Raw genomic sequence first — 57,671 nt, forward strand, 5'->3', positions numbered from 1 at the left:
TGGCTGTAGGCTGTGTGTGGGGGGAGGGGCTACCTTGAAAGGCGGGTATATTCCAAAAGATTGTGTTTGCTTGTTTTTTGCTGAATAATTTGCTATTTTGTCCAAAAAGGAGATTTGTATGAAATTTATAAATTCAATTTTCTCGAAAGTAAGGGGCTCTGTATTTGCAATAACGTTTTGCATGCTGTGGGTGGCATGTGACGATTCGGTTTCTGCGGATGGAGAAAAATCTAATGCCAATTCGAGTTCGTTGAATGCTGGAAAGTGCGAATACGGAACATTGGTTGATGACGTGGATGGTCAAACTTATAAGACTGTGAAAATAGGCGACCAGGAGTGGATGGCTGAGAATTTGAGACGCAAAACAAACGATTATTGCTATGATGACGATGAAGAAAATTGTACAAAGTATGGTCGTCTCTACACTTGGTCTATAGCTCGAAGTGCATGCCCTAAGGGGTGGCATTTGCCGTCAGAGAAGGAGTTTGAAACATTGCTTGTTGCTGTAGGGGGGACGGAAAACTCCGCTAAAAAACTTAAGTCATCTAGCGGATGGGATAAAAATGGCAATGGTCAAGACTCTTTTTGCTTTTCTGCGTTGCCTGCTGGTAAAGTTTATCTTAACGAAACTTATGGCGGTCAGGTTGATCCTAATAAGCGTTTTTTGGAGATAGGAACATCAGCAACTTTTTGGAGTTCTACGGAGGACGGTCCTCATGATTATGTTTTTGATCGGCTTAGTAATGCAATGTCTTTTGATTTATATTCGGGATTAGACTTTGTGTCTTTCGGTAGCAATAGTAAACTTCATGGTCGTAGTGTCCGTTGCGTCAAGGATTGATATAGATAATACGAATATCCTGTTAAGTCTTATATTGCGCCATCTTTTTTCAAACTATTTACATCAATTGTGTTAGATTGAATTATCTTTAGGGTATGACAAAATTGATTTCTTACATGCTCCCCGGCGTTTTCCTCATCGCTGTAATTCTTTGCTGAAAGCGTACGTGATTCCTGTGCAGATGACCTTTGAAACGTGGTTTGTCTATTTCAATTTCTTTTTTTGGGTCGTTTGCATTGTGGTCCCCTGCGTCATCTATTACTTGCGCACCCCACCGGGAATTGATCATAAATAGTGATTAGTAAGCAGTGGTTAGTAAACAGGATCTCGATAAGAATATTCTATAGCATCCCCTAACCACTAATCACCAACCACTAAACACTGATTTAAACTATATTTGGCCCATGTTTAAAATAGGTGTCATGGCTTCCGGCGGTGGAAGCAACTTTAAAGCGATTATAGATCGTATCGGTGCTGGTGACCTCGATGCCCAGTGCAAGTTTTTGATTACGAACAATGCGGGCTGCGGAGCAGCGAGCCATGCCAAGGAATATGGAATTCCGGTTCATCACATTTCTGGTAAGACTCATCCAGATCAGGCTGCGTTCGAAGCTGCGATGCTTGAAGTTCTCGACAAGTATGATGTCGATTTGTTGATTTTGGCGGGTTATATGAAGGCGCTTCCGCTTTGTATGCTCAAGCGCATGCCGAATCGCATTTTGAATATCCATCCATCGCTGTTGCCGAAGTTTGGTGGCAAGGGCTTTTGGGGACATTACGTTCATGAAGCCGTGCTTGCCGCGCATGAAACGGAATCTGGCCCGACGGTACATCTCGTGAGCGAAGAAATTGACCGCGGTCGCATCTTGGCGCAGACGAAAGTTCCCGTGCTGCCTGATGACACGCCCGATACGCTTGCCGCCCGCGTCTTGGTGCAGGAACACGCGTTGTACTGGAAGACTATTCGCGACTACGCGGAGAAGGTGATAGGTAGTAAACAGTAAGCAGTGGTTAGTAAACAGGGCGGCTTCGCCGCGATTATAAATCCTAACCACTAACCACTAATCACTAACCACTGCGTAGCCATGAAATTCAAACTGCCCGCATTTTTGGAAAACATCGAATCCCCAGTAGAAGGGGAGGTGGCGCTGCGCAAGTTTGCTGCGAATCCGCTCGCGTTTGGCGGTGACTTGGATTTGTTTTCTGCGGGTGGTGAGGGAGCAGGTTCTGGAAGTGTTGCCGAAAATTCTGCGATTGTTGTAGGAATTGACGAAGTCGGGCGAGGGCCGCTTGCCGGGCCGGTTGTCGCTTGTGCTGCTGTGCTCAAGTCGCCCGATGCGCTCTTGACGCTGAACGATTCCAAAAAGCTTTCGCGACCGAAACGAGAAGCGATGTTTGAACAAGTGAAGGATGCATGTGCGTGCTATGCCATCGCCAGCGCGAGTGTTGAAGAAATCGACGAGATGAACATCCTTGAAGCGGACTTCTTAGCGATGCGCCGTGCTTTGCAAGCCCTTGGATTTCCCGGTCTGAACGAATCTGCACCCGAAATTCCCATCGAAGTCAAAGGCTCACTGAACGACGCCTTGAGCAGTTCCGTTGCATGTCATCCCGGCCTTGTGCCGGGATCACCTTTAGCATTAAACGCTAACATCCTCATCGCCGTCGATGGCAATTTGAAAATTCGTGGCGTTCCTGCTGAAAAGCAAATGCCTATCGTTAAAGGCGATGGTCGCATCGCAAGCATCTCTGCTGCATCGATTCTTGCCAAAGTCTTCCGTGACCGCTATATGGATAAATTAGAAGAACTTTATCCGGGATACGGTTTCGACAAGCATGCCGGTTACGGCACCAAGGCTCACCTCGACGCCATCCGTCGCCAAGGTTATACCCCCGCACACCGCAAAAGCTTCCATCCGAAGGGATTGTAGATTTTTTTGAGATGATGCGTATGGGAACCCTGGAAATAAATCTGGGGTGACATGCTGTTTTCTGTGTTGTTCGTTTTTTTCTGCATTTGTCCTCCCGGCCTTGTGCCGGGATCAACTTCTTGTTCTTGCGTTTGCTTTTTTATATGTTTCTTTTTATGAAACAGTATAATTACTACGTATATCTTCTAACGTCTTCTGAAAATTCTGTATTTTACGTAGGCGTTACAAACGACTTGATTCGTCGTGTAATAGAACATAAAATACATAGGAACGATGGTTTTACTAATTTGTATAATGTGACCAAGTTGGTGTATTTCGAAATATTTTCGAATGTTGAAGATGCTATAAAAAGAGAAAAACAGGTGAAACGCTATAAGCGTTTGTGGAAAGTTAATCTTGTAAATGGGATGAATGCGGAGTGGAAAGATTTGTCAGGGCAAATCGGAGTTACAAAAGAAATGCTTGAAAGTGCGAAGCTTTCGCTAGAGCAAGAAGCCGAATCCGTCTCGGTATCGGCTTAGGGCTGTGTAAGGCGATACCGTCCTGGAACGGAGTCCGGGATGACAGGCCGGTGTGACATAGGAAAGAGAACGTTCTTTTTTTGCTGTCATGCCGGCCATAGTGCCGGCATCGCCTTTTCAAGCTGCGTAAGGTGACCCCGGCACGGAGGCCGGGGTGACATTAACAAAAAAAGACCAATCCTTCGATTGGTCTTTTTTCTGCGGGTGCCAGGACTCGAACCTGGAGCCTTTTGGTTCGTAGCCAAACGCTCTATCCAGTTGGGCTACATCCGCGTTTTGTTGTCTTCTCTCGTTGACGGGTCCAAATATAGAATAATCGAGAATAATGTCAAGGGTAATTGATAAAAAAAGTGAAATTTTTTTTGTTTTGCTTTCTTTAGCGCGTTTTTAGCATGTAAATCCCTAAAAAAATATCCTATAGGTCTCGAAAAAGCGATTTCGGCACCTTTTTCTGAACACGTGTTTGAATAACTTTGGGCAATTATCTATTTTTGTCCCCAAACTTTTTTAAGTGTGTTTTAAAATGGATAAGTTCAAAGATTTCTTGAAAAAAATATCCCCGATCTTCTTAATGATAGGATCGTTCGTCAAAAAGTATGTTTCCATCATTTGGTTGAAAATTTGGAGCGTGCTGAAGATTGTCTTCGCGAACAGGGTTTTCCGCTGGCTCTTTATATTGATGATTCCTATTTTCATCATCATCATCGTGGTGGTGGCGGTCTTTATCCACTATTCGCCGGAGTTGCCGTCGCTCTCGCAGCTGGAGCAGATTAATCCGAAGCTCGTGACCAACATTTATGACAAGGATGGTCAGATTGCTCATGAATATTTCGTCGAGCGTCGCGAATGGACTTCGATTGACTCGATTCCGAAGAAGGCGATTCAGGCGGTGATGGCGACGGAAGACCGTGCTTTCTACAAGCATTGGGGCATGAACGTTTGGGCGATTCCGTCGGCGCTTATCGAAAGCATCCGGTCGGGCAACAAGCTCCGCGGTGCATCGACTTTGACGCAACAGCTTACGAAGCTCTTGTTCCTCACGCCGGAACGTACGCTTTCCCGTAAGATCAAGGAAATGATGACGGCTATCCGCATCGAGCAGACTTACACGAAGGAAGAAATTCTTGAGTTTTACATGAACGAAGTGTATCTTTCTGGCGGCAATTACGGTTTCCAGGCGGCGGCACGGTTCTACTTTGGCAAGCCGTTGGATAGCCTTGACGTTCCTGAATACGCCGTACTTGCTGGTATGTTGCAGCGTCCGGAACGTTATCGCCCGGACCGTAATCCGAAAACGTCCTTGAGCCGTCGCAACACGGTACTCTATGCCATGCGCGATGCTGGTTTCATTACGAATGATGAATACCACAAGTATATTGATATGCCGATCAAGGTTGCTGAAAAGGAAGAATCTACGGAAACAGAACCGGGGCTTTACTTCTATGAAGAAATCCGTAAGTACATGGAAAAGAAGTACGGGCAAAATTCTCTTTATGCCGACGGTGTTTCTGTCTATAGTACGATTGACCCGGAAATCCAGGCTTATCTCGATAGCGTAGCCCGTGTGCAGGTGGAGAAGGTGCGTCGCCGCATCAAGTACCGTACGACTCGCAGGCTCCAGCTCACGAAGAAGTACGATATGCCCGAAGATAGCGTAGTCGCTCACTTCGACAGCGTCTATACGCTCTTCAAGAAGCAGTACTTGGCTTCTGACACGGTTCGCAATAAGAAGGGTAATTTCACCCGTTATCCGGACAGTATCCGCTACCATCATGCCGAAGTGGCGGCTATCTTGATTGAAAATGAGACGGGCGCTATCCGTGCGATGGTGGGCGGCAGCGACTTTAACAAGTCCAAGTGGAACCGTGCCGTGCAGTCCTTGCGCCAGCCGGGTTCTTCGTTCAAGCCGATTGTTTATGCCACGGCGATGGATAACGGCGCGAGCCCCTGCGATTCCGTGAACGACCAGCCGGTGACGATTCCGGACCCTGACAGCAAGAACCCGAACAAGACCTGGCGTCCGGGCAACTTTGAACACGACTTCGAAGGCATGATGACGCTCCGCCGTGCGTTGTACAAGTCGAAAAACTTGCCTGCCATTTTAACGGGCATGAAGTACGGCCTCAGCAATGTGGTGAACTACGCTCGCAAGTTCGGTATCACGAAGGCTCCTTTGCAGGCGGTTCCGAGCTTGGCTTTGGGTTCTGTCGGCGCGACGCTCATGGAAATGACTTCGGCTTATACGGTGTTCCCGAACGGCGGCAACCGCATTGAACCGTACATGATTGAATCTATCGTCGATCGCAATGGTGAAATTGTCGAGAAGAATTCCAAGGTGGAACACGAAGTTCTGCGTCCGGCTTCTTCTTACTTGATGGTCGATATGCTCAAGGATGTGAACATTCGCGGTACGGCGGCTCGCGTCTGGAATTCCGGGTTCCGCCATCCGAGCGGAGGCAAGACGGGTACGACGAACGATTACACGGACTGCTGGTACATCGGCTTTACGAAGCAATACACGATGGGCGTTTGGGTGGGTTCCGACAATCCGGGCTCCATGGGTGCTGGTCACACGGGTACCGAAGACGCTCTCCCGATTTGGATGGCGACGATGACTCGCTTGCATAAGGATTTGCCGAAGCTTCCGTTCCCGGTTCCGCCAGGAGTCGTGAGCCGAGGCGTTTGCAACCACACGGGGCTTTTGGCGGGCGAGTTCTGCTCGGAGAAGTCTTACTGCCTTTACACTGCGGGGTATGGTCCGACCGAACGCTGCGATGGCAACCACTTCACGACTCAGACAAAGTCTGCGGATAACGCTACTTTGTTCAGCAACAAGGGCGTTTTGGAAAACAACCGCTACGAAGATCCTTTAGCGAATAAAAAGAAAAAGAAAGGCAAGAAGGGCAAGGAACCTGAACCGCAGCCCAAACGCAATGCGAGAAAGATGTTCTAGAGCCAAGAACCTTCGGCGACGAGTGGTGTAGATGCTCGTCGATTCGAGAGTTTTGTCGTAAGCACTCCTGAAGTCTAGACTATTGTAATATAATTTGTTTAAATAAAAAGCCAGCCATTGTCGGCGGGTTTTTTGCTTTGTTGCTAAGACTCTTTTGGGGGACGATCGTTTCGCGAATTTTTACCTTTGACGGATTCTTCCTTAATGACAAATTTAAAATCCGCCAATTACAACTTGCAACTATTCGCTTGCTGTTGGAGGTGGCTTCAGTAAAACTTGTTGATTGCGGTTCGCCGTTTGTCGCTAATTCGTTTGCTATTTCTTTCCGACAAGTTCCGTCGCAAGTTTCTTCATTCCGTTGAAATCCCACTTGCCGCTGCCGAGCTTCGGGATCGCTTCGACACAGAATACGGAACCCGGCTGCATGAGCGGCGGAATGCCCGACTTGCGGAGACTTCTCTGGATTTCTTCGGGGTCCAGGCTTGCGTCGCCTTTGACGAGGAGCACAATGCGTTCGCCCTTGACGGAATCCGGCACGGCGGTAATCGCGAATTCGTGTTCGCCCATGATGCCCGTTTCTGCAATACGCAGTTCCACGGCGGTTAAAGAAATCATTTCGCCGCCGAGCTTTGCGAAGCGGCTGTAGCGCCCGAGAATCTTGATGAATCCGTCTTCGGTGATGGTGCACTTGTCGCCCGTCTTGTACCAACGGCGTCCGTCAACTTCGAAAATGACTGCATCGGTTTTCGCTTCGTCGCGGAGGTAGCCCTTCATGACCTGCGGTCCCGTGATTGCGAGCATGCCTTCTTCGCCAGGCGCCAAGAATTCATTTGTTTCCGGGTCGATGATGGCCCCTGTAGAACCCGGAACGACCATACCGATACTCGAATGGTCGCAGCATTTTTCCATCGTCAAGAAGTCGTCCAAAAGCACGTTCGGGGCGTTCAGCGTGGCAAGCGGCGTGAGTTCCGTGCAGCCGTAACCTTCGTAAATGTCCTTGCCGAACTTGAGCTTGAACGTCTCGCGCATTTCGGGGCGGAGCTTTTCGGCGCCGGCAATCACGTAACGCAAAGAGTCAAGGCACATCGGGTGGACCCAGCGGTTAATGGCGATGGCGCGGAGGAACGTCGGAGTGCCCATGAGGATGGTCGCCTTGTATTCGGCGCATACGCGGGCAAGAGTCTTGATGTCGGTCGGGTCGGGGCAGAGCACCATCGGAACGCCGTCCAAAAGCGGCATCATGAACGTCATCGTAAAGCCGAACGAATGGAACAGCGGGAGGAGCGACGTCATCACGTCGGTACGGCAAAGCCTGATGATGTGGTCGCCTTGTTGTGCATTTGAAATCACGTTCTTGTGCGTGAGTTCCACTCCCTTCGGCGTGCCTTCGGAACCGGAACTGAACAAGATAACGGCATCGTCGTTTAGCTTAGCTGTAGTAAACCAAAGATCTCTCAAAAGTTTCTTGGGGAAGGCTAAGACGATGAACGATTCAAGCAGGCGGCAGAATGTGTGGATCTTCTGTTCTTCTTCGTCGATGTAGAACATCTGGCATTTTTCGGCGAGCTGCTTGAAGTCCGGGTTCTTGCCGCAGAGCTTGTCGAAGAACGCTCGGGTTGTAACGATTGTCGAAAGTTCGGCCTTGTCGATACAGCCGATAAGCGTATCGACGGGGGATGTGTAGTTCAGGTTGACTGTAGTCTTTCCGCAGCCGAGAATGGACATGATGCCAAGGGCCGCATCGCGGCTTGTGGGGAGCATAAAGCCCACGTTCTGGTCGTTCTTGGTGAGCGACTTGATCTTTTTGCCGAAGTGGTGGCAGAGGCGGATCATCTCGTAACCGTTTACGTGGCGACCGGCGGGGTCAATCAAAATCGGGCGGGAGCGTCGCTTGCGCATCGCACGGTACCAAAGCGGGATGATGCTTGCGGAATGGTCCATTGCCATGTTCCAGATGTCGGTACTCAGATTCTGCAAGTCTTTGCGGATGACATCTTCGGGCGTGGAGGCGGGCATGGCCTTGCCGAAGCCCACGCTGATGACCCGGTTAAAATACTGCGGACGGTTCACGCATTCGGAGGCGTGGCTGTAACGGCTGCCCCAGAGACCTTGGATGTAGAACGGGACCAGCTGAGCTCCAGTGCCTTCGATGGCCTTGCTGTAGTCGAGCGAGAACTTCGATACGAACGGACTTTTGGAAACTTCGCCTTCGGGGAATATGACGACGGCTTCGCCTTTCAAAAGCGCTTCGCGGATTTTTTCCATGGCTTCGCTTGGGTCGCGACGATTGATGTTGATGACCGACTTGCCGTGCGAGAACCAACGCAAGTACCAGTCTGCAAAAGTGTTCCGGTTGCTTGCAGTGAGGAGCGGGCGAGGGCTTGCCATCTGGAGAACGGCCCAGTCGATGAAGCTAAAGTGCGGACCTACTAAAAGGAGCGGTCCTGATTCGGGTATGTTCTGTACACCGTGTACTTTGACTTTGTAACGGAAAACGAAGGCGAACGCGAATCGTAGCCCTGCCCGTAGGAGTGTCATCGGCGTATGCTTGAGCGTGAACACGAATGTGAGGGCGAGGATGAGAGCTAGAAAGAACAACTGCTTGTGGAGGCTCAGTTCAGTCATGAGGAAGAGGATGACCTGGAAACCGAGCAGCACAAATAGGAATGACATCTGGATCATGAACGATACGGCGTGGATGCGGCCCGATGTGTCGGGGCGTGTGACATTCTGGATGACCGTGCGTAGGATGACGAATGCGGAACCGGCCCAGAACGCGATGAATGCGTAGAGGCAAGCGAGAACGTACTGGTTGTTGATGAACGGCGTTACGAACATCGTAATCGACGAGGCTATGGCTGCGATGGGGATAATGCCTGTCTCGACAAAGTTCTTCGATGATTTAGCCGCACTGATGGCGCCGATGATGTAGGCGATTCCCGTAAAGATGAACGTCCACTGGAATAGTGTCGTGCTTTGCGTACCGGTCATGTTCTGCGAAATCATGATGATGAACTGCGTCACGCCCCAGAATGCCGCAATTCCAAGCATGGAAAGCCTGAGCATCGGGTTCGACCATGTAGAAGAAAAATTGCGCATGGGGGAGCGGAGCTTCACGAACTTGCTTTGCTTGTCGATGCGGATGCAGAATGACGAAATGGCGGCGATGAGGCCGACTCCCGAAAGAATGAAGGGGAGCATCGAATAGCTGATGTTCGAGGAATCTTCTGGGCTGTAGTTGTATGTAATCGCAGAAATGACCGTAATGGCTAGTGCCATGAAAATCAGGTGCGACGCGTTGATTTTTACAAGGTCGTTCCCGTCCGAGATTTCCTTCATGATGCCAATTTTTGCGGGATTGAAAATAGCAAGGAAAATGCCGTACAGGAACAGCAAAGCGAATGCGCCAAGGCCTAGCTTATCGCCGAAGAAAAACGCAATCAGCAAAACGGAGATTGCCATGCCGGCAGAAGTCCAGCCCATGACTTTGCTCTTGGGAAAACGCCCGGCGAAGTAGCTTGCGACATGCATCATGATGATGCTCGGCGAGAACATCGCGAACTGGAGGAGTAAGCTCAGCCAGAAAAAGCGGGTTCCTTCTGAATTAAATGTTATCCAGCGTTGAAAGTGGATGAACAAACCCAACTGCATGAATGAACTGAAAAAAACGGAAATGTAGTAGGGAATCTCACCAGGGTGAATTTTGCGTTTCATAAAACCTGTAATCTAGTCAATTTTTCTTTAGCGAAAGCTTTTCTCTAAAGTTGTAAAAATTGTCCTTTTGAAATAAAAAGTTATTAAAAAGTTGGGGTAAATATAGCAAATTTAGAGGCGGCGTTTAATGGCTAAAAAAATGTTAAAGCTTTGTGGTGGGTTGATTTTTTTTGAAAAAAAATGTCAATTATGGTAGAAAATGCAAAAAAATGATACCAAAGGTCAAAAAATAAATGATTTGGTATCATGTTTTCTTGATAAACTAATTGATTTTGTGGTTAAATTGAAGATTTGCGTATGGTCTTGTGTTACTAAAAAAGCAAAAAAACTGATTTTGGTAACATTCGTTTGCCGCGATTATTGAAATTGTGTTGTACAAAGTAAAAATAATGATACCAAATGCACGTAAAAAACGTTTTTGGTATCAAAAATTGGCAAAAAAGCGTATTTCAGGCTTCAAAACTACTTTTTCTTAAACACTTTGTAAAAACAGAATGCGCAAAGCCCTGTAATCGCTCCCCAGGAGCAAATCATGAAAATGAGTCCGCCTGTTGTGAATTCGGCTTCCATTTTTTAGCCCTCCATATTTTCGTCAGAGTTTCCGATTTCCATCTTCTTGATTTTTTTGCTGCGGCCTTTTTCTGCCGGACCGCCCTTGCGCCAAGCATAGGCGATGGCGAGGTTCAACAAAATAAACAGCACCAGCAAAAATCCACGGAACGCCCACGTGAATCCGATTTTCGAGAAGGTGTGGCCGAGAAGCTCGACGGTTGCGTTCGGATCGACATTGCTGAGCGTAATGAACGGGAGACCGTCTGTGAGAGTAAACGAAACCAGAAGCACAATCAAGTAAATCGGGCAGACGTACATAATGACCGGGCGGAGGAATCGTGGCAGTTTGAGTTGCGAACCGTCGTTCATGGCGGCGAATGCTTCGTTTTCGTCCGGTTCGATATTCACTTGGGCAGGGAGGTCTCCATTAGCTTTCGCTTCCTTGGCCTTGCGGCGGCCAAGCACAAAACTAAAGAGAATCGCTTGGATCATGCCCACGAACACAATGAGGTACGTGCCGCCCCAGAAGTCGAGCTCGTCAACGGTGCCGGCAGCAAGTCCGAAGATTGCGGTGAGGCTACCGATAAACGTAATCGTGCTGACCGTCGTGACGGATTTTTTTCGTGTAAACTTGAGGTCGTCTTCGCAGAAGCTGATAAGCGGCTGGATGATGGAAATGGCGCTTGTGATGCCCGCAAAGAAGAGCATGGTGAACCAAACCGTTTGCAGAAAACCTCCTAGCGGGAGCGTTCCGAAAACGTAAGGCATCGTCTGGAATCCAAGTCCGAACGTACCGAGCTTTGCACATTCTTCGATGTTTGCACCTGCGATAAGCACTGCCATCGGAATGACGACCGTGCCGCCGATAATCACTTCGGCAAATCCGTTGGTGGCGCTAGCCGTGAGCGAAGAAAGCACGAGGTCTTCTTTCGGTTTCAGATAACTTGCATAGCAGAAGATAATCGCCATGCCAAGGCTCATCGTGAAGAACACCTGGCCTGCGGCCGCCATCCATATTTTCGGGCTTGCCAGTTGCGAAATGTCCGGATTCCACATAAACGCAAGCCCTTTGCCGATGCCGGGAAGCGTGAGCACGCGTACCACGAGCACGAGCCCCAAAATCAAAAGAATCGGCATGCAAATTTTGTTCGCACGTTCAATGCCCTTGCGCACACCGAACGAAAGCACAATCATGTTTGCGACAAACGTTATAATGAAGAAAATTATCGCGACCGGGATGCCGCCGACGCAAGTTTTCAGCATAATGTAATTGCCAAAGAACTCCGTCATTTTTTCGGGGCCTTGAGCGACAACGTCCATCAAGGTTCCTGTCGCCGAGTAGAACGCAAACGCTAGAATCCACGACTGGATGAATCCGTAATAGAAGATGATGAAAATCGGGGGGAGGAGGCCGAGCGAACCGAGGTATTTCGCCCAGGGCTTTTTTTTGCGGAAAATGACGTGGTATGTGCTTGGGGAGGTGCCGTAGTTATGGTAGCCCGCGTAGCGGCCTAGTGTCCATTCAATCCATGCAAGTGGGATGCCTAGGAATACAAACGCAATGAGGTAGGGGATGATGAATGCTCCGCCGCCGTTTGTTGCCGCTTGCACAGGAAATCGGAGAAAGTTGCCAAGTCCAACGGCAGAACCCGCGACTGCGAGAATGACACCGAGTTTGGACCCCCAGTTTTCACGTTTGTTTGCCATGTTCATTAATCCTAGAATAAAGGTGAACCGATGCTTTTGGACATCAAAGTAAATTTAACTAATTCTCCAAAAATAGCAACTTCCATGAATTATTTGACGTTAAAATTCAATGCTAGCAATCAAGAACAGTTGCTGTTGTAAATAATTTTTTGTGTAATTTTTTTGTGCGAAAAAAAACTTAATTTGACAAAACTAGACATTGTTACAAAGAAATTGTTTCTAAAAATTTATTGCAAACAGAAAAATAATTTGTTATCTTTAGGTTAAAGTTTTTGGAGACTTAATATGAATAAAAAAATACTTTTGGTCGTTTCTCTTGCGGCTTTGCTTTTCACCGGTTGCTCTAACTACAAGCGTAGGGCATATACCGAGATTCCTCTTGCTGAAGGCGAAGAAACTGCAACGGTGAGCGAATTCTGTGCTTTTGAAGATTTCCCGCAGGATGTTCCTTTCAAGGTCCTTGGTGTGGTTCAGAAGAAAAAGGGCGTTTATGGTGCAACAACTTCTCTGAGACCTGCAATTATGGATCTTGTAAGGGCTAAGGGCGGAAACGCCATTGGTAACTTCCATGAAAACCAGCGCTTGGGCTTGTGGCCGTGGAATGCTGTTCGTCCGGTGGCGAGCGGCGATGCTATGATTATTTTGAATCCGCGCGGCAAGTCTTGTGCTGAAATGGGCGGCTTCGCTCTTTAATTCATAGAGCTTGTAATGAAAAAAATCCTGTGTTCTTAGAATACAGGATTTTTTATTTTCTGTTCCGTTTACTATAGATTATCTGCTGTTTCCTTTGATTTCCATTTTCTTTTGATACATGCTTTCGTCGGCTCGCTTGAAAACATCGCTAACGTTGTCGCCTTTGCTGTATTCGGACATGCCGTAAGCGGCTGAGTATTGTTCCCATGGTTTGCGAGAAGTGTTGCTTTTCGTTTTTTGGAATGTCGATTCCATAATTTTTAGCAGTTTGTCTCTGTTCTTGTAATCGTTGTTTTGCAACAGCACCACAAATTCATCACCGCCGATTCTGAAAACCGGAGATTGCTTATAAATGTTGCAGAAAATATGGCAAGAACCTAAAATGTATTTGTCTCCGCATTCATGGCCGAATGTGTCGTTGACGTACTTGAGGTTGTTCACATCGATCATCACGATGGCGAATTTGGCCTCTCCTTGGTCAATTTGTTCTTGCAAGTTTTCTTTCATTTTGTCGTATGCGACTTTGCTGTTGACGTGGGTCAGAGCGTCTTTGAAGGCGAGTTCTGTCATGTCTTCGGCTTGTTCCTGTGCGGCACGGGCCTGCTCTTCTGCGGTCAAAATCCCTTGGACGTAAGTACGCATGTCCTTGGACATCTGGGTGATGGCCCTTGATAGCGATTCGACTTCATTGTGCGTATGGATATCAGGTTCATCGAAGATAAGCTCGTCAGGACTCTTTTTGCCGCGGCTCCTTTCTGCAAAATGCCGTGCGCTTTTTTCTAGGGCGAGAATCGGACCCGTGACATTACGCCGTAACCAGATAAACAAAATAAGCCCAAATAGCACGCCGAGGCCGAGCGTTAGAATTACGTTGAAGATAACATAATTGTTGACAGTCTTGTGGAGTTCAGCGATGGAAATGTCTGCGCAGAGGATGCCGAAATGTACTCCGAGAGAGGTAACTAATGGCTTACAGGCGGTGTAGGCAGCCCCCCAGTCGGAATCTTCTTCGAAAAACGTTATTTCGTCTTTTTTCTGGGCATTGGCGTATTTTTGGATTTCTTCAGGGCCGTAAGCGTCGGTCAGCCCTAAAAGGGGAATGTCTTCTTCGCCGCGTTCCCGTTCAGCCTTGCTCGTGCCTGAACAGATGTTGTGCATGGTGTCGTTTTTCACAAAGAGCGAGTAAAGGTAGAACAGCTCAAAGTCATCGACCATGTAGTTGAGCAACTGCTGTACGTTGTTGTATTTTTCGGTTTTTTGCCCTGTGATTGTATTCTGATACAGGTCGTCCAAGTCCATGCGGTTGGTCGCGTAATTCAAGATATTGATAAGCTTGTCGTCGTAACGTTTATAAAGCGACTGCGAATAGGTGAGATATGCTTGAATCGAAAGCAAGAAACACATGAATGCGATAAAGACCGCACTACCAAGAATAAGACTTCTATGTATGGTTCTCTTGTGAGTCATTTAAATTCTCCTTCAAAAGAAAAATAAATCAATGTGCATAAAAAGGAATTTTGAAATGTTAAAAAATACATGTTTTATAGGTTAAAAATGAAAAAAGCTCGCTTCATCAACGAAGACGGGCTTTTTCTTTGAAAAGTCGAATTGCTATGTGAACTGCAATTTTTTTTTGACTAACCTTTGTATCCCTTCGGGTTGTTCTTTTGCCAATTCCAGGAATCACGGCACATTTCTTCGATGCCGTATTGGGCTTTCCAGCCGAGTTCGTCAAATGCTTTCTGCGGATTACAGTAGCAAGTGGCGATGTCGCCTGCACGGCGCGGCTTGATGCTGTACGGAATCTTGACTCCATTTACTTTTTCAAATGCTTTTACGACATCGAGTACGGAATAGCCGTGGCCTGTGCCTAGGTTGTAAATAGCGAGTCCGCATTTACGTTCGATAGCTTGGAGTGCTGCTACGTGACCTGCGGCGAGGTCGCATACATGGATGTAATCGCGAACGCCAGTGCCGTCTGGGGTATCGTAGTCGTTGCCGAATACGCCGAGTTCTTTGCGGATCCCGACTGCAGTTTGCGTAATGTATGGCATTAAGTTGTTTGGAATTCCGTTCGGGTCTTCGCCAATGCGACCGCTAGGGTGTGCGCCAATCGGGTTGAAATAGCGGAGCAGCACGACATTCCATTCCGGGTCCGCCTTCTGCACGTCGATCAGCACTTCTTCGAGCATGGATTTTGTTTTTCCGTAAGGATTTGTGCATTGCCCCTTGGGACATTCTTCGGTGATTGGAATGATGGCCGGATTGCCATAGACGGTTGCGGACGAACTGAATATGAAGTTCTTGCAGCCGTGTTTACGCATGGCGTTTAATAGCACGAACGTGGCATTCATGTTGTTTTCGTAGTATTCAAGCGGCTTTGCGACGGATTCGCCAACGGCTTTGAGGCCTGCGAAGTGGATGCATGCGTCGAATTTATTTTCGCTAAAGACTTTTTCCATTGCGGCTGCGTCACGGACGTCGGCGTTTACAAACGGAATAGGCGAGCCTACGAGTTCTGCTACACGGCGAAGGGATTCGCTGCTGGAGTTGACGAGGTTATCGACAACGACGACTGAATGCCCCGCTTTGTAAAGCTCGATAATAGTATGGCTCCCGATATAACCTGCGCCACCCATGACTGCAATTTTCATTTTTTCTCCAATGATAAAAGTTCGATGTGCAATATAGAAATAAAGTGCAACTAAAAAAAGAAAAAGGTGGTCCAATAATGTGAACCAGCCTTTTCTAATCTTAGTTTTTTGTGTTCAGCAATGTAGCCGATTATTTTTCCAATTTGAAATACACGCCAGCAAGTGGCGGAAGCTTGATGGAAAGACTCCACTGACGGTTTTGCCACGGAACGTCTTGCGTCCAGACTTCGCCGAGGTTCCCGACATTGCTGCCGCCGAATAAACTAGAATCGGAGTTGAAGATTTCTTTCCAGGCTCCGCGAGCGGGGGCGCCCAGACGGTAATCGTTACGGACAACCGGCGTGAAGTTGAATACGCACAAAATCATGTTGCCGTGGTCGTCTTTACGTACAAAGCTTACGATAGAGTTGTCTGCATCGTCGCACCAGATCCATTCGAAGCCGGTGTAGTAATGGTCGATTTCCCAGAACGGCGCGTTGTCCTTGTAGATGTGGTTCAGTTCCTTCATCATGGCGAGAAGCTTGCCGTGGCTCTCCCAGCTGATGAGGTGCCAGTCGAGCGACTGCTTTTCGTTCCATTCGCGGAACTGACCGAATTCATTGCCCATGAAGTTGAGCTTCTTGCCCGGATGCGCGTACTGGAACGCGTAGGTGAGGCGGAGGTTAGCGAACTTTTGCCAGTTGTCACCCGGCATTTTGCCGAGCATGGAACCCTTGCCGTGGACCACTTCGTCGTGGCTGAAAACTTGTATGAAGTTTTCAGAATAAGCATAGACCATGCTGAACGTGAGCTGGTTGTGATGGTATTTGCGGTGGATCGGTTCGTGCTGGATGTAGCTGAGGAAATCGTTCATCCAGCCCATGTTCCACTTGTAGTGGAAGCCGAGGCCACCCTGCTCTGGCGGACGCGTGATGCTTGGGAAGCTGGTCGATTCTTCTGCGATGAGAATCGCGTGCGGAGTCAAGCGGCCCATGATGCTGTTCAAGTGCTTTAAGAATTCGAGCGTGTCGTAGTTGATGTTGCCGCCGTCTTTGTTCGGAACCCATTGGCCAGGTCCCTTGCCGTAGTCGAGGTAGAGCATCGAGGCGACCGCATCGACACGGAGGCCGTCGCAGTGGAATTCCTTGAGCCAGTACATCGCGTTTGCAATGAGGAAGTTCTTGACTTCGTTGCGGCCCAAGTTGAAAATGTAAGTGCCCCAGTGCGGATGTTCGCCCTGACGCGGATCGGCATGCTCGTAACAAGCGGTGCCGTCGAAACGTCCGAGGGCGTGTGCGTCCTTGGGGAAGTGTGCCGGGACCCAGTCAAGAATCACGCCGATTTCGTTCTGGTGGCAGAGATCGACAAAGTGGCGGAACTGGTCGGGCGTGCCGTAGCGGCTCGTCGGGGAGTAGTAACCCGTGACTTGGTAGCCCCAGGATTCATCGAGCGGATGTTCTGCAATCGGCAAAAATTCAACGTGCGTGTAGCCCATTTCCTTGAGGTAAGGAATGAGGCGTTCGGCAAGTTCGTCCCAGTTGAGGAAACGGTCCGGGTTCGCAGGGTCGCGGCGCCAAGAACCGGCATGGACTTCGTAAATGTTCATCGGCGAACCGAAAACCTTCGTTGCCCAGTGCGTTTTCATATAAAGGTCGTCGCCCCATTCATAACCATCGAGGTGCGTCGTGATGGAGGCTGTTGCCGGGCGGACTTCTGCAAGCTTTGCGAGCGGGTCGATTTTGACGTGCAAGTTGCCGTCGGCACCATGAATTTCGAAACGGTAAAGTTCGCCTTCGCCGAGGTTCGGAATGAAGATTTCCCAAATGCCGCTGGAGCCGAGCATGCGCATCTGGTGGCGGCGACCGTCCCAGCTGTTGAAGTTGCCTACGACAGAAACTGCATTGGCGTTCGGTGCCCAAACGGCGAAGTGAACGCCCTTGAATCCCTGGTGCTCGATGATGTTCGCGCCAAGCTTGCGGTAAAGTTCGTAATGGGTGCCTGTCGAAATCAAGTGGCGGTCAAATTCTGAGAGAACCGGCATGAATGCGTAAGGATCCACAACGGCGTATTCGTTGCCGTCATCTTGCTTGATAATGAGCTTGTAAAAGAACGGCTCGAATTCCATATCCAGAATGGCTTCGAAAAATCCTGTGTTGCCAAGCTTTACGAAATCGAATTCTTCGGAGCCGTCGCACGTTTCTCCGCGGACAAAGCTTGCTTGCGGCTGGTATGTGCGGATGACGGTCTTGATGCCTTTATCAGTTTCGAGAGGGTGGATGCCTAAAATGGAGAATGGGTCCTTAGTTTTGAAGTCCCAAATAGCCTGCATGTTTTCTGCGGTCAGGCTTGTAAAATCATTCAATTCCATATATGTTCTCACTTAATGTTTTAACGTAAAAAAAATAAAATAATAATTAAAAATGTGTAGGGATATTCGCTAAAATAAGGCGTTTTTATAGAGTCTGCAATTAAATGTCTCACGATATCATAGTGACTCGTCATTCTCGACCGTCAGGGAGGGCGGACAGCACTTGGCTACTTGTTGCCTAGTGTGCATGGTCACCTTTAGGTGGGGATCCAGTGAAGGTATGAGCTATGGGCTCGGCTAGGGTTGGTGAGCCTGTCGAACCACGTGCCTTTGGGGTATGGGCGAACGCAATGAGTTTCGTATCAGTGAGGGAGGACTTGTAATAATCGATGGTTGTTCATTGGTTGAATATTGATGAATTGTTTGTCGGGGGGAGGTGCTTTTTGTATCTTGCTAAATCATGGACAACGCTATAATGGATTCCTTGATGAAATCTTTGAGAAAAATCTTTTTTGTTTTGATTACTTTGTTGTTAGTGTCTTGTTGCTCTTTTATGTATTCTTCGACGCCTCCGTATGATACTTCTGAACAATGGCGAAACGAAGTTAATCAACGTGAAAAAATTAAGTTCCGGGTTGTAGCCCCAGGAGAGCAGAATGAAGATGCTTTGTGGGTGATCAGAAGAATGTCGGAATTGCTAAATAAATCGGGGACTTTTTACTGTTTTTTATGCCGTAATCTCTCAAGTTATGAATTTTCATTTGTGGATGCTTTTGAAGAGGACTACAATCATCAAGATTATGTGCAAAAGCAGTATGCTTATAAAGATCAAAATCCTGAAGAGCGTTACTATCGCGATGCTTTTTACTTAAAAGTGGATGCTTTGGATCCAGAACATTTTTTGGTAAGGGATACGACCATAAGTTATTATGTCCCTAAAGAACTTGAGAAAAATGAGGCTCATGTTTTTACCATCGCTTTTACAAAATGCGATGTAAAGGGTAATGATCGTGATTTTCATTTTGATTGCCGTTATTCAATCTGGGATTCAAAGAATGAGGCGTTCTATGCTAGAGGTCGCTTGGGACAATATTCAGGTATGACCAAATTTGATGTAGCGAGCAATATGGCCGATCATTTGGCGATAGCTCTTGGCCTACGTTAGACGGGCTTTACTACATTTGCAGCCATGAAAACGTTTGAAAAAATTTCCTTGGCCGCGTATGTCGCTGTGCTTTCTTCTGTCTTGAGTTTGTTTATCGCTTGCAGTGATGACTCCGGCAGTAATTCTAATTCCAACAACGGGGAGAGAGGGGCTGTCGAATGTTCCGATGATTTGGATGAAGCTCGTCTTTTCTTGATGAAATCGCAAACTTATTATGTCTGCGTCGATGGCAAATTGGTGCCTGTAAATGGAATTTCGTCGTCTAGCGAAAAGTCAAAGTCCTCTTCTAGCATTAAATCGAAATCATCTTCGAGTGTGAAAAAAGCTGCTTCATCCAGTGCCAAAGCGAAATCATCTTCAAGCGTAAAAACTGCTGCGTCGTCCAGTGCCAAAGCGAAGTCGTCTTCGAGTGTAAAAACGGTTGCGTCGTCCGATGCTAAAGCGAAGTCGTCTTCGAGTGTAAAAACGGTAGCGTCGTCCGATGCTAAAGCGAAATCGTCTTCAAGCATAAAAACGGCTGCGTCATCTGATGCCAAAGCAAAATCGTCTTCAAGCGTAAAAACTGCTGCGTCGTCCAGTGCCAAAGCAAAATCATCTTCAAGCGTAAAAACTGCTGTGTCGTCCAGTGCCAAGGCGAAATCGTCTTCAAGCGTAAAAGTGGCTGCTTCTAGTTCATCGGAAAAAATTTCTGCAAAGTCGAGCAGTTCTATTTATCTCACTCTTTGGAGCTGCGATGAAAATTTAGAAGGCTCGTACATTTACCTCGAAGATACGAAACAGTATTTTGTTTGCAATAATTCCGAATGGAAAGAAACCGATAAGGCGGATCTCGATCTCGATAAAATTCATTGTACAGGTTCCTCTAACGATTCTGTAAGCTGTTTTGTGGATTTGTCTAGCAGTTCTGCGGAGTCTTCGTCAAGTGTCAAAGAGTTTGATGTTTCAGTAGGGGATTCTTTTACGGATGCTCGTGACAAGCAGGTCTATAAGCAAGTTCTTATTGGCAATCAGTTGTGGATGGCTCAGAATTTGAACTACAAAACATCGACGAGCGTTTGTCCGCAAGACAGCTTAGGCTCGTACTGCGACGAGTATGGCAGACTTTATCCGTACGATGACGAAAATTATCGTGTTGTTTTGAATGATGATTTGTGCCCTGCGGGTTGGGCGATTCCTTCGGAAAATCAGTGGTTAGAACTTTTAAGATTTGTTGAAGCGAACAATGGCGGCGAAGGCGTTGGCAAGAGCCTCAAATCCAAGAATGGTTGGTTTTCTGCAGGGTCTGTTTATAAGCCGGATGCTGGCACGGCTAGGATTGCTGTTGCGAGTGGCGATGATGCGTTTGGCTTTACGGCGCTCCCTGCCGGTAGCCGCTGGGGCGATGAAATTTACACGCATGACGAGACTCGTTTTTGGACCAAATCAACCAAGCGCCTGTATGATGATTTCCATAAAGGACCATTCTACTATGTGGGTTACAAATTGTCGTTTGATTCAGATGATGTGAAAGTCGATTCTAGCAGCTATGCTTCGAAAGGATTTTCTATCCGCTGCATCAATATGAATTATGGCGTGGGAATTTATGAAGGGTACTGCACCGAAGATCGTGATGGCGAGATGGTTAATATCCATGGCGATTAGCCATTTGCGATAAAGGTCTCTGGCGGTCTGCGAATGCTCGCGAAGTCTCGCTAGGAATTTGCGATGATAGTAAAGAAGGGAAGTCCAAGGCTTTCTTGGATTCGTCTCTGAATCAAAGTTCTTATGAAAATATGGAATACTACACGTGTGAAAACGCTCGTTGGCGTACGGCGACAGAAAAAGAAATTCAAGTTGCTGCGGTTGAAGCTGACTATGGTGCTTGTGACGCTCAAAAGTATAATATGAAATCTCCTGCAAATTACTACGATACAAAGAATAGACGCTTTACGTCGGCCTTGCTTATCTGCGATAAGGACGGATGGAGAGAACCTTCGGATATTGAACGTGATCTTGGATTGTGCTATCTGAATAAAGTAGGTACGATAGATGCTTACGGTTATGGTTATCCGCGAAAATATGCAGTCTGCGAAAAAAGCGGTTGGCGTGAAGCGACTTTGCAAGAAGAAATGGATTACCGTTTTGGCGAATGTGCTGCCAAGAGTCAGGATTCCATGGTGTTCCGTGGCGATGCGTACTACCTCTGCAACCGCAAGGTTTGGCGCAAAATCACTGTTGAAGAAAATATGAAGGGCTTGCCTTGCGTCATGAACAATAAATTGGTGAGCGGCAATTACTATGGATACTATGTATGCAAAGCGGATTCCTTGGTGCCTGCAAGTGGCAACGAAATTTATTTGGATAAAGGATGCTCTAGCATCAACGAAGGCGATTCTGTGTTCAATAAGCAAAATGGTGTTGCCTACGATTACTACAAATGCATTGATGGCGTTTGGAAACGTTATGACAACGTAGATTCGACTGCTTTTGGAAAAGTCAAGGATGAACGTGACGGGCAAACTTACCGCACGATTAAGATTGGCGAACAGACTTGGCTTGCAGAAAATTTGAACTACGAAATGGAAGAGGGGAGTTACTGCTATAGAGATTCCTCCAAATACTGCGAAATATATGGCCGACTTTACAGCCAAGAAGCTGCATGGACTGCATGCCCTGCTGGGTGGCATTTGCCAAGCAATTATGAATGGGAAGATTTGCCCGATTCTACGAAATCTATTCTAGACTTGAGAGATTTTTCTTGGGACGGTTCGAATAAGTATGGGTTCTCGGCGTTGCCGGCAGGCTATGGAACTCAACTTTCTGAATACCGTTCTCTTGAAGAATATGCAGGATGGTGGACTTCGACAAATTATTCTTCGACGAACGGCTATATTTTTGGCGTGATGTCGAATGGTAAAAAGCTTTATAATTACAATAAGTATTATCGGTTCTCGGTCCGCTGTGTTTTGGATGTTGTGGTTGAATCTAGGGATACGACTACGGTGGTTAATCCGAAATCGGATACAACTACGGTGATGGACCCGTAATGATAAGGTGAAGTTTTATTTGTAATAGGAGATTGTATGGCTGTAGCGATGGAAGAAAATGCTAACCCGATGAAGTTTGAAAAGCTTTTCAAGGTTATGCCTGAAATGATTGACGATAACAAGCACATGAACAATGTGTGGGCCGTGCAGTGGGTTCAAGATATTTCGATTGCTCATTCTGATTCTGTCGGTGCGACGGATGTCATGTATCAGCTCGGTTGCGGCTGGATGATCCACACGCAGTTTGTGGAATACAAAAATCAGGCTTTTCTGGGCGACGAAATTCGCGGAACGACGTGGGTCGCTAGTTACAGCAAAGTGATGAGTGTTCGCAAGTGCCGCTTTGAACGCGTGTCCGATGGCAAGGTCGTCTTTGAATCGGAGACGCAATGGGTGCTGATGGACATGAAACGTGGCCGCCCCTTTGCTATTCCGCAAGAAATCAAAGACCGCTTCCAAGTGAAATAGGTTGTAGGTGTTAGGTCTTAGGGTTTAGGTTTTAGGGTTTTGGTTGTTGCGACGGCATCGCGGCGTGTTAAATTGATTTAATCCATCGCAGAACTTTCTCGGTGATGCTTTGGATCTTTTCGTGCATGCTTCGGTGTGTACCGTCTTGGTTGGAGTAGGGGGGATGGAAAAATATCACGGCATCGACGCCTTTTTGCTCCATGATGTTGCGTTCGTGGCTGAACGCTTTGAATCCGTAAAAACCGTGGTAATTGCCGGTTCCGCTCATGCCGACACCGCCGAACGGTACATCTAAATTCTCGATTTGGATAATGGTGTTGTTGACGCATGTGGAGCCGGAAGTGGTTTCGCTAAGCACACGGTCGATGTTGCGTTGTGACTTTCCGAAAATGTAGAGTGCGAGCGGCTTTGGACGGTTTTGAATAAATGCAATTGCTTCGTCTAGCGTTTTGTAGGCGACAATCGGGAGTATTGGCCCGAAAATTTCGCTCTTCATGATTTCCATGTCGTGCGTGACGTTTGTGAGGACTGTGATGGGCGTGTAGCAGTTTTCGATATCGCACGTACCTCCAATGACTTGTGTTGCCCCTTTGGCGATGGCATCTTGGAGGAGTGCTGCGTGTCGTGCAGTGGCCTTTTTGTCGATGATGTGAACAAAGTCTATGCTTTCGAATCGTTCCGCTTCGGTGTTGCCGTACATGTGCTGGATTTCTTGTGCAAAAGCCTCTACAAATTCCTGTACTTTATCTTCGGGACAAAGGGCGTAATCGGGGGCGATGCAGGTCTGGCCTGCGTTCAGGCACTTGCCCCAGGCGATTTGCTTGATGTGCTTTTCGATGTTTATATCGGGGAGTAAAATTGCAGGCGATTTGCCGCCGAGTTCAAGCGTGATGCTCGCATGTACTTTTGCAGCCATTTCTGCAATGTGAGCACCGACTTTTGGACTCCCTGTAAAGAAAATATGGTCAAAAGGTAACGCTAAGAGTTTGTCTCCAATTTCGGCTCCGTCGCCTTCTACGAGTGCAATTTCGTTTTCGGGGAAAGTGCTTCTGAAAAGTTTCACCAGAAACGCACTGACGTGTGGCGTCTTGTGCGAAGGTTTCGCGATAATCACGTTGCCAGCTGCAATAGCTGAAATAATTGGATTCACAAGCAGCAAAAATGGATAATTCCATGGTGCAAAAATGAGGACGCGACCTTTAGGCTCGTAATGGAGCCTGCTCCGGGTTGTTGGCAAAAAGAACTCGCGACTTGCTTTTTTGTCTTTCATCCAACGTTTCAAGTGGCTGATGTTGTAATCGATTTCTTCGACGGCTGGGAATATTTCGGTAAGCCTAGCCTCGAATTTTGGCTTGTGAAAGTCCTGCCAAACGGCTTCGTAAAATTCATTTTGACTTTGGACAATGGCGGCCCGGAGCTTCTTCAGCTTTTGAATGCGTTCTTGGGCTGTCGTTTGAGCAATTTTCCAACGGTTTTGCCCTTGCTCTTCGAAAATTCGTTCAATGTCATTTGCGTTTATTTCTTTCATGTTCTGTAAAATAGCACATATTTTTTTTATTGTTGACAATCCGTCATTAAAACATTGCTTTTTTAAAAGATACGGTGTATCTATTTTTGATTTAATTTTGTAAATTGAAAATATGGCTTCCTTAATTAAGTATAAAGGTAAAACGCCTCAAGTAGGCGAGCGGGTCTTTTTGGCCGAAGGTGCTTGCTTGGTGGGCGATGTAAGCGTAGGCGATGATTCGTCGGTGTTTTATAATGCTGTTTTGCGAGGCGATTTGGCCGAAATCAAAATCGGTAAGCGCACGAATATTCAAGATAATGTGAGTATCCATGTCTCGACAGGGGTCGGTGTGAACATCGGCGACGAAGTGACTGTTGGTCATGGAGCGGTGCTTCATGGTTGCACGATTGAAGATAACGTTCTCGTAGGCATGGGAGCGATTATCATGGATGGTGCCCTCATCATGAAAAATTGCATTGTTGGTGCTGGTGCTCTTGTGACTGCCGGAAAGAATTTCCCAGAAGGTTCGCTTGTGATGGGTTCCCCTGCACATATTGTTCGAACTTTGACTGCTGATGAAATCAAGAATGTAAAGATTGGCGTTGAACACTACTTGGACGCAAAGGATGAACTGTTAAAAAATGTATAAGTTCTTTTTCCTCATAAATCCGGTAAGTGGCGGTGGCCAAGGTAAGGTCATCCACAAGTTCCTGCCCGAAATCATGGAATCCATGAATTTCAAATCTGACGATTGGAAGTCGGAATTTACGCGCAAGGAAGGATTGGATGAACAAGTTCATGAGGCCATTGCATCGACAGAAACGCTTATTGCCGTTGGCGGCGACGGAACAGTCTCGTCGGTGCTTTCCATAATGCTGGAATCCCAATTCGCGGACAGAGTGCAGATTGGCCTTATTCCGCTGGGAACTGGGAACGACCTTGCCCGTGTGCTTGGACTGTACAAGCCTTTTGTCGATAAAGGCTTACTTTATCTGGTGCGTCGATTGTTGATGGCGAAGTCCAAGCCGTTTGATATTTGGACGGTGAATGGCAAGTATGCGCTTGCGAATTATTTTTCGGCAGGCATTGACGCTCGTATTGCGCACGATTTTAACCATGACCGTGTAACGGGCGTGATATCTTCAAATTCCGTAATTGCAAATAAATTGCATTATGTCAAACGCTTTTTTGCGGATAGGGCGTACCATTTGAAAAGCGGATGGCTCTCGATGGTCGAGAATACGCCGGAGCTTATTGAAAATATTGATTTGACGGGACATACGACGGTTATTGTCGGAAACATTCCGAGCTTTGCGAGTGGTGCAAATCCGTTTTTTGAATCGAATATGTCGGACGGCTATTTGGAAGTTGTCTGTGTGCCGAATATGCTTAATTTCTTGCTTGCGATTGCGGTGGGAAACATTCCGCTCGTGGGCTATTTCTTGAAGAAGCATTTGCTCAAGTCTCGGAAGGTGCGGTCGTTGACGCTTGATTTGGCGGACAATGAATATATCCAGCTTGATGGTGAAGATTTGAGCGGTAAACTTGGTAAACGTATTACAATTCAGTTTGCATGCCAAGTTCGCATGCTTGTACTGGAGGAATGATGCTTTCGGTGAATTTATCGGAAGTTTTGAAACAAATGAATCTTAAAATGCCTTCGGACGAGGGCGTTTTAAATTTTGAACTGAATGGATTTTCTTCGCTCGATCAATCGGGGCCGCATGATGTCTCGTTCTGGACGGGCGATACCAAAACGGAAACAGGGCTTGCAGGGAATGCCGGTGGCGTGAGCACGAGTGCTTTCGCTGGCGTTACGGCTGGGTTACTCTTTGTTCCGAGCTTATACGAAACGTATTGCGTAGATGGTCGTTCGGAGCTTTTGCCGAATGTGCATTTTGTGTGCCCGGTCGAGAATCCGTACCATGCGATGGTGACGTTCATGAAGGAATTTGTGGAACGTCGCGAAGTTTTTGAAGAAACGAAAATTGCAGATTCTGCACAAGTTCATGCATCGGCTGTTGTCGAAGGCGTGGTGGGCGAGAACGCTGTCGTCGGCCCGAATTGCGTGGTGATGAAGGGTGCTACGATTGGTGCCGGCACGATTCTTGAAGCGAATGTGACTATTTATCCGCGTGTGACGATTGGCGAAGATTGTGTATTCCAAGCAGGCGTTGTCGTAGGGCCGCGAGGCTTTGGATTTTACGAGTACGAAGGCAAGCGCCGCATGGTGCCGCATTTGGCGGGAGTCCGCATCGGGAACCGCTGTAGCTTTAGCGCAAATGATGTCGTGGCCGCGGGCTTTGTCTCTCCGACGGTGATTGGCGACGATTGTCATTTTGATACGTTCGTGCAAATTGCTCACAATTGCCGCCTTGGAAACAACATTTTATTTGCTTCGCAATCTGGCGTGGCAGGTTCTGTAACAGTCGAAGACGATGTGGAATTTGCGGGTGGAGTGCAGTCGGCAGGGCATTTGACGATAGGGAAGGGTGTGAAAGTCGCTGCGAAAGCAGGCGTGACGAAGAGCCTCAAAGCGGGAAAAATTTATGCAGGCTACCCGGCTGAAGAAATCGACGTCTGGCGTCGCTCTGTCGTGAAACTCCGGATGATGGGGAAGAAGTAGGCGGTTGTGCCGCAGTGATTAGTGGTTGGTGGTTAGTTGTTTGTTGTCAGTAGGAAGTACAAGTAAAAGCGTAACGTCATCCCGAGAAGCGAAGCGACGAGGGATCCAGTGAAGTTTAGTGGTTAGGATTGCAATTAAAACGAGCTTTATTCATTCCAGCTTACTTCCTACTGCCTACTTCCTACCGCCTACTGTTTACTAACCACTATTTCTAAGTTCTAAACTCCCAAGTGAGCAATTTTTTTATAAATTCCCGTTATCTAAATGAAAAAAGATTCTCGTAAAAGCCCGCGTGAGTGGGAATTTGGTTCTGCGTCTTTGTCTTACAGCAAGGCGAACGTAAAAATTGAAGTCCAGGAGTACAATCCGCAACTGGAGCCTCGCGTCGAATGGCGTGTGGGCGGTCGTCCTTTTTACAGTACCGATTGCATCAAGTGTTTCACGGATTTGAAGTTCAGCGTGGCCCGTACCGCAATTTATGAATCGGGCGAAGGGGCTCATGCGTTGACGCTTGCGTCTCCGGAACACCTTGCACCTGTCTTTTTGATGTGGCCGTCTCGCCGTTTTGTGGTCGATGTTGCTTGCAACGAAGAATGCGAAACGGGGAAAATTGCCGAAATCCCGATGATGGATGGCAGTGCTCTCCCGTTCTTTAGCGCACTTCGCAGAAATGTTGGCGTGCCTGAAGAACTCGCGTTTTATGATGCTCCGGTGCATGCGGCGTGGGATTTGTTCCGCACGGATGTCGCAGATGCTGCACAAGCTCAAAAACCTTACGGTTCTGTGAAAATTGCACCAAGCGAAGCTTTTGAGGTGGAATACATTTTTGAGCGAAACGATGGCGGTCGCGTTTTTAAGTCGGCGGCGAATGTTTCCATTTATTCGGCAGAAGACTTGTACAACGTCTTTGCGGCGAGAACTTTTATTCTGAAAAATGAATTTGACGAAGCCCGTAAAGCAGGTTTGCTTGGCGGGGTGGATGAATCCTGTGGGCTCTTGCTCGATGATTCTCTGGAGGCTGTCGCCCCCGTGTTTAGAGTTGCCGATGAACCCGCTCGTCATAAAATCCTCGACCTGTTGGGAGACCTTTGCTTTGCAAAACCTGCACTCCCGAAAGTTCGGTTGGAAATCATCAACGGTGGCCATTTAAGCCACAGAACAATCTTAGAAAAGGTATTGCCCTATGCTTTACAATGAAGAACAAGTACATGCCCTCCTGCCTCAGAAAGCTCCGTTTGCTTTTGTGGATGAAATCCTTGAATTGAATGAAGGCGACCAGCCGTCTATCGTTGCTGTTTGGCACGTGACGGGCAAGGAAAAGTTCTTTGATGGTCATTTCCCGAACAATCCGGTGCTTCCGGGCGTGATTCAGATTGAATCCATGGCTCAGGCGGCTACGCTTTTGACGATGATTGCGAAGAAGGCCGATGTCGAAGGCAAGCGCCCGGCATTCATGGGTGTCGAAAATTGCCGTTTCCGCGCTCCGGTGATTCCGCCGCAGGACTTGACGCTCAAGGCTACGCTCGTGATGGCTCGCCATGGCATCTACAAATATACGGGCGAAATCTGGCAGGGCGAAACGCTTATCTGCAACGCCTCCTTCAGTGCTGCAATGGTCTAAGGCTGAGTTATGACGCGAGCTGACGATAAATTGAACGTGTTGATTTTAGCGGCTGGGCTTGGTACTAGGCTAAGACCTTTGACGTCGGAAATCCCGAAGCCGTTAGTTCGCGTTTATGACAAAAGCATTCTCGAAATCCAGATGGAACGGGCGAAGTCGCTTGGCGATGTCCGCTTGCATGCGAATGCACATTACTTGGCCGACCAGATTGTAAGCGAGGGCGAACGCCTTGGCTTTGAAAAAGTCTGGGTCGAAACGCCTGAAATTCTCGGAACGGCAGGCCCGTTGCGCCGGATTTATGCGGCGGGGTATCGCGGAGGCCTTTTGATTATGAATGGCGACGCGTACTGCAATTTTGACTTGGGGGCGTTTGTGCGGAATGCTCAGGCTGCATACGAGGCGGGGAAGGCTGATGGCTCAAACCGCTGTGAGGTCGCACTTCTGGCGGTTGATTTCCCGAAGGTGAACACGTTCCGCGTGGGTGCAGATGGTTGCCTGGCGGGTGTTGCCGGACGTTTCGGTGCTGATACGGGAACGGTTGCGACGTTCTCTGGAATTTCGTGGTACAGCGATGATGCTTTGGCCCGGATTCGCGATGGCGAGTTTGATATTCGTGAATTCTGGAAACAGGAAATTGCGGCAGGCCGTGCGCCATTTGTTGATATGAGCCAACTCCATGCGACGTGGATTGATATGGGGTCGCCCGAGGGTCTTATGGCTGCGGTTGATGCTCGCAAGCATGAACTTGGCCACGATAAAAATGAAGCTGTTGTGGAACCCGGCGTGAATGTCCCCGCTTCGGCAAGAATTGTTCATTCTGTTTTATATAAGGGTGCTGTAATTTCTGAAAACGAAGTTGTTCAGAATGAAATTAGAGGAAAAGATTTCTCTTGGCAAATCTCTCCTAACCACTAACCACTGTCTACTTCCTACTTCTAACTTCCTACTACCTAATCATGCGTAAATTTAGAGTTGTACTTGTTGAACCGGAACACCCGCACAATGTGGGGTTTGTCGCACGCGCCATGCATTGCTATGCATTGCCGGAGCTTTATATTGTCTATCCGAAACGCGACAAAGTCTTGGACAAATCTTACCATACGGCTGCAAATAGCCATGACATTCTGGATAACGCAAAGGTTGTCCACAAGTTCGAAGATGCCATTGGCGATTGCTCTTGCGCCGTTGCTTACAGCCGTCGCATTTTTGCAAGTTCCATCAAGCACACGATGGTGCAGAATTTGTCTGACATGCTCCCAGAAGACGGAACGATTGCGCTTGTGTTCGGTCGCGAATCTTGCGGGCTTGCGCTTGAAGAAGTGAACGCTTGCACGTACCAGTGCGAAATTCCTGTGCCGGGACTCATGAGCTTGAATCTTGGACAAGCGGTCTCGATTAGCTTGTACGAACTTTGCCGTTCCGGGGCGCTCGCGAACGGCGAGGGCCGCGCGAAGCGCACAACGCGAGGCGTTGCCGAAACGGGTCCTGCAACGATTCAGCAGATTGATGGTTTCAAGAAGTTCCTCGACCGTTATCTCACGGGCCAGTATCACGATCAAGCTTGGCGCGATAGCTTCCTCAATACGCTCTTGCAGCGCTTGCATCCGACGCGTAACGAACTTTCTGCATTGTTCGGCTTGCTCCGCAATTTGGCTGGCAAGCCCGCTCGTTTGGAACATGCTGCTGAAAAGGCTGCAAAGCAGGCGGCGCAGAATGCTGAGCAAAAAGCTGCTCAAAATGCGGATGCCAAGGGTTCGCAGAAATCCAAGTAGCAACACCGCTGGAGATGGACATGTACGAAATTTTGCCTTATAGCCATGAACTGGAATCGCGTTGGGACCGCTTTGTCATGGAAAACTCCATGAACGGAACGTTCTTGCAGACGCGCAAGTTCTTGAACTACCATCCTGAAGATCGGTTCAAGGATGTTTCGTTTTTTGTAGAAAAAAGCGGAATCATCGTGGCTGTAATTCCCGGCTGTAATGTCGATGGCAAATTCGTATCGCATCAAGGTTCTACTTTCGGTGGCCCCGTTATCTCCAAAGATTTTTATTCGGGCAACAAGATTCTTGAAATCATCAAGACGATTGATGATCACATTGCCCAAAATTTCAAAAGCGTAAAGCTAAAACCGACGTCGCAGATTTTTGCAACGATGCCGACGGATTTGCTGGATTATGCGTTGGAACATGCGGGCTACAGCCGCCATACTGAACTCAGCTGCTATACGCTTCTTGAAAAAAATGTTGATCCGCTTGAAAATTGCAAACGAGAATGCCGCCACAATTTTAGGCAATCCGAAAAATTGAACTTGACTTACGGCGAAATCCCTGATAGCGAAATGGAAAAGTTTTACGATTTCCTCGTGCTGTCAAAAGCTCGCTACAATACCAAACCGGTCCATTCTTTAGCGGAATTGTGCGACCTTAAACAGAGATTCCCAGAAGAAATTTTATTCCGTGGCATTTGGCAGAACGGCGAATATCTTTCGGGGATGATGATTTTCTATTTCAAACAAGCGAATGCTTTCCATTTCCAGTATCTTGCTCCTGACGATTCTAAACGTGAAACGAGTGCAACAACTGCTTTATTCGTAAACGCCATGCGAGAAGCCGCACAAAAGGGGTGCGAAAAATTCTCGTGGGGAATCTCCACTGAAGATGGCGGCGCGTATTTAAATGAAAATCTCTATCGTTTCAAGGAATCGTTCGGTGCACTCCCGTGTGTGAACGCGAGATACGAAAAATAATCAGGTCACAGGTTGTAGGCGATAGGTATTAGGGGATAAGTTACGCACTATCTTTTTTTATACGGCAAATCCGCAAATTTAGTCCTATAACCTAAAACCTAATCCCTATTTACTTCTTTCACAAAATCTTCATACTCGTAAATGTAATCGGATTCGTCGTAATGTTCGGAGGCGAGCACCATGCAGACTGCACCCGAAGAGAAATTCTCGATTTCGCGCCAGTGCATTGTTGGAATGTAAAGTCCGTGATAGGAACGGTTTAAGGAGTACTTGGAACGCGTTTTTCCATCGTCCAGAATCACGTCAAAGCTGCCGCTTGCGGCGATAATCAGCTGACGGAGCTTGCGGTGGGCGTGCCCCCCGCGAGTGGTTCCGCCGGGAACGTCGTACAGATAGTACAAACGCTTGATATCAAACGGGATAAGTTCGCCGCCTTCGACAACGCTCAAATTGCCACGCTGGTCATGAGCGATAGGGATATCAATTAAACGCGGTTCATTAAGTTGTTTTTCGTTCCATTCCATGCCCTTAATATAACAAAACCATCTCAAAATGAGATGGCTTGCTTGAAAATTAGTGGCGTAATGAGAGTTCTTTTTGCTGAATTCTGTTAAATCGTAGATTATTCCTCATCATCTAAAATCTGCGGTTTTATGTTATTAAGGCATTTTTCAAATGCTTTGACGTTGTCTGTTTCGTAGCCTTCAACATAAAGAATCCTGTCCCCTTGAATGGTGAATCCGCGCTCTATTTCAAAATTGTTGATGTTTTCGTCTATGCATAAATCTTTGGATATGTTGCTTTTATATTCATAAGTTAAAGAGCAGGTGACTCCTCCAGAAACTACGCTCAAGGCTCCCTTTTCTTTTTCAAAAGCGTAGAATCCGTGTCTTTGTTGTCGAATGTTTCCTTCGACTTTCCTTTGCGTCACGTTGACCTTGTATGTTCTATCTCCGATGGTAAAGGTTTCTGAATTCTTTGTTTGGTTCACTATGGTTACACCATAGTTATATGGGTCAATACTTCCGTAACCCCCATAACGAATAGTTCCGTCAGACCAATCGTATGAATATAAAAGACTTCGTGGGTAAAACGGATCTCTTTGATGTTTTGTTAGAAAATCATACAAATAAAATCTAAAAAGAGATTCAGAATAATCATCGGTTATCGCAAGTTTTTTGAACGTCGCTATAGAATACGTCGTGTCGGTAACGAAACTACTTTTTGTTATAGATAAATAAATTTCAGGCCAGTCAAATTCTAAATCTTCGTCATCTATAAGAGCTCCTCTTGTGGCGTCGTAACAACCGGGAATTGCTTTCCATTCCCCATATAAGGAACCTGTTTTTTGCCCAATATACATTTGACCTTCACATTCTTTGTCAGCAAAACTAGAGGTATATGTGCCGTTTTTAAAATTAAAATACTTTGTGAGAATTGGATAAAGCACTAGAGTGTCGTTGTGTAATTCGTAGGCATAAGCATTTGTATCTGGCCGACTTGTTATTTCTTGCCATTCGGCTGTTTTATTGGTTGTATCTACCACACACGTGTTCTGAGTATGGGTTGTGATTGTGACAAATGTTTTTTGATCGGGAAATGCTTGGAAAATGTTTATTTCCTCATCGTCTGATGGACCTGTGCTGGAGTTGTCCCCACAAGCTAAAAATACTGTAGATGAGACGATTAAAGCCAATAGATGCTTTTTCATTGGAGACGTTCCTTTTAAAATGCTTTATACGGGCTGAATTGTTTTTTCTATGCTCTTAATATAACAAAACAATTTCGAAACGAAATTGCTTGATGAAAAAGAATCAGTTTTATCATAAAACAACCGGCCCCGGCACTTCGGCAGGCTCAGTGACCTTTGTTCGGGGGGACTGGCATGAGTGACTATGAAAAAAATTATCTCCAGTGCTTTAGTTGCGACAAGTGCGAATCGAAGAATTTGCGGCGTTCGGCATCGGGCGTGTTGTCTGGATTTGGCATGTGAGAAAGCAAAAAGTCAAGGAGCGTATCCTTGCTGGTGTAAACGAATTTTCCGTCGGTATAGCACCATTTGCAGTAATCTTCGTTGAAGGAGCCGTCTATTTCGCGGCTGATCATCGCATCGTCGCCGAGCGGCATGCCGCAGCATTGGCAAAAGAGCTGGCGCGGAGCGCCGAGCAGCGTGTTGATGGAAACATTGAATTCCTTCGAAAGCACTTTGAGCATTTCAGTGTTCGGCTGTGTTTCGCCTGTTTCCCAACGGCTGACGGCTTGCCGTGTGACGTTCACGCGTTCTGCAAATTGTTCTTGAGTGAGGTTGTGCTTTTCGCGAATGTTCTTTAAAATGTCTTGAGTCGTCATAGAATCTCCTTTGTTCGATTACGGAGTCAAATATATTAACGCTCTAGCGTAAAATCAAGAAACAGGCTGTTGCTTTCTGTAAAATATTGGTCATTTGTCAATGGTCATTAGTCGTTAGTTGTGAGTTTTTAGTCGTTGGTCAAGGGGCGTTCGTTCTTGCTTTTATTTTGGTTGTTTTGTAGATTGTTTTGTATATTCCTGAACAAAATCTTGGAGAATTATTTATGAAACGCTCTATTTTGGCGGCTCTTTGTGCGGCAATGCTTATCGCTTGCGGTGATGACAATTCTAGTTCTGCAGTGGATGATGGAGCTTCTTCGAATTCTGGCTCAATTTCATCTTCTTCGACAATAAAATCAAATAGTTCTGCGAATGGAAAATGTTACGAAGAAGGTATGGCTGATCTTTCTATTGCTGTATTTGCCGATTTAAAAGACTCTAATTGTACTGCAAATAAATCGACTTGGTACAATAAAGCGAATGGAACATTTTACAAATGCGATGGCAAAACTATAGTTGGAATAAAAATGTTGCCATGTAATATTGATGATGGCGTGGATGAAAATGGAATTTTGACGGATAAACGCGATGGGCAAACTTACAGAACTGTAAAAATAGGCACACAAAGATGGATGGCTGAAAATTTAAATTACAAAACAGATAGCAGTCATTGTTATGAGGATTCTGTAGAGTTGTGTACAAAGTACGGAAGACATTACTTGTGGGCTGATGCGATGAACGCTTGCCCTTCTGGATGGCACTTGCCTTCAGTGGAAGATTTTAAAATTTTGGCTTTTAGTGTTGCTGGTGATAGTGCTATGACTTCTGTAAACAATTTGCTTTATGTGGGTAAAGTTTTAAAATCTAAGGATGGCTGGCGGAATGATGGTAATGGCACGGATGATTTTGATTTTTCTGTGATTCCCGCAGGACATAGAGAATCTACTGGCGATTCCAAACGTGATCGCGTGGCCGCATATTTTTGGAGTTCAACGGAGTATAGTGAACAGATTGCGTACTATTTGTATTTTGAGTACAATTCCTATAATGCAGAGTTGAAAATTGAAAAGAAAAGTCTATGGTATCATAGCGTCCGTTGCGTGAAGGACTAGGAACATAATTTTTCGTTTTTATTTTTTGTAGTTTAGTGGAGAACCTTTTGGAGAAAATATGATTTTCTTTAAGAAAAATGCACTTGCTTTATTTGTTGCAACGGGATTGCTTCTCGGCTGTAGCGATGATAACGGCAGTTCTGCAAATGCGGAAGAATCTTCCGCTGAAAAGACTGCTTTGTCTTCGTCTGTTGTTCCGAGTAGCGGTAGCCGCGATATTTTTTTTGGCGATTCCCTTGCTCAGAATTTAGGCGATTTCTCCGCAGCCAATAAATGCTATAAAGAAGGGATGGCTACAATTACGGTTATGAGGGATGAAAAGATCAAATACACATGTCCGAACAATGCGACGATATACAATCTCAGTACAGAGTATTTCTACCATTGCGAGGGCGATACCCTTGTTGAAACCTATATGCCACCTTGTAGCATGGAAGTAGGCGATTTTTAAAACTCTAGTCACTAACTGCGACTGGATCCTTCCTCCCTCTGGTCGTCAGGATGACGCAAAAAAGTCAGTCGTCATTCTGAGCAACGCGAAGAATCCAGTCATTTTTTTTATCGCAATTCAAGACATCACTGGATCCTTCCTCCCTCTGGTCGTCAGGATGACGCATTCCTTTTTTCATGTTTAAAGTCTTCTTTGCCAAAGCGTTAGTCTTCAAGAGAAAAGTCGATGGTCGTTACGACGCGGACCTTCTTGATGAACGGCGTGTTTTCGTCGCGGTCATCAATGGAAAATACACCTTGCGATGCGGTGCGGATTTTGCCGAGCTTGCTTTGGGAGTCTTTTGCGAATTTTTCTGCAACAGCACGTGCGTTGATGGTCGCTTTTTCAATCATTTGCGGCTTGATATTGTTGAGTCCGGTAAATTCGTATGAGGCGTAGTTGTGGTTGATGACGATGCCCATATCGATCAAGTTGACCATCTTTTGTTGCAAATTGCGAACGGCATCGACTTTATTTGTAGCAATGGTGAGGTTGGAATGGCTGGAATAACGGAAACGTGAGTTGTTTTTTGTATAAACGTTTGCTTCGTTATCGTTTAAGCTTGGCAAATTGAACGTGATTTCGTCGGCGCCGATACCATTATCGACAAGGAACTGCTTGATGGTGTTGTTGTTCTTCGCGATGTCTTTGAATAGCTCCTTCATGTCGTTCCCGAGAAGGCCGTAGCTGATGTTCCAGAAAACCTTGTCTGCTGGGACTTCCATTTCGGCGAGACCGCGTACATGCACGACTCTACCGCGGTCGCCCGCTTTTGCGATGCCGGTTTCGATGCCGAGATTGACGAGAACGCCAAAGGCGACGATGGCGAGTGCCAAAATAAATGCTTCTGGAATACGTGTTTTCATTGAATTCTCCTTTTTGAAATTGTAGTAAACAATTTTTTCGATACTAAAATATGAAAAATTTGACATTGACAGATGTTAGAAAAACTTTTTTTATTGAATTTTCTGTTGTAAAACAATATAAATAAATTAAAAATGGTGCCGAGCAGATTTTGTAGAACCCCTTACATGTAAAAAATTACATTTTCAGCAAAAAATTTACGGTTGCTTAGAGAATTTCTAATTTTAATGGGTCGCTTTGGGTGATTAGTTGCCGCAATATTCGCCTTACGCATTTATCGCTTCGCTCAAGTTCTAAATGCTCGCTTCGGTCATGTCCAAATGAATTTGGCCGCGACTCTCAGCTTACGCATTTGTCGTCTCTCATCTAAAATTCTATATGGCACTCCTTTGGAGTGCATATAGTGCGGCTAGGCCATGCCAACGCAATACTTGTGTTGGCGCGGCGCTCGCCTTTTTCTATATTTGCCGCGTATGTTTACGGGTATAATTCAAGCAACCGGCGAAATCGTTTCCCTTGAAAACAGGGGAGACGCGCTTACCATGCGCATGAAGTCGCCGGGATTCTTCAAAAACAGCAAACTGGGCGACAGCATCGCCAATAACGGTGTGTGTCTCTCGGTCGAAAGCTGCACAGATGACGAGGCGACGTTCTGTCTTATGCACCAGACGGTCGTGAATACGTCTTTTAAGCAGGCAAAAGTCGGGGATCTCGTGAATCTCGAGTATCCTTGCCGTGCCGATAGCTTTATGGGCGGACATTTTGTCATGGGGCATGTCGATTGCACTACCGAAGTTTTGCGTGTTACTCCGCGTGAAACGGGCGTGGAAGTCGATTTGGCTCTGCCAGCTGACTTGCGCCGCTATGTCATCCGTCGTGGATCCATCTCCTTGAACGGCATTAGCCTTACGGTGGCCGAAAAAGGGGAGGATTACATCCGCGTTTGCATTATTCCCGAAACGCTCGCTCGCACGAATCTCAGGAACTGGGTGCCCGGCACTGTGGTGAATGTAGAAGTCGATATGCTGGGCAAATATATTGAAAACTATCTAAAGGAACGTGACCTTGCTTAATACGATTGAAGAGGCCATTGAGGATTTCAAGAACGGCAAGTTCTTGGTCGTGGTTGATGACGAAGACCGTGAAAATGAGGGCGATTTCATTATCGCCGCCGAAAAGATTACTCCCGAAAAGGTGAACTTCATGCTCCACGAGGGGCGTGGCGTGCTTTGCTGCCCGCTTCCGATTTCTCGCTGCCGCGAATTGAATCTCACGCGTCAGACTGCCGAAAATACCTCCATGCTCGGGACGCCGTTCACCGTCATGGTCGATAAGCTCGAAGGCTGCACCACGGGTGTTTCTGCCCATGACCGTGCCGCAACGATTCAGGCTCTTGCCGATCCGAATTCCAAGCCATCGGACTTTGGCCGTCCGGGTCACATTTCTCCGCTTTATGCTCAAGAAGAAGGTGTTTTGCGCCGTGCAGGCCACACCGAGGCAGCTGTCGATCTCGCAAAGCTTGCCGGACTCCGCCCGGCAGCCGCTCTCATCGAAATCATGAACGAAGACGGCACGATGGCCCGTATGCCGCAACTCCAGGAAGTCGCGAAGAAGTTCGACCTCAAGATTATTTCGATTCGCGACTTGATTGATTATCGCCTGAGAAACGAAAAACTGGTGCAGCGCGTGGCCGCTCCGCACGTTTCGACCAAGTACGGCGACTTTACGGCTTATGCCTACCGCAGCAAGACCGACGGTGTCGAGCATGTGGCGTGGGTTGCGGGTAATCCCGATTTTTCAAAGCCGGTTTATGTGCGCGTTCACAGCGAATGCCTCACGGGCGATATTTTCGGTAGCCTCCGTTGCGATTGCGGTGACCAGCTTGCCGCTGCGATGAAGTTCATCGGTGAACATGGCGGTGTGTTCCTCTACATGCGCGGTCAGGAAGGCCGTGGCATCGGTCTTTGCAACAAGCTTCGTGCATACGAATTGCAAGAAAAGGGCTTGGATACGGTCGAGGCGAATTTGCACCTCGGGTTCAAGTCCGACTTGCGCCAGTACGGTACGGGTGCCCAAATTTTGGCAGACCTCGGCGTGAAGGAGATGCGACTCCTCACGAACAACCCGAGCAAGATTTCCGGCATTTCCGCTTACGGTCTCAAGATTGTGGAACGCGTGCCCATCGAAGTCAAGCCGAACAACATCAACCGTTTTTACCTGCGCACTAAGAAAGAAAAGATGGGCCACGAGCTCCATCTCGACAATGCCGATCACGGTGCCGCCGAAGTTTTAGATGAAGGAAAATAAGATGAAAGAATTCAAAAATTCCCTCAATGGTTCTAACATGAAGGTCGCGATTGCCGTCGCTCGTTTTAACGAAGTCGTGACGGACCGCCTTCTCGAAGGTGCCGTCCGCGAACTCGAAACGCTTGGCGTTGCCGCAGACGATATCGCTGTGGCTCATGTGCCGGGTGCTTTTGAATTGCCGGGCGTTTGCCGCAGGTTCGTGGATTCTGGCAAGTACGATGCTGTGATTGCTCTCGGAGCTGTTATCCGTGGCGAAACGGGACATTACGATGTGGTCGTGAACAATTCGACGGGGGGCATTGCCTCTCTCGCCGCCGAAGGCAAGATTCCCGTGATTCTCGGAATTCTTACGACGGATACGGTTGACCAGGCGATGAACCGCGCTGGCCTCAAGGCTGGGACCCTCGGTTGCAACTGGGCGAGAACCGCCGTTGAAATGGTAAATCTTTACAAGCAGATTGGGAAATAATTATGGCACAGATTAGTTTTAGACCGGCTCGCGTCTTTGCGATGCAGTTGCTCTATGCGATGGAAATTTCTGGCGGTACGGTAGCTGAAGCTCTCCCGGGCGTTCTTGAAGCCCAGCCGCTTAAGGACGATATGAAAAAGTACGGCATGAAGCTTGTCGATTTGGTGCTTGCCCACAAGTCGGAACTCGATGCCGAAATCGAAGCATGCTCCGCCCATTGGGGGATTGAGCGCATGGCGACTCTCGACAGGATTATCATCCGCATTGCGATGGTCGAACTTTTGTATGTGACCGAAGTTCCGTTCAAGGTGGTCGTCTCTGAAGCAATCCAGATTGCGGCAAAGTTCAGCACGGACTCTTCGAACTCTTTTGTGAATGGGCTTTTGGCAGGATTCATGCAGAAGCGTGGAATGGTTGTAAACACTACTAAGAAGGATGCTTAATCGCTATGAAGATTAACGAAAAATGGTATAAGCATATTTTTGCTGGCATTGCTGGCTTTATTGCCTTGATCGTCTATATGATGACGATGGCTCCGACGGTCTCGTTCTGGGACTGCGGTGAGTTCGTCGCTTGCGCCAATACGCTTGGCATTCCGCACCCTCCTGGAACGCCGTTCTTCGTGTTCTTTGCCCGTGCGGTGATTCTCCTTTTGCCGTTCGTGGGTGAAATCGCGAAACGCGTGAACTACATTTCCGTGGTGAGTTCTGCGGCTACCGTCTATGTGACGGCCCTCTTTGCGTGGGAACTTTTGGCGACAGTCCTCAAGACAGATAACCTCGCCGAAAAGATTTCTGAAAAGATGCGCACGTTCGTGCTCGGCACTGCCGCTCTTGTGGCTGGCTTCCTCCTCACGTTCTCCGATACGTTCTGGTTCAACGCGGTTGAAGCTGAAGTCTATGGCATTGCCATGCTCATCCTCATGCTCGTCTCTTACCTTGGTCTCGTGTGGTACAACAAACGCGACGAAGAAGGTAGCGACAAGATTCTCATTTTCATTTGCTATATCGCATTCCTCGGCGTGGGCGCACACCTTTATACGATGCTCACGGTTCCGGCTGTGTTTGTTTTGCTTCTTGTGGCTCAGCCGAAAAAGATTGTGGAACGCCTGCCCATCTGGATTACGGGAACGCTCCTCTGCTCTGTTATCTACATGGTGTCTGCGTTTATCGAAATTTCTTTGTTCTGCTTAATCGCTCTTTCTGTTATCGTCTTTGTGCCGGCGATTTCTGCCAAGTTCAATCCGAACGTGAACAAGGCTTTTAAGCTTTCTCTCGCTTTCGCATTCTTTGCATTGGTCGGCTACAGCACGCATCTTTACATTCCTATCCGTTCGGAACTCAACCCGACGATTGACGAAAACGATCCGGAACTCAACATCCGCGACGAACAGGGCAACCTCCAGCTCAGTAACCTCTTCAACGCCAAGAACTGGGACGCTTTCAACGCGTTTATTGAACGTAAGCAGTATGGCTCCGAAAGCATGATTTCTCGCGCCTTCTACCGTCGTTCTCGCTTGGCTCATCAGGTGCTCTCTTTCCCGAGCATGAGCTATGGTGGTTACCAGATGGCTCAGTATTTGCCGACCAAGGTGGGCGGGGTGAACTATGCTAACGGCGTTTATACGTTTGATGCTTCCGAGAATGAACCTGTGGAACGTTTGGGGATGACTTTCCCGACGCAGATGACGTTCATGGGCGACAATATCCCGATGCAGTTGTTCTTCTTCTTGCTCTTTAACGGCCTGCTTGTTGCGACTTGCGTCTATGTTTATAAGCGCAATAAACATGTCGGTATTTTTATTTCGACGCTTTATGTCCTTTGCTCTCTCGGCCTCTTGTTCTACATCAATTTTGCGGATGGCTCTCGCATGGAACAGCGCGACCGCGATTACTGGGTAAGCGCCATGACCCGCAATGTGGCTGACTTGAACGCCGCTGGTGCAGGCATTTCTTCGCTCCCGGATCCGAACGAACTTATTGACCTTCGCCAGACGATTGACTATTCTAAGTTGGCTATTGAACGCCTCCGCATGCGTAATGCATCAGAATCAAAAATTGCGGATTTTGAAAAGAAAATTACTGAAGCCGAAAATACCACGGCATGGAAAAACTGGCAGAAAATCGAAGAGAGCTTCGCTCGCTTTGGCCAGCGCGCTCCATTCCCGGAAGCTGTTCACATGGAAGTCCGTGAACGTGACTACTTCTACACGCCGGCGTTCATTTTCATGAGCTTGATTTACGGTATCGGCGCTGGCATTCTCGTATTGCTTGCAGCGACTAGCGCTTCGACAATGGCTTTTGCAACTCCGATTGCCGCAGCTCTTGTGCTAGTCTCGTTCCTCGTTCCTTGCATTTCCAACTACAAGGAACATGATCGTTCCGGCCTCTGGGTTCCGTGGGATTATGCTTACAACCTCCTCAACAGCTGCCGCCCGAACGCAATTCTTTTCACGAATGGCGATAACGACACGTTCCCGTTGTGGTTCGCTCAGGAAGTTGCCGGAGTCCGCAAGGACGTTCGCGTGGTGAACCTCTCCTTGGGCAATACGGATTGGTACATCAAGCAGATGCTTGTAAACGAACCGATTCTCAAGCTTTCTTACACCAAGGAAACGATTGATAGCGACATGGTGCTCGATAACAGCAGTGCTAGCAATCCGAACCATCAGGTCTCTACTTGGGTCCGCAAGGCTGAAACCCTTAAGCCGAAGCTGAAGGAACGCATCGACCAGATGGAAGCTGCTGGCCACCTTTCCGCTGCCGATTCTGCAAAGCTTCTCCAGTTCAAGGTGAACTACCAGGTTTGGGATGCCTTTACGGATTGGGCCAAGAGGTATCGTTCCGGCATGATGCTCACGCAGCACAAGCTCGTCATTGATCTTGCTTTGCAGAATATGGACCGTCCGATTGAAATTTCGACAACGGTTGGCACCTCGAACTTCATGGGCCTCGAAAAGTACATGATTCAGGAAGGCATGGTGTATAACCTCGTGAAGGGCGATTTGACTCCGCGTCCGAATTCCTTTGACGCAAAGAAGACCGCTGCCCTTATCGACTCTGTGTATAAGTTCCGCGGTCTCGGCGATGGTACGGCATACATCAATTCCGAAACGGAACGTTTGCTCAGCAGCTATGTTTCGCTCTATTTGCAGATTTCTTTCGATGCCCGCGAAAAGATTGCTGGACTCATCTCGAAGAAGCCGTTTACCAAGGCCGCGAGGGCCGAAGTGGAACGCATTGCAAACGATGCTGCCAAATATCTGGAACTCGGCATGACGCAGTTCCCGAGAGAATGGCGTAACTACTGGGCTGCTTCTTATGTCTATGCTTCTGCCGGCATGAAGGCTAAGGCTCTTGATGTCGTAAAGCGCGGTCTCGAAAATATTCCGGCTTACGATGCTCCGGGGCAGAGCCGCCTTGCGATGAGCCGTCAGCAGATTGAAGCGATTTCCGATGAATCGCTTAAGGTTGATGATGATCCGGCTCCGAGTGCTCCGGCTGCAACGGACACTCCGGCTGCGACCAACTAGTTTCGAGGTTTTGTCATGGATTTGAGCTTGGTGATCCCTGTTAAGGAAGAAAGTGAAAACCTTCCTGAGTTGTTTAAGGAAATATGGGCGGCCATTGAACCGACGGGTATGAAATTCGAGGTCATCGTCATTGATGACGGCAGCCGCGACAGTACTTGGGAGGTTGTCGAAAACCTCGCCAAGGAATACAATATCCGTCCGGACGCATCGGTGAACGCTTTCCGTTTCCAGTTCAACTGCGGCAAGGCGGCTGCCCTCGCTCTTGGTTTTTCCAAGGCCCGAGGCAAGTTCGTCGCGACGCTCGATGGCGACCTGCAGGATGACCCGCTCGAAATCCCGAAGATGATCGAAATTCTTGAAAGCGGTTATGATCTCGTGTCCGGCTGGAAAATCCGCCGCTTGGATCCGTGGCACAAGACATTACCGTCCAAGTTGTTCAATTTGACGGTTTCTATCGTTTGTGGTAAGCGCTTGCACGATTTCAACTGCGGCATCAAGGCATACCGCTGTTCTGTCGTTCGTTTTATCCAGCTTTATGGCGACTACCACCGCTTTATCCCGGTGATGGCCAAGTGGCAAGGCTTCCGCATTACCGAAATGCCGGTTGCGCATCGTGCCCGTGTTCACGGAGTCTCGAAGTACGGCGTTTCTCGCTTGGTGAGCGGGTTCCTCGATCTCGTCTCGTTGATGTTCATGCGTAGTTTTTCTTCAAAGCCACTGCATTTCTTTGGGCTTTTTGGGCTATTGTTGCTCATTTTAGGCCTTGGCATTTGCGGTTACTTTGGCTATGAATGGATACAGACCGGAGCGATGCACGTTCGACCGCTTTTGCTTGCTGGAGCCTTTTCGCTTGTGATGAGCGTCCAGTTTTTCTCGCTGGGACTCCTTGGCGAAATGCTGACGGGCAATAGAAAACGTACTTATCCCATTTCGGAGACGATTGGTGAACTGTAATTTTGTATAGATTTGTGTTATAGTGAGGTATTTAATGGCGTTCCCTAAGAGTTTAGTAATTGTTCCTACGTACAACGAGAAGGAGAACATTCTCCTGATTATGTCCGCAATTTTGGAACAGAATGAATGTCTTGAAATTTTAGTGGTGGATGACGGCTCGCCGGATGGAACCGGTGACCTCGTTCAGGCTGAAGTGGACAAGAATCCAAGAATCCATTTGCTCCGCCGCAAGGGGAAGATGGGGCTGGGTTCTGCATACGTGATGGGCTTCAAGTGGGCTCTCGAACGCGACTACGAACGCGTTTTCGAAATGGATGCCGACTTTAGCCACAGCCCAGCGGACTTGAACCGATTCCTTGAAACTGCCGAAGACGCGGACCTGGTGCTTGGCAGCCGCTATCAGAATCGACGCATCAGCGTGGTGAACTGGGACCTCCGCCGTCTTATCCTCAGCTATGGCGCAAATGTCTATACCCGCGTTGTGACTCGTCTCCCGATCAGCGATGCGACGGGCGGCTTCAAGTGCTTCCGCCGTGAAGCGTTGCAGGCTTTGGACCTCGACAAGATGAAGAGCGACGGTTACTGTTTCCAGATCGAAACGACCTTCAAGATTTGGAAAAAGGGACTTCGCGTGAAAGAAATCCCCATCATCTTTACGGACCGCACCCGCGGTACCTCCAAGATGAGCGGCGGCATCATCTCCGAAGCTTTCTTCCTCGTTCTGAAACTGCGACTAGGTTTAGCTTAATTGAATAGTGGTTGGTGGTTAGTGATTAGTGGTTAGGATTGTGATAAGAACGTTCCTTTTACATTCCTGTTTACTAGCCACTTAAATTTTCCTGTTTACTAACCACTGTTTACTAACCACTTCCTACTTCCTACTTCCTACTGTCTACTTCCTACCGACTACTAACCCATGCTTTCCTGTTCCGTCATCATCATTTCGTATAACTCTTGCGATTTTATCCCGGCTTGCCTCAAGTCCGTTCGTGACGCATGTGAGGGCATTGATTCGCAAATTATTGTTCTGGATAACGGTTCCAACGAACCGATTATTCCTGAAATCAAGAACTTCTTCCCCGAAGTGGAATGGATTGATTCCAAGGAAAACTTGGGCTTTGGTAAGGGCTGTAATTTAGCAGAGAAGCATGCGACCAAGCCGTATCTCTTCTTCATCAATCCCGATACGATTATTTCGAAGAACGCTTTCCGCGAAATGCTCCAGTTTATGGAAGAACATCCGGAAGCGGGCACGGTCGGTTGCCGCATTTTGAACGAAGATGGATCGCTCCAGTGGGCTTGCCGCCGTTCGTTCCCGACGATTGTTTCTGCGGTATCCAAGACGATTGGACTTGCTGCGCTTTTTCCAAAGAGCAAGCTGCTGGCTTCTTACAATATGACGTATGCTGACCCGGACGAGATGATTGAAGTCGATGCCGTGAGTGGTTCGTTCTTCTGCATCCGTCGCGATGTCTATGAAAAGCTGAACGGCTTTGACGAAGATTACTTTATGTATGGTGAAGACTTGGACCTCTGTTTTCGTACAAAAGAAATGGGTCTCCACAACTACTACACTCCGGTCACGAACATTCTGCATTTCAAGGGCCAGAGTTGCCGCACACGCCGTTGGGGGTCTTACGTTGATTTCTACAAGGCGATGCTTATCTTTGTTAAAAAGCACAAGGACCTTTATTTTGTCCCGAACTTCCTCGTCTCTTTCGGTATTTTATTTGCTGCGTTTGTGGGCATGTTCTCGCGCCTGATCCCAAAGTTCTGGAAGATGTTCCTCGACTTGGGCGTGGTGGCTCTGTGGGCGTTTTTCATCCTTTGCTATGAAACAGGCGTGTTTTCGACATGCTTTGATTGTGCCGAAAAAGGCGATGTCATCATTCATTCCGGTTCAGAAGACTGGAGCCTTGCTATCTTAGCCGTTGTTTTGAACATTGTGTTCCTCATGTTCCGTGGGGAATATACGGTGTCAAGTCTTAAGGGCGAAAAGTTCTTGCGTTACTTGATCCCATTGAACTTGCTTGTTGTCGGTGGGTATTCGGCGTTCCGCTACTTCACTCAAACTCCAATAGTCGATGGAGCTACAACTTATTTGCCATACGATTCCCACTGGATTACATTTGCTGTTTGCTCCAGTCTCTTTATTCCGTTCGCTCTCCTTGCATGGCGCCGCGTTGCGTTCTGGATAAATTATTTCTACCGTATTTTTGCCAAGAAACGTCATCGTTCTATTCTGCTGGGTGGCCGCGAAGATTCCCTCAATAACTGGTTCGACAGCTACAACGTCATCCCTGGGATTGAAATTCTCGGTTGCGTGAGTTCTGAACCTGAAAACGTAAGCGAGATGAACCGCCAGCACCTGTTGGGCCCACTTTCTCAGATGGAAAACATTTGCAACCGTACCGGCTGCCGCGAACTCCTTGTGGTCTCGAATTTCTCCGGTTATCGCGAAAATTTCGACATCAGCTGGCTCGATAAGCTCGGTATGTGTGTGTATTTGTTGATTGGAAACGGAAAAAACGGCAATTTTGCCCTTGTAAACCTTAAATATCTTCGTTAAAAACGCCCTTTTTTGTAAAAATTGTGTTATTTTTTTTATGAAAAAAACGCAATAAAAAGGTTTTATGCTCGATTCTAAATTGTTAAGTATTCTTTGCTGCCCCGAAACTCGCGAGCCGCTGTCGGAGGCGGGCGAGGATTGCATCGCTCTTTTGAACAATGCTGTTGAGGCTGGCTCTCTCAAGAATGTAGCCGGCGAAGCTATTACCGAACCCCTGACCGAAGCGCTTACGACTCCTGATGGTTCCCGAGTCTATCCGGTTCGCGAAGGAATACCTGTACTTTTGGCGGATGAAGCTATTCTTCTTCCATTGGAGAAATAATGGCTATTACGTTGGATTCTCTTAGAAAAACCGTAAAGAAGAACAAAGGCAAATCTCAGGCTTTGGCTTGGCTTGCCGATATGGAACGTGCTTCTGGCGACTATGAAGCCGCTCTTAAGCTTGTTGACGATGCTCTTGCGGCCTCGCCGTCCGATGTTCCGGCCATGCTGGTCCGAGCAAGAATCCTTGCGGGACAGCAGGACTATGCTGGTAGCGTCATGGAATACAAGAAGGTGCTCGCCAAGGACCCGTTCTGCTTGTCCGCCCATAAGAGAATGGGGGAGGCCTACGATCAGTTAGGCAAGACTACTGAACGTAACATGTGTTTCCGCCGTGTCCATGACATGGATCCTTTGGATTCTTTCTGGAAAGAAGAATACGATGTTCTTCCTGAGGAACAGGAAACAGATTTGGCTGCACCGCCAATGGATGATAGTTCGTTTACGATGGATATGGATTCCGAATCGGGTAATCTCGAGGGTGAAGACAACGTCTTTGCGAATTTGGCTTCATCCATGCCGAATTCGGACGAAGAAGACAATGCTTCGATGGACGACCTCATGAAGTCGTTGAATTCTGCGGCTGATGGTGCTGTCGAAGAAAGTGATACTCAAGATCAGTCTTACGAAGGCAACGATGTTCTGAGTACATCTGAAGTTTCGTCTGCGATTACAGGCTTCCTCGGTGGTGATGATGATTTGGATTCTGCCGAAGATCAATCTGCTAGTGCTAGTGCGAACGCATCTCCGTTCTCCTCTGCAAATGCCGCAGCTGTGAACTCCGCTCCCAAGTCCGACGAAAATCTCTTTAGTTTAGATGCAACTCCCGAACCGGAAAGTCAGCCGACGAACGTCGATGATGCATTCTCCTCGATTTTTGGCGATGATGATTTGCCCGAAGAAAAGCCTGCAGAGGCAAGCGATTCTCTGAGTGACTGGAGTCCGTCTGCAACTCCGGCAGCAGAAACAGCAGAATCTCTTGAAACACCTAAGGAAGAAGACAAGGAAACGAATGTCGATGATGCATTCTCTTCGATCTTTGGTGACGATGATTTGCCCGAAGAAAAGCCTGCAGAGGCAAGCGATTCTCTGAGTGACTGGAGCCCGTCTGCAACTCCGGCTGCAGAAACGGCAGAATCTCTTGAAACACCTAAGGAAGAAGACAAGGAAACGAATGTCGATGATGCTTTCTCTTCGATCTTTGGTGACGATGATTTGCCCGAAGAAAAGCCTGCCGAAGAAACGTTGGCCGCAAAAACGGACGCTCCTGTGGAAGAATCTTCTAGCGAAGAATCTTTTGGTGGTTTGTTTGAAAAATCCGCTGATGCTGAATTTAGTTTAGATGAAAAACCGACGGAATCTGTTTCTGAAGATTCAAATAAAGTTTCAGAAGAGAGTTCGATTCCTTCGTCACATATGGATTTTTCCGATGATGAAGTCGCTTCCATTGATGCCCCTAAGGAAGAGGACAAGGCGACAAACGTCGATGACGCATTCTCTTCGATTTTTGGTGACGATGACGTTTTCGAGGAAAAGCCTGCGGAAGAAATGTTGGCCGATAGGCCTGTCGAACAAACTGCGGAATCTGTAGCGGCTCCTGTAGAAGAACCTGCGGCTGAAGAGGATTCCTTTGGTGGCTTGTTTGAAAAGTCCGCTGATGCCGATTTTAGTTTGGACGGAAAAGAAACCGCTGCTGTAGAAAGTCCGGTCGCCGAAGCTCCTGTGGCTGAAACTGCGGCTCCTGCGGATTCCGAAATTAGCGAACCGGAAGCTACAAAATCCGAAGAACTTTCTGCTAGTGTCGATGGTGCTTTCGATGCACTTTTCGAAGATGAGAAAAATGATGAAGCTCCGATTGAAGATGCTTTTGCCTCTGCTTCTCCTGCTGAAGCGTCGCAGCCGCTCCCGGTCGAAGACTTCTCTTTGAATAACGACAATCTCGAATTGCCGACCGAAACAAAGGATGCTCCTAAGGATGAAAATATCGCCGATGAAATGGGTGGTGCATTCGCTTCCATGTTCGGTAATGAAGATGACCTTTCTTTGCCAGAGGAAAAGTCAGAAGCTTCGACGGATTCAGCGACTTTGGCGGAAACATCTTCTGAGGCTTCAGAGAGTCAGGAATCGACAAGTGCGGCCATCGAAGAAGATGCCGTTAAGGATGTCGATGAATCCTTTGATAGCATTTTCGGAGCCGATGACGATTTGCCGGAAGAAAAAGCGGATTTTGCTTCGGCGGCGCCTGCTGCTCCAGTAGAAACCGCTCAGACAGAAAAAGTGGCCTTGACTACCGCAACAGATATGGTTGCAGAACAAGCTGCTGAAGAAAGTCACCCCGCTGAAAAGCAAGAGGCTCCATCTGCGGAACTGGATTCCATTGATTCAGAAGTTTCAAATGCGTTCAAGGGCTTGTTTGACGAAGACGATACTTTGACCGAATCAGACGAACCAAATAATAAAGGCGTTGATTACTTGATGTCTGGCGATTCCGATGACGAAGTCGCTGCAAGTCTTGTCAATAACGCTGACGCTCCGCTTTCTCGTGGTGCAGCTGATTTGGACGATAGCCTGAATACGCGCACTCTTGCTGATATTTATATGGAGCAAGGTGTCTATAACAAGGCTCTTGATATTTATGCGGATTTGGTCAAAAAGAATCCGGATAATGCTGAGATTAAGTTTCGTTATGATGAAATTGAGAAACTCTGTCGTGAAAAGTTTGGAGAAGCTTAATGGCTGAACTTCGCATTGAACAGCTCTTGCGTGAAATGGTCAATCGCAAGGCGTCTGACTTGCATCTTCGTGTGGGCGTGCCGCCGGTATATCGTATCAATGGTGCCCTGACAAGACTTTTTGATGTTCGTATTGATAGCGTCATGATGGATTCGTTCTTGGACGATATCATGAACCGTGACCAAAAGCAGCGTTTTGAAGCGAATAAGGAATGTGACTTTGCTGTGGGTGCCCGCGATATGGGACGTTTTCGTGTGAACGTTTTCCGCCAGCGTGGTACGATCGCTGTCGTGATTCGTCATATCAAGGCGACGATTCCTCCTTTCGAAGACCTTCACTTGCCCGAAGTCATTCGCGATTTGGCACTTACCAAACGTGGGCTTGTGCTTGTGACGGGTACGACCGGTTCTGGAAAATCGACGACGCTTGCTTCGATGATTGATTACATCAACCAGAAAGAATCTGTCAACGTCATCACGGTTGAAGACCCGATTGAATACCTTTATAAGGATAACGTGGCGATTGTCTCGCAACGTGAAATCGGTGTGGATACGCTTTCTTATGCAAACGCTTTGCGTGCTGCCCTCCGTCAGGACCCGGACGTGCTCCTCGTGGGCGAAATCCGTGACTTGGAAACGATGCAAATTGCATTGACGGCTGCTGATACGGGCCATATGGTGTTTGCGACTATCCATACGACGAATGCTGTTGAAACGATTCACCGTGTGCTTTCGATGTATCCGCCGCACCAGCACGACGAAATTCGTTTGTTGCTTGCAGAAGTTTTGGCTGGGATTATTTCGCTCCGTCTTTTGCCGACGAAGGATGGCAAGGGGCGTGTGCCTGCTGCTGAAATTCTCGTGAATACGGGCGCCATCAAGGAATATATCCAGGACAAGGATAAAATTGACATGGTGGAACAGGCCGTTGCCGAAGGCCATATCCAGTACCACAGCCAAACGTTTGACCAAGCTCTCTTGGAACTTTACCAGAGTGAGCAGATTTCGCTTGAAACGGCTATGAACGCCGCTACGAACCGTGACGACTTCGACCTCAAGATTCGTGGTATTTCCGGTACCTCTGACCGCGGCTGGATGTAGTTTAGACGAAAGATCGCTTCGCTGGTAGACGAGAGAGGCGAATGCTGTAAAATTGAAATTTGAAAAAGGCGAGTAAAAATGCTCGCCTTTTTTCTTTCGTATTTCGTCTGTAGGGCCGACGGCCCGTTCTTTCGTCTATTTCGTATAAACGCATCTATCTGCGCTGTCGCCGAAGCAGGTCTTGTTCATGCCGCTCACGCTGTTCACGACACCCGGCTGGCCCACGCTCGAAACCATCTTGCTTCCGGAGAAACTTGGCTTGAATGCGATTTCGGAAGTGCCGTAGTAGTTGTCGGCGGTGAAGCTCACGCTGTACTGCTTGCCTTCTTCGGAATTGTTCGTGCCAAATCCGAGCAACTTCGCGTTTCCAGAAATATTTGTCGTTCCGTCGGAATCGACCATGCCGCCCATGCCGCCGTTCATGCGGCATTCCACGACGATGACGCCGCCAGAAATTTCAATGCCGCCGTTGCTGTCGATGCCATCCGTGTCGCCCGTGCCCACGTAAATGTAGTGATAACCGCCGGTGACCTTGAGGTTGCCCGTGCTTCCTCCGCCGGGACCGAAACCGCCGCCGGGGAATCCACCGCCAGGGCCGCCGCGACCCGTATTGCCGCTATTGTTATTGCCAGTCGTTGTCGTTGTGCCGCCAGCCGCATTCCAGCCGTCGTCTGTGGTGATGACGCTCGTGATGCCGCCTTCAAAATTCATGTCGGGCGATTCCATGCCTTCGTAAGCCATAGTGACGCTCACATTTGCATTGTCCTTGACGTAAAGGGCCTTATCCGCATGGACTCCGTCATCGTCCGTCTTGACGGTCACTTTGCCACCGCTGAGCGTGACTGTGCCGCCGCTGTGGATGCCGTCGTCGCGGCTGTTGATTTCGATAACGCCATCGCTTATGACAATGCTAGAATCGCTTTTGACGCCTTTCATGCTGGAATCGGGTGCACAGGAATTGCCGCCGCCCATGCCGAATCCACCCATGCCTCCGCGACCGCCATTGCCGCCGCCGGTGCTTTGCCCGAGGCATTTTTGGCCACCGCCGGTCGTGATTTTTAACGTCGGTGATTTAACGACGCTGTTGTCTGCGTCTTTGCTGTCGCCTTTGGCGATCGTCACGGCATTATTTGCGGAGAGGCCGTCAAATGCAGACGTGATGGTGATTTCGCCACCCGTGATTTCGATGGAACCCTTACCGCTTGCCAAATCAGTCGCGTCTTCGGTATCGCTCTTGATGCCGTCGCCTTCGCTGGTGATGTTGATTGTGCCGCCGCTAATCGCCACGGATTCCTTGCCTTTGAGGCCGTTGTTCTTTGCCGTTACCGTGATGATGCCGTTCTTGACTCTCAAATCGTTGCTGGTATGGATGCCGTTATTGTAGTTTGCTTTCACGATAAGCGTGCCTTCGCCCTTGATGGTGAGGTCGTCTTTCGCGTAGATGCAAGCGCCGGTCGTATCGGTTTTGGCTTGCCCAGCGTCATTCGTGTAAGAGTGCGTTTTCGTTCTTGTCGCTGCATCCGTGAAGGTATTTGTCGTTCCGTTCTTGGCAACGACGAACGTCTTGTTCGATTTCTGGATGTAAATCGGAGCATCTACCGTGTTGGTGAGCGTAAGGCCTTTCATGTTCAAATAAACGGTCGTGTCCGTCTTTGCGGTAGCGACGAAAATCTGGGCGTCGCTTCCGCTGTAAGAACCGCTAAAGTCGTATTCGCCGCCGCAAGTGATTTTTACGGTGCCGCCTTCGACCGTGACGCAATTGCCGCCGTTCGTGACGGTTGCACCGCTTGATGCGTATGCTATAACGGGACGGTCTCCCGAATTTTCGTTAATTTGATCGGCCTTGTCACTTGAAGAACTTTGGACGCTTGGTTGGGCCGTACTGCTAGAAGATACCGTTATATTGGGCGTAGTCGCACTGCTGGAATTTACGGAGGGAATGCTGCTTGAAGAGGCTACGACAGTTCCGCTATTGGACTGTGCGACGCTTGTACTGCTAGTTGCCGACGGCGTTCCTGTTGGCGTTCCATTTTCCGAATCGCTTGAAATGATTTCACCGAAGCCATCGTCTGCTGCCGATGAAGATACTCCCGTTTCCGTAGAAGAAAGGTAAGCGTTGTCAGAAAATTCGCTTACGGCTGAAGTGGAATCCGAACAGCTCGCGAATAAAGCTAGAGAGGCTGCCGTAAAGCCCATTGTAAATAAATTCTTGTTATCCATTGACATAAATATCTCCCATTCAACAATATTACCATAAATGTATTTTTTGCCATTGAGAAAAAACATGTCAATAAACTGACAATGAATATTTTGGAAAAAATAAGTGGAACCATAAGTTCCGTATGGGGCGAAATATGCCAAAAAATGGTTTCTCAGCGTGTTCGCCTTAATCCCTTACAACTTCTATCATAGGTAATTGAAAGGGCTTCGTAAAAAAGTTAAATTTAGACAATGGATTTTAGAAAATTTTATTCTGTTTTGTCCGTCTTGCTTTTGACTGGGGTGGGCGAGTCTTGGGCTGTATCGCCGGTAATTGAGCCGGAGCATTCCCGTAATTTGCGGACTTTGGAAACCGCTCCGATGCTGTTTGAATATCACCGCCAGACGACAGGAGCAGAACGCCAGTACTTTACCTATCCGCGTAGGGATACGACATTCCGCAAGAATTTTACGAAGACAGAAGGCAATGCGCTTTTGTATTTTGATAGTGAGCGTGGGGCAGGTGTTCTTGGCAACGGAATGAAACTGGATTGCAAGGAGGGCGATTCCGCTTGCGTTGCAAAGGCTTTAGCTCTTGAAAATGCGATTCCGCGTGTTGCCATTGCGACAAGCATTGTCGGTGGCATTGATTACCGCGGCGGCAAAACGCTTGGCGATACGATTTGGCCGGGAATTGACGGGGGTCTTTATTTGCGAGGCTTTATTGATTCCGTTGATTTCGTTTTGGATGCCCGCATTTACAGCGAAGGTCATTCGGCCAAGAATCCGAAGTCTTTTGACCGCGAATTTTTGGAAGTGCAGCACGAAGAAGACAATTCTGGCGTCGAATATACTAGTTACGCCCGTTACCGCACGCATTTCGCTTTTAACTACGATTGGTTGCGCTTGGACTTTGGCCGCGACGTGATGCACTGGGGGCCAGGTTATTACAACAACTTGACCTTGAACCAGTTTGCAATTCCGTACAACATGCTCAGCTTGGATTTGATGATTGGCCCTCTCCGCGTGATGAGCTTTTATGCGGATTTGCGGATTTTTAACAGCATGAGCTTGTCGAACAAGGACAATACGCGAAACCTCTTCGGCCATCGTTACGAACTGGCCGTGGGGAATGCGACGTTTGGTATTAGCGAACTTACGGTTCTTTACGACGATATGAAACCTTGGCTGTTTGTTCCGACGGCCCCTTTGTTCATGGAAAAAGGAAATTACTCGGAAAACAGCAACAATGGTTCTATTTCTTTTGATTTCAACTATCGTTTGTTCAACGCAGTGCGTCTTTATACGGAATTCTTTTTGGATGACATGGAATCTCCGATTAGTTTAGCCCGAAATGACAATATCGAAGCTAAGTGGGCCTGGATGGCGGGTTTCCAAGCGGGGCATGATTTTTATTACAAGGACCACAAGATTGAAATGGGAACGATTTTTGAATATGCACGCGTAGAACCTTATGTTTATACTCATTTTAAGAAGAATACCGCTCAGATTGCGCATTTGGGGTATCCGCTCGGAAATCAAGGTGGACCGAATAGCAGGACGATTGACTGGAGCATTTTTGCTCGCTTGGATGGACAAATTTTTGCGTCTCTTCGTCAGACTTGGTTTTGGAAAGGGACGGATTACGGCAGCGCTGTGAACGATACAACTCCGAATGGCCATCTTAGACTTCATAAAAAATTCCTTGATGGGGCCAAATTGCAATATTCACTTACGCCTGCAATTAGCTACGAAGGACGACGTTTTTCATTCATGGGAGAGATTACATTAATTGATGACCGCAAAGCCTATATTCGAGCAGGATTTAAATTTTAGACGAAAGAACGGCTCTGCGAGCCTATAGACGAGAGACGAAAGATAGGTTTTAGGTAACAGGTGACAGGTATTAGGAGAGAAAAATTGCGGCTGAGCCATCTTATAATGGACGCGAGAAACGCGTGATAATTGTCCTAATCCCTAACCCCTAACTCCTAACCACTGTTTACTAACCACTAACCACTGTCTACTTCCTACTTCCTACTTCCTACTAATTACAAACCCTTAACCACTAGCCACTATTTATGACCAAACCAGAATTACTTGCACCTGCGGGTGATCTTGTACGAATGAAATATGCGTTTGCTTATGGTGCGGACGCAGTCTATGCGGGGCAGCCTGCTTTTTCGCTGCGTGCCCGTGAAAACGGCTTCAAAAATTTGGATGACCTTGCCGAAGGCATTGCGTATGCTCATGAACATGGTAAAAAGTTTTATCTTACAAGTAACGTAATTCCTCGCAATGTGAAAGTCGAATCGTTCCAGAAAGCCTTGAATGCTGCGCTCGAACTCAAACCGGATGCACTCATCGTTGCTGATCCTGGCTTTGTGGGATGGCTCCTCAAGGAACACCCGGAAACAGAAGTGCATTTGTCTGTACAAGCGAATACGACGAATTACCTTGCGGCTTCGTTCTGGAAAAATCTAGGAGTCCGTCGCATTATTTTGAGTCGTGAACTTAGATTGTCTGAAATTTTAGAGATAAAGAAACAAGTACCCGAACTGGAACTGGAAGTGTTTGTCCATGGTGCTGTTTGCATGGCGATGTCTGGCCGCTGCATGCTTTCGAACTGGGTCACGCACCGCGATGCCAATCAGGGAGCTTGCGATAACAGCTGCCGTATGCCGTACCGGTTGTATGCAAATTCCGGTCCGCAGGTCGAGGACTACCGCGAACATGAAGGCTCGTTTACGTTGCAACGCACCGACCGTCCGGAACTCGATCCGATTGCGCTTGATGAAGATACGTGGGGGACGTACTTCATGAGCAGCCGCGACCTCTGCGCTTTGGATGTGATTCCAGAACTTGTGGCTGGTGGGCTTGATTCCTTCAAGATTGAAGGCCGTACGCGATCCGTGTATTACTTGAGCCAAGTCGTCCGCGCTTACCGCATGGCGATTGACGCTGTTGCCGCAGGCAATCCGGTGCCCGAAGAAAGCCGTCGTGCAATCCGCTTTGTCGATGGGCGAGGCTTTATGCCGGGATTCTTGCGTGGTCCGTTGCCGCAGAATTACGAAGCGACGCATGTGGATGCCGAAGGCGGCTGTGTGGCTGCTCAGGTCAAGGATTTCGATGCTTCGACAGGGGCATGCCTTGTGAACGTCAAAAATCCGTTCTCCATGGACGATACGTTGGAGCTCATGACGCCCGACGGAATGGTGCCGTGCGAGGTCGAAGAATTGCTTGATTTTCGCGGTGCAGCTGCCGATCGCTTGAATCCGGGGACCGAAGGACGCGTTTTCTTTGGAAAAAATACCCTAAATAGCGGAAAAATGGCCAAATTTGGCTTCCTTGTGAAGCATTCCAAGCCATAACGACGAATTAAAAAAATACATTTGAAATATGGCCGTTGATGAGGCAACAAAAAAACAGGACGAGTTAGAACTTTATCAAATTGATGATAAGGCTATCGTTCCGTTCTTTCAAAAACATCTGGAAGAGTTGCGTCAGTTCATTCATGAGCACCGTAATGATAGACTTAGTTTGTTGGTGCTCTTGAAGCAATTTATTCGTACCTACCGCATGCCGTTCAACATGCAACGTTACATGGAAGTCCAGAGGACTTTTATTCAACGTTCCTTGCACGATAAAATTCAAGACCGCCAGCAAGCGGTAAGCCATTGGATTCAAGAATTTGCCGGTCGCCATCGCAATCGCATGATCCAGCTTCAATGCTTGTATCTGGACCGCGTTAAAGATCGATTGCTCCCGGAAATCGAAAAAATGCTTGCAAATCGGATTGACCAACTGCAAGAAAAACTTGATGAAAATTCCGACGCTAAAAAAGACGAAAAAAAAGACGATAATCTGTAATGGACTCCAAAAGCCCAAGATTATATTAAATTTGCGCCATGCCTAAACAAAAATTCTATGCCGTAAAAAGCGATAATGAAAAGAAAATCGTGACCACATGGGCTGAATGCGAAAAATTGACCCATGGTGTTAAAGGTGTTTTATTCAAATCCTTTGGGTCCCGCGAAGAAGCTCAAGCGTGGCTTGATGGGATGGAAGCTCCTGCCCCTGATGGAATCCGTGTGTTTGTCGATGGTTCCTTTTCGCCGGGTTTTGCACGTTCGGGCTGGGCGTTTGTTGTTACTGATAACGACAAGGAAATTGCGCGTGGTTCGGGAATTACCGCATTCGAAGCCGAAAGCCGCAATATTGATGGCGAAGTGATGGCCTCCTTCCAGGCGATGCGTTGGCTTGATGCTCACGACATGAATGGGGTCATTTGTCATGACTACGAGGGGATTGCACGTTGGGCAAAAGGCGAGTGGCAAGCCAAAAGCAATATCGCGCAGATGTATGTCAAGGCGGCAAAGCCTTATCTCCACCGGGTCCAGTTCGAAAAAGTCGCCGCCCACACAGGCGTCAAATGGAATGAACTTGTAGATAAACTAGCAAAAGAAGCCATCGCGAAAGCTAGGAAAGTAGACAGTAGGAAGTAGGCGGTAGGAAGTTTTTTAGTAGCATTCTCTTCTAACTTCCTACTTCCTACTGCCTACTAACCACTATTCTGATTCGTGTTTGCTCATGCAGTGGAGGCTTCCGCCTTCTTCGATGACGGTGTGGCAATCGATGCCGATGACTTTACGGTCTGGATACACGCTTTCGAAATAAGCTTTTGCCTTGGCATCGTTTGGACTCTTGTATTTCGGGAAGATGAGTCCGCCGTTGACGTAGATGTAGTTCATGTACGATGCCGGTAGAATTTGTCCGTCATCGAGCACGCGTTGCGGCGGTAACGGAAGTGTATCGACTTGGGCGCTTTCGTAGTGTCTTTTAAGCCAATTTTCGATAATGTATTTTGCTTCGCTTAAAATCGGTGCATTAGGGGATTTCTTATTTTCCGTCATACACATGACAACCTTATCCTTAGCGACAAAACGGGCGACATTGTCGATGTGACCGTCCGTATGGTCTCCGTGCAAACCGTGTGGCAGCACTAGCAAATCTTTAAGTCCGAATGCTTTGCAGAGTGCTTTTACAACCTTTTTTAAATCTTTTGAATCATTGCGGTTCTTGCCGACGAGGCAATCTTCGGTTGTGATTCCAAGACCGTCACCGTTGACTTCGATAGCACCGCCTTCAAAAATGTAAGGAACGCTTGTGGTAAGCGGGCACTTTGTTTTTTCAGCGATTTTCTGTGGAATGGCGTTGTCCAATCCCCATGGCGGGAACTTTGCGCCCCAAGCATTAAAGCATGTTTCAGCGATAATTTTTTGCGGGCCGTTCTTTGTGCTTTTTTGAAGGAAAAACGGACCGTAGTCGCGAATCCAAATATCGTTTGTTTTCATGACGATAAAGTTCGCTGGAAACGGGCGATCTGCTAGGGCTGATTTTTCTTCATCCGTCAAGAAATTCTTGCCGGGGAGAAGTACGTTCACTGGCTGAAACTGCGTAATGTTGCGGATTAGTTCTACATAGAACCAGCGAATTTTTTCGCCGCGTTCGCCATACCAGTTCTTTTTATTGTGCGGAAATGCAAGCCACGTAGCGCTCTGCTTTTCCCATTCCGCCGGATAACGAATAGAATTTTTCGTCATGGATTAAATTCCTTTTTTATTTGCTTAGAGACTTGTCATCCTGGAGCGTAGCGA

General features: G+C 47.7%; 47 protein-coding genes and 1 tRNA gene. 35 read left to right on the plus strand and 13 right to left on the minus strand.

The features are described from left to right. The first annotated feature begins 118 nt into the window (after nucleotides 1-118). The 4 genes from IKG78_RS04500 (at nucleotide 119) to IKG78_RS04515 (ending at nucleotide 3,293) form a co-directional block, all read left to right on the plus strand. A complete protein-coding gene (locus IKG78_RS04500; protein WP_290939954.1) occupies nucleotides 119-841 on the plus strand; it encodes a fibrobacter succinogenes major paralogous domain-containing protein in 723 nt (240 codons plus the stop codon). A 404-nt stretch (nucleotides 842-1,245) separates the two neighbouring features. Continuing rightward, nucleotides 1,246-1,845, plus strand: a complete 600-nt coding sequence (purN, locus tag IKG78_RS04505; RefSeq protein ID WP_290939957.1) for a phosphoribosylglycinamide formyltransferase — start codon at nucleotides 1,246-1,248, stop codon at nucleotides 1,843-1,845. 81 nt (nucleotides 1,846-1,926) lie between these two features. Then, nucleotides 1,927-2,772, plus strand: coding sequence for a ribonuclease HII (locus IKG78_RS04510; protein ID WP_290939960.1), 846 nt, complete (start codon nucleotides 1,927-1,929; stop codon nucleotides 2,770-2,772). Between the two features lie 155 nt (nucleotides 2,773-2,927). Continuing rightward, nucleotides 2,928-3,293, plus strand: coding sequence for a GIY-YIG nuclease family protein (locus tag IKG78_RS04515; RefSeq protein WP_290939964.1), 366 nt, complete (start codon nucleotides 2,928-2,930; stop codon nucleotides 3,291-3,293). A 199-nt stretch (nucleotides 3,294-3,492) separates the two neighbouring features. Here the strand turns inward: IKG78_RS04515 and IKG78_RS04520 are convergent. Next, a tRNA-Arg gene (locus tag IKG78_RS04520) sits at nucleotides 3,493-3,566 on the minus strand. 250 nt (nucleotides 3,567-3,816) lie between these two features. On the opposite strand from IKG78_RS04520, the gene IKG78_RS04525 reads away from it, so the two are divergent. Beyond that, nucleotides 3,817-6,246: a PBP1A family penicillin-binding protein gene (locus IKG78_RS04525; RefSeq protein ID WP_290939967.1), complete on the plus strand. Its 2,430-nt coding sequence runs from the start codon at nucleotides 3,817-3,819 to the stop codon at nucleotides 6,244-6,246. 315 nt (nucleotides 6,247-6,561) lie between these two features. Here IKG78_RS04525 and IKG78_RS04530 read toward each other — a convergent pair whose 3' ends face one another. Both IKG78_RS04530 and IKG78_RS04535 read right to left on the minus strand, forming a co-directional pair. After that, nucleotides 6,562-9,960, minus strand: a complete 3,399-nt coding sequence (locus IKG78_RS04530; RefSeq protein ID WP_290939970.1) for an MFS transporter — start codon at nucleotides 9,958-9,960, stop codon at nucleotides 6,562-6,564. A gap of 573 nt (nucleotides 9,961-10,533) precedes the next feature. Continuing rightward, nucleotides 10,534-12,219 carry a sodium-dependent transporter gene (locus IKG78_RS04535; RefSeq protein ID WP_290939973.1) on the minus strand — a complete coding sequence of 562 codons (1,686 nt, stop codon included), beginning with the start codon at nucleotides 12,217-12,219 and terminating at the stop codon, nucleotides 10,534-10,536. 285 nt (nucleotides 12,220-12,504) lie between these two features. Here IKG78_RS04535 and IKG78_RS04540 point away from each other — a divergent pair, with 285 nt between their 5' ends. Continuing rightward, the gene (locus IKG78_RS04540) at nucleotides 12,505-12,912 is read left to right on the plus strand and encodes a hypothetical protein (protein WP_290939976.1); all 408 of its coding nucleotides are present in this window, start codon (nucleotides 12,505-12,507) and stop codon (nucleotides 12,910-12,912) included. A 78-nt stretch (nucleotides 12,913-12,990) separates the two neighbouring features. Here IKG78_RS04540 and IKG78_RS04545 read toward each other — a convergent pair whose 3' ends face one another. The 3 genes from IKG78_RS04545 to glgB form a co-directional block, all read right to left on the minus strand. Beyond that, a complete protein-coding gene (locus IKG78_RS04545; RefSeq protein WP_290939978.1) occupies nucleotides 12,991-14,379 on the minus strand; it encodes a GGDEF domain-containing protein in 1,389 nt (462 codons plus the stop codon). 170 nt (nucleotides 14,380-14,549) lie between these two features. Next, nucleotides 14,550-15,566: a UDP-glucose 4-epimerase GalE gene (galE, locus tag IKG78_RS04550; protein WP_290939981.1), complete on the minus strand. Its 1,017-nt coding sequence runs from the start codon at nucleotides 15,564-15,566 to the stop codon at nucleotides 14,550-14,552. 130 nt (nucleotides 15,567-15,696) lie between these two features. Next, nucleotides 15,697-17,913: a 1,4-alpha-glucan branching protein GlgB gene (gene glgB / locus IKG78_RS04555; protein ID WP_290939986.1), complete on the minus strand. Its 2,217-nt coding sequence runs from the start codon at nucleotides 17,911-17,913 to the stop codon at nucleotides 15,697-15,699. A 427-nt stretch (nucleotides 17,914-18,340) separates the two neighbouring features. On the opposite strand from glgB, the gene IKG78_RS04560 reads away from it, so the two are divergent. The 4 genes from IKG78_RS04560 (at nucleotide 18,341) to IKG78_RS04575 (ending at nucleotide 22,512) form a co-directional block, all read left to right on the plus strand. Then, nucleotides 18,341-19,018 (plus strand): hypothetical protein, encoded by a 678-nt coding sequence (locus IKG78_RS04560; RefSeq protein WP_290939988.1) that lies wholly within the window; start codon nucleotides 18,341-18,343, stop codon nucleotides 19,016-19,018. Between the two features lie 24 nt (nucleotides 19,019-19,042). Then, nucleotides 19,043-20,659, plus strand: coding sequence for an FISUMP domain-containing protein (locus IKG78_RS04565; RefSeq protein WP_290939991.1), 1,617 nt, complete (start codon nucleotides 19,043-19,045; stop codon nucleotides 20,657-20,659). Between the two features lie 95 nt (nucleotides 20,660-20,754). Then, the gene (locus IKG78_RS04570; RefSeq protein ID WP_290939993.1) at nucleotides 20,755-22,044 is read left to right on the plus strand and encodes a fibrobacter succinogenes major paralogous domain-containing protein; all 1,290 of its coding nucleotides are present in this window, start codon (nucleotides 20,755-20,757) and stop codon (nucleotides 22,042-22,044) included. A 36-nt stretch (nucleotides 22,045-22,080) separates the two neighbouring features. Further along, nucleotides 22,081-22,512 carry an acyl-CoA thioesterase gene (locus tag IKG78_RS04575; protein WP_290939996.1) on the plus strand — a complete coding sequence of 144 codons (432 nt, stop codon included), beginning with the start codon at nucleotides 22,081-22,083 and terminating at the stop codon, nucleotides 22,510-22,512. A gap of 67 nt (nucleotides 22,513-22,579) precedes the next feature. Here IKG78_RS04575 and IKG78_RS04580 read toward each other — a convergent pair whose 3' ends face one another. Next, complete coding sequence (locus tag IKG78_RS04580; RefSeq protein WP_290939999.1) at nucleotides 22,580-24,040, minus strand: aldehyde dehydrogenase family protein; 1,461 nt, start codon at nucleotides 24,038-24,040, stop codon at nucleotides 22,580-22,582. A gap of 112 nt (nucleotides 24,041-24,152) precedes the next feature. On the opposite strand from IKG78_RS04580, the gene IKG78_RS04585 reads away from it, so the two are divergent. The 8 genes from IKG78_RS04585 to IKG78_RS04620 all read left to right on the plus strand — a co-directional run bounded on the left by IKG78_RS04585 (nucleotide 24,153) and on the right by IKG78_RS04620 (nucleotide 31,015). Next, nucleotides 24,153-24,668 carry a gamma carbonic anhydrase family protein gene (locus tag IKG78_RS04585; RefSeq protein WP_290940002.1) on the plus strand — a complete coding sequence of 172 codons (516 nt, stop codon included), beginning with the start codon at nucleotides 24,153-24,155 and terminating at the stop codon, nucleotides 24,666-24,668. Next, nucleotides 24,661-25,626, plus strand: a complete 966-nt coding sequence (locus IKG78_RS04590) for a diacylglycerol kinase family protein (RefSeq protein ID WP_290940006.1) — start codon at nucleotides 24,661-24,663, stop codon at nucleotides 25,624-25,626. Before IKG78_RS04585 ends, IKG78_RS04590 begins: the two co-directional genes overlap by 8 nt. Beyond that, the gene (locus IKG78_RS04595; protein ID WP_290940009.1) at nucleotides 25,593-26,645 is read left to right on the plus strand and encodes a UDP-3-O-(3-hydroxymyristoyl)glucosamine N-acyltransferase; all 1,053 of its coding nucleotides are present in this window, start codon (nucleotides 25,593-25,595) and stop codon (nucleotides 26,643-26,645) included. Before IKG78_RS04590 ends, IKG78_RS04595 begins: the two co-directional genes overlap by 34 nt. Nucleotides 26,646-26,909: 264 nt before the next feature. Continuing rightward, nucleotides 26,910-27,842 carry a UDP-3-O-acyl-N-acetylglucosamine deacetylase gene (locus IKG78_RS04600; RefSeq protein ID WP_290940013.1) on the plus strand — a complete coding sequence of 311 codons (933 nt, stop codon included), beginning with the start codon at nucleotides 26,910-26,912 and terminating at the stop codon, nucleotides 27,840-27,842. Then, the gene (gene fabZ, locus IKG78_RS04605; RefSeq protein WP_290940016.1) at nucleotides 27,829-28,266 is read left to right on the plus strand and encodes a 3-hydroxyacyl-ACP dehydratase FabZ; all 438 of its coding nucleotides are present in this window, start codon (nucleotides 27,829-27,831) and stop codon (nucleotides 28,264-28,266) included. The genes IKG78_RS04600 and fabZ overlap by 14 nt, the downstream gene beginning before the upstream one ends. 9 nt (nucleotides 28,267-28,275) lie before the next feature. Next, nucleotides 28,276-29,181, plus strand: coding sequence for a sugar phosphate nucleotidyltransferase (locus IKG78_RS04610; protein ID WP_290940019.1), 906 nt, complete (start codon nucleotides 28,276-28,278; stop codon nucleotides 29,179-29,181). A 41-nt stretch (nucleotides 29,182-29,222) separates the two neighbouring features. Continuing rightward, a complete protein-coding gene (locus tag IKG78_RS04615) occupies nucleotides 29,223-30,038 on the plus strand; it encodes an RNA methyltransferase (RefSeq protein WP_290940022.1) in 816 nt (271 codons plus the stop codon). A 20-nt stretch (nucleotides 30,039-30,058) separates the two neighbouring features. Continuing rightward, nucleotides 30,059-31,015: a GNAT family N-acetyltransferase gene (locus tag IKG78_RS04620; protein WP_290940026.1), complete on the plus strand. Its 957-nt coding sequence runs from the start codon at nucleotides 30,059-30,061 to the stop codon at nucleotides 31,013-31,015. A 98-nt stretch (nucleotides 31,016-31,113) separates the two neighbouring features. On the opposite strand, the gene IKG78_RS04625 is transcribed toward IKG78_RS04620, so the two are convergent. From IKG78_RS04625 to IKG78_RS04635, 3 genes are all read right to left on the minus strand, one after another. Next, nucleotides 31,114-31,539, minus strand: a complete 426-nt coding sequence (locus IKG78_RS04625; RefSeq protein WP_290940029.1) for an FdtA/QdtA family cupin domain-containing protein — start codon at nucleotides 31,537-31,539, stop codon at nucleotides 31,114-31,116. Between the two features lie 98 nt (nucleotides 31,540-31,637). Continuing rightward, nucleotides 31,638-32,726 (minus strand): hypothetical protein, encoded by a 1,089-nt coding sequence (locus tag IKG78_RS04630; RefSeq protein ID WP_290940033.1) that lies wholly within the window; start codon nucleotides 32,724-32,726, stop codon nucleotides 31,638-31,640. A 194-nt stretch (nucleotides 32,727-32,920) separates the two neighbouring features. Next, nucleotides 32,921-33,364, minus strand: coding sequence for a zinc ribbon domain-containing protein (locus IKG78_RS04635; protein ID WP_290940038.1), 444 nt, complete (start codon nucleotides 33,362-33,364; stop codon nucleotides 32,921-32,923). A gap of 224 nt (nucleotides 33,365-33,588) precedes the next feature. On the opposite strand from IKG78_RS04635, the gene IKG78_RS04640 reads away from it, so the two are divergent. Next, the gene (locus IKG78_RS04640; RefSeq protein WP_290940041.1) at nucleotides 33,589-34,476 is read left to right on the plus strand and encodes a fibrobacter succinogenes major paralogous domain-containing protein; all 888 of its coding nucleotides are present in this window, start codon (nucleotides 33,589-33,591) and stop codon (nucleotides 34,474-34,476) included. Nucleotides 34,477-34,534: 58 nt separating this feature from the next. Then, a complete protein-coding gene (locus tag IKG78_RS04645) occupies nucleotides 34,535-34,927 on the plus strand; it encodes a hypothetical protein (RefSeq protein ID WP_290940044.1) in 393 nt (130 codons plus the stop codon). 203 nt (nucleotides 34,928-35,130) lie between these two features. Here the strand turns inward: IKG78_RS04645 and IKG78_RS04650 are convergent, their stop codons facing one another. After that, nucleotides 35,131-35,832 (minus strand): SIMPL domain-containing protein, encoded by a 702-nt coding sequence (locus IKG78_RS04650; RefSeq protein WP_290940049.1) that lies wholly within the window; start codon nucleotides 35,830-35,832, stop codon nucleotides 35,131-35,133. A 471-nt stretch (nucleotides 35,833-36,303) separates the two neighbouring features. Between IKG78_RS04650 and IKG78_RS04655 the strand changes: the two genes are divergently transcribed. The 11 genes from IKG78_RS04655 to IKG78_RS04705 all read left to right on the plus strand — a co-directional run bounded on the left by IKG78_RS04655 (nucleotide 36,304) and on the right by IKG78_RS04705 (nucleotide 49,815). Beyond that, on the plus strand, nucleotides 36,304-36,903 hold the full coding sequence (locus IKG78_RS04655) for a riboflavin synthase (RefSeq protein ID WP_290940052.1): 600 nt from the start codon (nucleotides 36,304-36,306) through the stop codon (nucleotides 36,901-36,903). After that, the gene (locus IKG78_RS04660; protein WP_290940056.1) at nucleotides 36,890-38,137 is read left to right on the plus strand and encodes a bifunctional 3,4-dihydroxy-2-butanone-4-phosphate synthase/GTP cyclohydrolase II; all 1,248 of its coding nucleotides are present in this window, start codon (nucleotides 36,890-36,892) and stop codon (nucleotides 38,135-38,137) included. The genes IKG78_RS04655 and IKG78_RS04660 overlap by 14 nt, the downstream gene beginning before the upstream one ends. Before the next feature lies 1 nt (nucleotide 38,138). Continuing rightward, nucleotides 38,139-38,606 carry a 6,7-dimethyl-8-ribityllumazine synthase gene (ribH, locus tag IKG78_RS04665; RefSeq protein ID WP_290940059.1) on the plus strand — a complete coding sequence of 156 codons (468 nt, stop codon included), beginning with the start codon at nucleotides 38,139-38,141 and terminating at the stop codon, nucleotides 38,604-38,606. Between the two features lie 2 nt (nucleotides 38,607-38,608). Continuing rightward, a complete protein-coding gene (gene nusB, locus IKG78_RS04670; RefSeq protein WP_290940062.1) occupies nucleotides 38,609-39,049 on the plus strand; it encodes a transcription antitermination factor NusB in 441 nt (146 codons plus the stop codon). Between the two features lie 5 nt (nucleotides 39,050-39,054). Beyond that, nucleotides 39,055-42,138 (plus strand): DUF2723 domain-containing protein, encoded by a 3,084-nt coding sequence (locus IKG78_RS04675; RefSeq protein WP_290940065.1) that lies wholly within the window; start codon nucleotides 39,055-39,057, stop codon nucleotides 42,136-42,138. Between the two features lie 15 nt (nucleotides 42,139-42,153). Beyond that, entirely contained in the window at nucleotides 42,154-43,092 is a 939-nt protein-coding gene (locus IKG78_RS04680) for a glycosyltransferase family 2 protein (RefSeq protein ID WP_290940068.1), read from the plus strand. 34 nt (nucleotides 43,093-43,126) lie between these two features. Further along, complete coding sequence (locus tag IKG78_RS04685; RefSeq protein WP_290940071.1) at nucleotides 43,127-43,840, plus strand: polyprenol monophosphomannose synthase; 714 nt, start codon at nucleotides 43,127-43,129, stop codon at nucleotides 43,838-43,840. Nucleotides 43,841-44,008: 168 nt separating this feature from the next. Next, nucleotides 44,009-45,661: a glycosyltransferase gene (locus IKG78_RS04690; RefSeq protein ID WP_290940074.1), complete on the plus strand. Its 1,653-nt coding sequence runs from the start codon at nucleotides 44,009-44,011 to the stop codon at nucleotides 45,659-45,661. Nucleotides 45,662-45,725: 64 nt separating this feature from the next. Then, nucleotides 45,726-45,983, plus strand: a complete 258-nt coding sequence (locus IKG78_RS04695) for a Trm112 family protein (RefSeq protein WP_290940077.1) — start codon at nucleotides 45,726-45,728, stop codon at nucleotides 45,981-45,983. Next, complete coding sequence (locus tag IKG78_RS04700) at nucleotides 45,983-48,715, plus strand: tetratricopeptide repeat protein (RefSeq protein WP_290940080.1); 2,733 nt, start codon at nucleotides 45,983-45,985, stop codon at nucleotides 48,713-48,715. The genes IKG78_RS04695 and IKG78_RS04700 overlap by 1 nt, the downstream gene beginning before the upstream one ends. Next, entirely contained in the window at nucleotides 48,715-49,815 is a 1,101-nt protein-coding gene (locus IKG78_RS04705) for a PilT/PilU family type 4a pilus ATPase (protein WP_290940083.1), read from the plus strand. The genes IKG78_RS04700 and IKG78_RS04705 overlap by 1 nt, the downstream gene beginning before the upstream one ends. Before the next feature lie 135 nt (nucleotides 49,816-49,950). Here IKG78_RS04705 and IKG78_RS04710 read toward each other — a convergent pair whose 3' ends face one another. Then, entirely contained in the window at nucleotides 49,951-52,041 is a 2,091-nt protein-coding gene (locus IKG78_RS04710) for a carbohydrate-binding domain-containing protein (protein WP_290940085.1), read from the minus strand. 225 nt (nucleotides 52,042-52,266) lie between these two features. Here IKG78_RS04710 and IKG78_RS04715 point away from each other — a divergent pair, with 225 nt between their 5' ends. The 4 genes from IKG78_RS04715 (at nucleotide 52,267) to IKG78_RS04730 (ending at nucleotide 56,519) form a co-directional block, all read left to right on the plus strand. Further along, nucleotides 52,267-53,850, plus strand: coding sequence for a hypothetical protein (locus tag IKG78_RS04715; protein WP_290940087.1), 1,584 nt, complete (start codon nucleotides 52,267-52,269; stop codon nucleotides 53,848-53,850). A 245-nt stretch (nucleotides 53,851-54,095) separates the two neighbouring features. After that, nucleotides 54,096-55,385, plus strand: coding sequence for a U32 family peptidase C-terminal domain-containing protein (locus tag IKG78_RS04720; protein WP_290940089.1), 1,290 nt, complete (start codon nucleotides 54,096-54,098; stop codon nucleotides 55,383-55,385). 28 nt (nucleotides 55,386-55,413) lie between these two features. Further along, the gene (locus tag IKG78_RS04725) at nucleotides 55,414-55,884 is read left to right on the plus strand and encodes a hypothetical protein (RefSeq protein WP_290940090.1); all 471 of its coding nucleotides are present in this window, start codon (nucleotides 55,414-55,416) and stop codon (nucleotides 55,882-55,884) included. Nucleotides 55,885-55,922: 38 nt separating this feature from the next. Beyond that, nucleotides 55,923-56,519: a ribonuclease H family protein gene (locus IKG78_RS04730; protein ID WP_290940092.1), complete on the plus strand. Its 597-nt coding sequence runs from the start codon at nucleotides 55,923-55,925 to the stop codon at nucleotides 56,517-56,519. A 63-nt stretch (nucleotides 56,520-56,582) separates the two neighbouring features. Here IKG78_RS04730 and IKG78_RS04735 read toward each other — a convergent pair whose 3' ends face one another. Then, nucleotides 56,583-57,617 (minus strand): agmatine deiminase family protein, encoded by a 1,035-nt coding sequence (locus tag IKG78_RS04735; RefSeq protein ID WP_290940095.1) that lies wholly within the window; start codon nucleotides 57,615-57,617, stop codon nucleotides 56,583-56,585. Between the last annotated feature and the right edge of the window lie 54 nt (nucleotides 57,618-57,671).

It is taken from the genome of Fibrobacter sp. (genome assembly GCF_017545445.1).
Taxonomy (GTDB): Bacteria; Fibrobacterota; Fibrobacteria; order Fibrobacterales; family Fibrobacteraceae; genus Fibrobacter.

What these genes read in the sequence shown, in the direction of transcription:
- IKG78_RS04500 (WP_290939954.1), top strand. Translation starts at nt 119, where the DNA reads ATGAAATTTATAAATTCAATTTTCTCGAAAGTAAGGGGCTCTGTATTT.
- purN (WP_290939957.1), top strand. Translation starts at nt 1,246, where the DNA reads ATGTTTAAAATAGGTGTCATGGCTTCCGGCGGTGGAAGCAACTTTAAA.
- IKG78_RS04510 (WP_290939960.1), top strand. Translation starts at nt 1,927, where the DNA reads ATGAAATTCAAACTGCCCGCATTTTTGGAAAACATCGAATCCCCAGTA.
- IKG78_RS04515 (WP_290939964.1), top strand. Translation starts at nt 2,928, where the DNA reads ATGAAACAGTATAATTACTACGTATATCTTCTAACGTCTTCTGAAAAT.
- IKG78_RS04525 (WP_290939967.1), top strand. Translation starts at nt 3,817, where the DNA reads ATGGATAAGTTCAAAGATTTCTTGAAAAAAATATCCCCGATCTTCTTA.
- IKG78_RS04530 (WP_290939970.1), bottom strand. Translation starts at nt 9,960, where the DNA reads ATGAAACGCAAAATTCACCCTGGTGAGATTCCCTACTACATTTCCGTT.
- IKG78_RS04535 (WP_290939973.1), bottom strand. Translation starts at nt 12,219, where the DNA reads ATGGCAAACAAACGTGAAAACTGGGGGTCCAAACTCGGTGTCATTCTC.
- IKG78_RS04540 (WP_290939976.1), top strand. Translation starts at nt 12,505, where the DNA reads ATGAATAAAAAAATACTTTTGGTCGTTTCTCTTGCGGCTTTGCTTTTC.
- IKG78_RS04545 (WP_290939978.1), bottom strand. Translation starts at nt 14,379, where the DNA reads ATGACTCACAAGAGAACCATACATAGAAGTCTTATTCTTGGTAGTGCG.
- galE (WP_290939981.1), bottom strand. Translation starts at nt 15,566, where the DNA reads ATGAAAATTGCAGTCATGGGTGGCGCAGGTTATATCGGGAGCCATACT.
- glgB (WP_290939986.1), bottom strand. Translation starts at nt 17,913, where the DNA reads ATGGAATTGAATGATTTTACAAGCCTGACCGCAGAAAACATGCAGGCT.
- IKG78_RS04560 (WP_290939988.1), top strand. Translation starts at nt 18,341, where the DNA reads ATGAAATCTTTGAGAAAAATCTTTTTTGTTTTGATTACTTTGTTGTTA.
- IKG78_RS04565 (WP_290939991.1), top strand. Translation starts at nt 19,043, where the DNA reads ATGAAAACGTTTGAAAAAATTTCCTTGGCCGCGTATGTCGCTGTGCTT.
- IKG78_RS04575 (WP_290939996.1), top strand. Translation starts at nt 22,081, where the DNA reads ATGGCTGTAGCGATGGAAGAAAATGCTAACCCGATGAAGTTTGAAAAG.
- IKG78_RS04580 (WP_290939999.1), bottom strand. Translation starts at nt 24,040, where the DNA reads ATGAAAGAAATAAACGCAAATGACATTGAACGAATTTTCGAAGAGCAA.
- IKG78_RS04585 (WP_290940002.1), top strand. Translation starts at nt 24,153, where the DNA reads ATGGCTTCCTTAATTAAGTATAAAGGTAAAACGCCTCAAGTAGGCGAG.
- IKG78_RS04590 (WP_290940006.1), top strand. Translation starts at nt 24,661, where the DNA reads ATGTATAAGTTCTTTTTCCTCATAAATCCGGTAAGTGGCGGTGGCCAA.
- IKG78_RS04595 (WP_290940009.1), top strand. Translation starts at nt 25,593, where the DNA reads ATGCCAAGTTCGCATGCTTGTACTGGAGGAATGATGCTTTCGGTGAAT.
- IKG78_RS04600 (WP_290940013.1), top strand. Translation starts at nt 26,910, where the DNA reads ATGAAAAAAGATTCTCGTAAAAGCCCGCGTGAGTGGGAATTTGGTTCT.
- fabZ (WP_290940016.1), top strand. Translation starts at nt 27,829, where the DNA reads ATGCTTTACAATGAAGAACAAGTACATGCCCTCCTGCCTCAGAAAGCT.
- IKG78_RS04610 (WP_290940019.1), top strand. Translation starts at nt 28,276, where the DNA reads ATGACGCGAGCTGACGATAAATTGAACGTGTTGATTTTAGCGGCTGGG.
- IKG78_RS04615 (WP_290940022.1), top strand. Translation starts at nt 29,223, where the DNA reads ATGCGTAAATTTAGAGTTGTACTTGTTGAACCGGAACACCCGCACAAT.
- IKG78_RS04620 (WP_290940026.1), top strand. Translation starts at nt 30,059, where the DNA reads ATGTACGAAATTTTGCCTTATAGCCATGAACTGGAATCGCGTTGGGAC.
- IKG78_RS04625 (WP_290940029.1), bottom strand. Translation starts at nt 31,539, where the DNA reads ATGGAATGGAACGAAAAACAACTTAATGAACCGCGTTTAATTGATATC.
- IKG78_RS04630 (WP_290940033.1), bottom strand. Translation starts at nt 32,726, where the DNA reads ATGAAAAAGCATCTATTGGCTTTAATCGTCTCATCTACAGTATTTTTA.
- IKG78_RS04635 (WP_290940038.1), bottom strand. Translation starts at nt 33,364, where the DNA reads ATGACGACTCAAGACATTTTAAAGAACATTCGCGAAAAGCACAACCTC.
- IKG78_RS04640 (WP_290940041.1), top strand. Translation starts at nt 33,589, where the DNA reads ATGAAACGCTCTATTTTGGCGGCTCTTTGTGCGGCAATGCTTATCGCT.
- IKG78_RS04645 (WP_290940044.1), top strand. Translation starts at nt 34,535, where the DNA reads ATGATTTTCTTTAAGAAAAATGCACTTGCTTTATTTGTTGCAACGGGA.
- IKG78_RS04650 (WP_290940049.1), bottom strand. Translation starts at nt 35,832, where the DNA reads ATGAAAACACGTATTCCAGAAGCATTTATTTTGGCACTCGCCATCGTC.
- IKG78_RS04655 (WP_290940052.1), top strand. Translation starts at nt 36,304, where the DNA reads ATGTTTACGGGTATAATTCAAGCAACCGGCGAAATCGTTTCCCTTGAA.
- ribH (WP_290940059.1), top strand. Translation starts at nt 38,139, where the DNA reads ATGAAAGAATTCAAAAATTCCCTCAATGGTTCTAACATGAAGGTCGCG.
- nusB (WP_290940062.1), top strand. Translation starts at nt 38,609, where the DNA reads ATGGCACAGATTAGTTTTAGACCGGCTCGCGTCTTTGCGATGCAGTTG.
- IKG78_RS04675 (WP_290940065.1), top strand. Translation starts at nt 39,055, where the DNA reads ATGAAGATTAACGAAAAATGGTATAAGCATATTTTTGCTGGCATTGCT.
- IKG78_RS04680 (WP_290940068.1), top strand. Translation starts at nt 42,154, where the DNA reads ATGGATTTGAGCTTGGTGATCCCTGTTAAGGAAGAAAGTGAAAACCTT.
- IKG78_RS04685 (WP_290940071.1), top strand. Translation starts at nt 43,127, where the DNA reads ATGGCGTTCCCTAAGAGTTTAGTAATTGTTCCTACGTACAACGAGAAG.
- IKG78_RS04690 (WP_290940074.1), top strand. Translation starts at nt 44,009, where the DNA reads ATGCTTTCCTGTTCCGTCATCATCATTTCGTATAACTCTTGCGATTTT.
- IKG78_RS04695 (WP_290940077.1), top strand. Translation starts at nt 45,726, where the DNA reads ATGCTCGATTCTAAATTGTTAAGTATTCTTTGCTGCCCCGAAACTCGC.
- IKG78_RS04700 (WP_290940080.1), top strand. Translation starts at nt 45,983, where the DNA reads ATGGCTATTACGTTGGATTCTCTTAGAAAAACCGTAAAGAAGAACAAA.
- IKG78_RS04705 (WP_290940083.1), top strand. Translation starts at nt 48,715, where the DNA reads ATGGCTGAACTTCGCATTGAACAGCTCTTGCGTGAAATGGTCAATCGC.
- IKG78_RS04710 (WP_290940085.1), bottom strand. Translation starts at nt 52,041, where the DNA reads ATGTCAATGGATAACAAGAATTTATTTACAATGGGCTTTACGGCAGCC.
- IKG78_RS04715 (WP_290940087.1), top strand. Translation starts at nt 52,267, where the DNA reads ATGGATTTTAGAAAATTTTATTCTGTTTTGTCCGTCTTGCTTTTGACT.
- IKG78_RS04720 (WP_290940089.1), top strand. Translation starts at nt 54,096, where the DNA reads ATGACCAAACCAGAATTACTTGCACCTGCGGGTGATCTTGTACGAATG.
- IKG78_RS04725 (WP_290940090.1), top strand. Translation starts at nt 55,414, where the DNA reads ATGGCCGTTGATGAGGCAACAAAAAAACAGGACGAGTTAGAACTTTAT.
- IKG78_RS04730 (WP_290940092.1), top strand. Translation starts at nt 55,923, where the DNA reads ATGCCTAAACAAAAATTCTATGCCGTAAAAAGCGATAATGAAAAGAAA.
- IKG78_RS04735 (WP_290940095.1), bottom strand. Translation starts at nt 57,617, where the DNA reads ATGACGAAAAATTCTATTCGTTATCCGGCGGAATGGGAAAAGCAGAGC.